The following is a 55,959-nucleotide window of genomic DNA, read 5'->3' on the forward strand; positions in this document are numbered from 1 at the left end:
AACTCTCCAATAAAGTTAGTTTGTCTAGCATCTAAAATAAAAATTGACGTTTCACGTTGTTTGTTTCGTTCAGTTTTCAAAGAACTACTTGGTCGCTCATTTGCGACTTCCTTATGTTAACATTTTCGTTTTTCGATGTCAACTAAGTTTTTCAATTTCTTTTTGTCGTTTTCTGCGTTTCCGCATCAGCGACGGTTATTAATTTAACATATACAAACTATTAACGTCAACACTTTTTAATAAAAAATTCTTTTTCTTACATAACGAATACATTCTTCTGTGTTAGCTACTCTCCGGAATAAACAGAAAATGATTTTATATCTTTCTTCCATGGCTTTTTTTACAACTTCATGAATACGCTCATCTTCAAAATCAAATAAAAGTTCCTCTAATTCTCTCTTCAATATGTATTCCATTTCTTTTCTCTCTTCTTTTGTCAACATCAGCCCAAGCAAACAATCACCTCAATAATTCCTTACGCAACAATAAACGTTCCGCTCATTTTCAATTATCACAATCCTATCATCCATTATATCCACTACTTACGATATTAATCCTTTGTTCTCTTTTTTATATTTACAGCATATATGTAACTGAAAAGGATTGGACAAAGGGGCGTAATATTATGTTTTTCTTTTTTATTACGAGTAAGAGAAATTTTAAACACATTAGCTTAATAGTGATACTGTCCTTATTTACAGCATGGCTACTCTTTTTAAAAACATATTCACATGAATCTGCTTTTTCAACTGCTACAGGCCCTAAAGTAATTTACAAAGGAGACACCGCTAAAAAGCAAGTTGCATTTACGTTTGATATTAGTTGGGGAGACAAAAAAGCAATTCCAATCCTAGATACTCTTAAAGAAAGAGAAATTAAGAATGCAACATTCTTCCTTTCTGCTGCATGGGCCGAAAGACACCCCGATATTGTAGAGCGAATCATGAAAGACGGACACGAAATCGGTAGTATGGGGTACAATTACACATCCTACACTTCTCTAGAGACAAATGAAATAAGACGAGACCTTTTACGAGCACAAGATGTTTTTACGAAACTTGGTGTAAAACAAGTCAAGCTGTTACGTCCACCTAGTGGCGAATTTAACAAAGCAACCCTTAAAATCGCAGAATCACTTGGATACACCGTCGTGCATTGGAGTAATAATTCAAACGATTGGAAAAACCCAGGTGTAAATAACATCGTTTCCACTGTCTCTAATAATTTGAAAGGTGGAGATATCGTCTTATTACACGCATCCGATTCTGCCCTTCAAACAAATAGAGCTTTACCGCTGCTCCTGCAAAAAATAAAAAGTGATGGATATGAACAAATATCCGTATCACAACTTATTTCCAACACAAGTACGAAAAGTGAAGATGTGAAGTAGCTTCTTCCCTACCACTCTTCACGCATAAAAAGCTCTACTACCTTTCAAGAAGGTGGTAGAGCTTTTTTAATCATACCATTTCCAGCATTATAACTGCTGGTGTATAAAATCTCTCTATTAAGCTGATTTACTTGTTTTTCCGATTAAACGATGTAATACAAGTAATTGATATGCGTTACATAACAATAGCGGTATAACCATTAAATATAACCAATCTGTATCATTAATCCGAAGCGCCGGTACCCATTCAAGGATCGTTACAACAACCATAAAGAACAGAGCTGGCACAAATGCTTTTTTATTTGTTTCTTTGCTTTTTACATAAGCAACAATTGCTCCAAACACAAATAATATTCCAGCAACAAGTATGTTATTCCCTAACGAGACTTCCCCATTTGCAATAAGTACAGATCTTAAATACACAAAATCAAATAATACGAATGCAATAAAGAAGAGCTGGACTGCATTCCATAAAGAAGATGAGCGGAACATCCCTAGTCCAAAACGGTGGATTGTTAAATATGCAAAGAATCCCATTTGACTTATAACACTAAAAATAAATCCTACACCCATCAGCCAGAAAGATACTGCTAAAATCTCCTTACCGTCGAAATTTTGAAAAAATTTATTGTACTTGTCCCACTCCAAAACAAAACCAATAATAACTGTGCTAATTCCACCAAGAAACAACGTCGTTAAAAATAGTCGTACCCACTTGCGGCTATTCACAACACATCCCCCATTATCCTTATATTTCTAATTAAATTGTATCAATGACAATTTCAAAAAGCTAGCCATGTTCATGTATAAATTCCTTAAAGATATTTATATTAAAAAGAGAGAACTGTGCTGAAAGGAGTTCCAACTTATGAAACGGATGCTATTCATTTTCGTTTCTTCTTTTCTACTTATCGCACTTGCAGCATGCGCACAAGGAAAAGAAACGAAATCCGAACTAGATTACGATCAAACAAAGAAAATGATTGTTGATATTTTAAAAACAGATCAAGGTAAGAAAGCTATTCAAGATGTATTAACTGATGAAAAAATGAAACAAGCACTCATACTAGATGAAACAGTAGTAAAGAAAACGATTGAAGATGCCATGGTATCCGATAAAGGGCAACAATTCTGGGAAAAGCTCTTTAAAGATCCTGAGTTCTCATCGAAGTTCGCTAAAAGTATGGGGAAAGAACAAACCCAATTAATGAAAACCTTATTAAAAGACCCTGAATACCAAGCAGGCGTTATAGAAATTATGAAAAATCCTGAAGTAGAAAAAATGATGTTACAAACAATGAAGAGTAAAGAATACCGTCAATATCTACAACAAGTACTAACAGAAACTGCTGAAAGTCCACTCTTCCAAGCCAAGATGATTGATATCATTAGTAAAGGTGTGCAAAAAGCTGAAAAAGGCGGATCTGGTAAGAAAGAAGCAGGCGGTGACGGTGGTTCTCAAGGCGGGAAGAAGGAAGAATAGTAAAAAATAATAACTATAATAACGAGTGGACAATTTATACATTGTTCACTCGTTATTACTTTATCTTGCTATTAACAGACGAAATGGCCCCCTCTAGTTAAGCGAAAGGTTTACTAGCAACAAAAGCCTTATTGTTGTCAGTAACAGGTGAACCCCACTGATTAAAGTTTCACTTTATTTTTGTGTAACAGCTGTTCTATCAATTACTGTTTCAGCTATTTTACTATAAATAATGCCCGTTGTATGTGTATCTTCATATACTGAAGGAGCAAATTCTTCTTTATTCCAATCGGGTTGTTGTAGCGGAATGCGACCAAGAACATTCGTTTGCAATTCGGTAGCTAACTTATCTCCCCCGCCTTTTCCAAATACATATTCTTTCTCACCAGTTACCTTACTTTCAAAATATGCCATATTCTCAACAACACCAAGAATACTATGTTCAGTGCGCAATGCCATCGCTCCAGCACGCGCTGCTACAAACGCAGCTGTTGGATGAGGCGTCGTTACAATAATCTCTTTGCAAGATGGCAACATTGAGTGCACATCTAACGCAACATCACCTGTGCCTGGTGGCAAATCTAGTACTAAATAATCTAAATCGCCCCATTCTACTTCTGTGAAGAAGTGGTTTAACATTTTCCCAAGCATAGGTCCTCTCCAAATAACTGGTGCATTATCCTCTACAAAGAAGCCCATTGAGATTACCTTTACACCTAAACGTTCCACCGGAATTATCTTGTCACCTCTTACGATAGGACGTTTTTCTATCCCCATCATGTCTGGCACACTAAAACCGTAAATGTCCGCATCAATAATACCAACTTTTTTTCCTAAACGAGCTAAAGCAACTGCAAGGTTAACGGAAACAGTTGATTTTCCCACGCCACCTTTTCCACTCGCTACTGCTAAGAATGTTGTTTTTGAATTAGGTGACAATAAAGATTCACTTTGCTCTTCTTCTTGTTCCGGTGCAAACTGAGCTAATTCCTCTTCTGTAAATTCTGCAAAACGAAGTCCAACTGTTGCTGCCCCAAGTTCTTTTACTAACTTTACAATTCCAGACTGCAACTGCATTTGTTCCGCTGTACCGGTTTTTACGATTGCAATTTTGACACTCACATGTTCCTTCTCTGGCTTGACTGTTACCTCTTTAATTGCACTTGTTTCTTTTAATGTTTTATGTAAAAACGGATCTACAATCCCTTCTAACGCTTCAACCACTTGCTCTTTCGTTATCATAATTAGCCCAGCCCCCTGTATGAAAAATAACGTAATGTTAATTTAATTTATCTCTGCTTATCCTTGAAATAAATGCGTTTACATTTCCAGTATAACATATTTTCCGAAAACTTCGTTAACGAGAGCAGCTCAAAAAAATCCTCCTTATTCTGGAGGATTTCCTTTTTCCGTGAAATAACGTAATATACCACGGTATATTGCAGCTGCTACCTTTTGCTGATATTTCTCCGAATTTAACATATACCTTTCGTTCACATTCGATAAAAAGCCAGCTTCAATTAAAGCACCTGGTGTTTTAGAATACTTTAATAAATATACATGCGAAATTGTCTTAGCAGAACGATTCGTGTTTTCTAAACTTGTTCTCAATTCAGCCTGTATAAATTTTGCAGCACGTTCATTTTCAATCGAAGAGCGGTAATAGAATGTTTGTGCGCCTTTCGATCCACTACTAGTTAAAGCATTTAAATGAATACTTGCAAAAAAGTCTATATCAGGTTTATTGATGATTTCTACACGTTTTTTTAAATCCTCTGCTTTACGTCTACTATATGACTTTGTATCTTTGTTAGCTAAATCATAATCTCCCTCACGCGTTAAAATAACTAGTGCACCTTGTTCTTGTAAATAGTCTTGTACCTTTTTTGTAATTTCAAGCGTAATATCCTTTTCTATAATATCCTTTCCACCAACAGCCCCTCCATCTGGTCCACCATGCCCAGCATCTAATACAATTACTTTCCCTGATAAGGGTAAATTCCAAGCTCGCCACGATTTTGTAATTTGAAATTCTTGTTTAACTAAAAAAAACAATACAACCGCAGCGAGTGCAAAAGAGATAATTCGAATTCTCTTCATACCTTTCCTCCTCCAGCTAGTCCCTCTAATTACTTATATGGGACAAGAGGAAAGTTTATGCTTGTCTTAATGAAGCTTTAATCGATATCTTCTTTCACCTTTTTCATACCCTTCTTGCCACCACAATCCTATAAACTGCTGACAAGATTCAAAAAGTAATTCCTCATCTTTCAACTTTATTTCTCGCATAGTCATACTCGTTAAAAATTGAAATAGCGTTTCAGTTAATTGTTGTTCTTCTTCTAAAGCTCTATATTTCACATCAAAAAACGATTCACCATAATAACCAAATTTACTGTATCTCGCTCCTAATAAATAAGATTCTATCCCTAATTCAATACAGTAATCTTCATACTGACGATGAAGCTCTTGCATTTGAAAGGCATCACGAATATTTGAACGCAATGTTTTTAATGATAATTCCCGCAACATCTTCCGCTCGTATTTTAACTGCTTTTCTTTTTGTTTTTCTTGTAAGCTGACAATGACATTCATAGTACTTATAAACCTCCCTAATACGTATTAGTCTAAACTTCTAAAGAAGAAGCATACGCGTGGCGGTAGCACTAAAATATTCCAAGCTATAAAAATTGCAAAAGAGGAATGAAACATAAAAAAACCCCAACCAAAATGGTTGGGGTTTGTAGTTCGCAAAAATTAACGTTTTGAGAACTGAGGTGCACGACGTGCGCCTTTAAGACCGTATTTTTTACGCTCTTTCATACGTGCGTCACGAGTTAATAGACCTGCACGTTTTAGTGTTAGACGGTATTCTGGATCAGCTTTTAATAAAGCGCGAGAAATACCGTGACGAATAGCACCAGCTTGACCAGTGTATCCACCACCATTTACGTTTACAAGTACATCGTAGTTACCTAAAGTTTCTGTTGCAACTAGAGGTTGTTTCACTACTTCACGTAATGCAGCAAATGGGATATAGTTTTCAAAATCACGACCGTTAATGATAACGCGTCCTTCGCCTGGAACTAGGCGTACGCGCGCTACTGAACTCTTACGACGTCCAGTGCCATAGTATTGAACCTGTGCCAAAGTAAGCCCTCCTTTAATTAATTATCCGCGAAGTTCGTAAACTTCTGGTTTTTGTGCTTGGTGTGGATGCTCTGCTCCAGCATACACGTTAAGTTTCTTAGAAACTTGACGGCCTAAGCGTCCTTTTGGAAGCATGCCTTTAATTGCAAGCTCTAACATTTGTACAGGGTAGTTTGTACGCATTTCAAGAGCTGTTCTTTGCTTAAGTCCACCTGGGTGGTTAGTGTGACGGTAGTAAATTTTATCGTTTAATTTATTACCTGTTAAATGAATTTTCTCAGCGTTAATAATAATTACATGATCACCCGTGTCAACGTGTGGTGTAAATGTAGGTTTGTTTTTACCACGTAAAATGGATGCTACTTCACTAGCAAGGCGACCTAAAGTTTGACCTTCAGCATCAACCACATACCATTTACGCTCAACTTCGTTAGCTTTTGCCATAAAAGTCGTACGCATGTGTTTCCCTCCTCGTTATCTTTTCCATAGAAAAAATCTATTGTTTATCTTAAACACGATTTCCTTCCGGGGCTAATCGTGGTTTTAGAAACAATACCATATGTTATGATATACTTTTGAGTTTCTAATGTCAAGCAAATGTTACACCAGGATTAGTTGTTATAGTTTACCTCCCATAAGTAAAGCCCATGACCTGGAGCCATCTTTCCAGCAAACTGACGATTTTGTTTCGCTAAAATCTCTGGAATGCTATCAGGATCAAGCTTTCCTTGCCCTACGCTAAGTAACGTACCAACAATAATTCTGACCATATTATATAAAAATCCATTACCTACAAAACGAAAAATTATTTCATCATTTTGTTCAATTAACTCGATTTCATAAATTGTTCGCACTTTATCTTTTTTGTCAGTTTTTGCCGAACAAAAAGAAGTGAAATCATGTGTTCCAATAAAATAAGGAATTGCTTTTCTTATAGAGTTGATTTCGAGCGGGTATGGATATTGATATACGTAATTTCTACGGAATACATCCGCAGTCTTTGATAATAATACACGATAACGATATTCTTTTTTCTCAACACCGTAACGTGCATGAAATTCTTCTGTTTTTTTCTCTACTTGCCTAATAACAATATCATCTGGCAACATTGTGTTTAAAGCATTAATCCATTGCCACTCTTCAAGAGACAAAGGAGTATCAAAGTGTATTACTTGTCCTTTTGCATGAACTGTAGAATCTGTTCTACCAGATGCCTGAACACGAACAAGTTCTCCCTTATGCAATTTCTGCAATGCTTTTTCTATCTCCTGTTGAACAGTACGATGGTTCGGCTGAATTTGATAACCACAAAAATGCATGCCATCATATGCAACCGTACATTTTATTCTATCCATTTCTCTATTCTCCATTACGATCGCACCCATGCCAAAATACAAGCTAAACAAAATAAGCTGACAATCGTTACTGTATCGCTTGTTTTCCAGCGTAGTTGCCTAAATTTAGTACGTCCTTCACCACTTTGATATCCACGAGCTTCCATCGCAATGGCTAAGTCCTCTGCACGCTTAAAAGCACTGATAAACAGAGGAACGAGCAGTGAAATAATAGCTTTCATTCTATCTTTTATCGGTCCCCCGGCAAAATCAATACCACGTGACGCTTGTGCTTTCATTATTTTACTCGTTTCATCCATTAATGTCGGGATAAAACGAAGAGAAATTGACATCATTAATGCGATTTCATGAACAGGAACCTTTATACGCTTCAACGGCTTTAATAACGTCTCCAAACCATCTGTAATTTCAATAGGTGTCGTCGTTAACGTTAATAATGTCGTCATTAAAATAATAACGAAGAATCGTACAGAAATGTATATCCCTTGCTCTAATCCTTTTTCATATATCGAAAACCAACCAAGCTGGAATAGTACATCCCCCTCCTTATTTGTAAAAATATGCAGGAAAAATGTAAAAAGAAAAATCCATAAAATTGGTTTTAAGCCCGAAAGTACATAACGAATCGGCACTTTTGCAAAAAATAAAGCAATGAGTGCATATAAAAATAAAAATCCATATGAAATCGCATTATTTGCTAAGAAAACAACAAATACATATAAAAAGACAATCAGCAGCTTCGTACGTGGATCAAGTTGATGAATAAGTGAATTCCCCGGGATATATCTCCCAATAATCAACTGCTGCATGATTCATGACCACCTTTTCGTAACACCTGCACAACTTCATGAGTAAGATCCTCTAAAGATAAGGTAGCCTTTGGAATTGAAATACCAAACTTCTCTTCAATTGCACGTTTATACTTTAATGACATAGGAAGATCCACACCAATTTTCTCTAGTTCATCGGCATGTGAAAATACTTCCTCTGCACTTCCTTGCAAAAAGACCGTTCCTTTATGCATAACTACAATCTGCTCCGCATACTGAGCAGCATCCTCCATATTATGCGTTACAAGGATAACTGTAAGCCCCTTTTCCTTGTGCAGCTTATAAAACATCTCCATAAGTTCGTTCTGCCCTTTTGGATCTAGTCCTGCTGTAGGTTCATCTAATACAAGCACTTCAGGTTCCATCGCCAGTACACCCGCTATAGCAACACGTCTCATTTGTCCACCACTTAATTCGAACGGAGAACGTGTTAACAGTTCCGGTTCTAGCCCTACAAGTTCAATTGCCTTTCTAGCCTTTTGCCTTGCTTCGTCTACAGATACTCCAAAATTAGTAGGGCCGAAACAAATATCTTTCTCCACAGTCTCTTCAAACAACTGATGTTCTGGGAATTGAAAGACAACCCCTACTTTTTTACGTAGTGGCTTTAACTTTTTTTCTTTCTTTCCTGCCGAAATCAAATGTTCACCAATTTGAACTGTACCATTTGTCGGCTGCAATAAACCATTTAAATGTTGAATCATCGTTGACTTACCTGAACCAGTATGACCAATAATGGCATAATAGCCCCCACTTGGAAACGACACATCTACATCATAAAGTGCGCGTCTTTCAAATGGAGTTTTATATTGATAACGATGCTCTACTTTTTGGAATGTAATCTCCAAAGTTCGTTCACCAAGCTTTCCATTGTAAGATGCGTATTTTGCAAGAGAATTTCATTTCTTTTTAATAATTCTGCTATTTTCACTGAAAACGGTACATCTAAGCCAATTTCTTGGAGCATATGAGAGGATTTGAAAATTTTTTCTGGAGTCCCTTCCTCTAATATTTCTCCCTTATTTAAAATAATGACACGATCTGACTGTGCCGCTTCTTCTAAATCGTGCGTAATCGATAACACGGTAATACCTTTTTGAGTAACAAGTTGTCTAACCGTTTCTACTACTTCACGTCTCCCTTGAGGGTCTAACATTGACGTTGCTTCATCTAATATTAAAATAGATGGTTGAAGTGCTAAAACGCCTGCTATTGCCACTCGCTGCTTTTGCCCACCAGATAAGGAATGAGGCTCATCATTAAGAAAATCTTCCATACGGACAAGTCGCAAGGCCTGTTCTAATCTTTCAATCATTTGTTCTCTTGGCATTCCGATATTCTCTAAGCCAAATACAACATCATCTTGCACTGTTGTTCCAACAAATTGATTATCTGGATTTTGAAATACCATTCCAATTTGTTTTCGAACATCCCATACCGTTTCCTCTGATAAAACCATTGTATCATTTACTGTAATAGTCCCTACTTCTGGCAAAAACAAACCATTCAATAATTTTGCAAGTGTAGACTTTCCTGAACCGTTTTGTCCAATAATAGATACCCACTCTCCCTCATATAAGGAAAATGAAACATCTTTTAATGCATAAGTGGCTGCCCCAGGATATTGAAATGATATATTTTCTATCCGAAGTTTCTCTTTTTTCAATAGAAGGCACCCTTTCCTTCGCACAGTTAGCCTATTTTTATATTTAAAAAAAAGGGCCATGACCAGTTTCTTGAAAAGAACTGTCCTGCCCTTTTAATTATCATTATACTAACTCGATAATTACCATTGGTGCTGCGTCTCCGCGACGTGGACCAATTTTTGCAATACGAGTGTATCCGCCTTGGCGCTCAGCATAGCGTGGAGCTACATCAGCGAATAGTTTTTGAAGTGCATCTTGACCAGTCTCAGCGTTAGCTACTTCATTGCGAATGAAAGCTGCTGCTTGACGACGAGCATGAAGATCTCCGCGTTTACCTAAAGTGATCATTTTTTCCACTACAGAACGAAGTTCTTTTGCACGAGTTTCTGTCGTTTGGATGCGCTCGTTGATAATTAAATCAGTAGCTAAATCACGTAACATAGCTTTACGTTGCGCACTTGTACGGCCTAATTTTCTGTATGCCATTCGTAGTTCCCTCCTTTGTTGATGGGTTTAAATCCTCAGTCGTCTTTACGTAAACCTAAACCTAATTCCTCAAGTTTATGTTTAACTTCTTCTAAGGATTTACGTCCTAAGTTACGAACTTTCATCATATCTTCTTCTGTTTTGTTCGCAAGCTCTTGTACAGTATTAATTCCTGCACGTTTTAGGCAATTATAAGAACGAACAGAAAGGTCTAGTTCTTCGATAGTCATCTCAAGAACTTTCTCTTTTTGATCTTCTTCCTTCTCGACCATAATCTCAGCATTTTGTGCTTCATCAGTTAAACCAACAAAGATATTTAAATGCTCAGTTAAGATTTTGGCACCTAAAGAGATAGCTTCTTTTGGCCCGATGCTTCCATCCGTCCATACATCAAGCGTAAGCTTATCATAATTAGCCACTTGTCCGACACGTGTCTTTTCCACTTGGTAAGTCACACGTGATACTGGAGTATAAATAGAATCAATAGGAATTACTCCTATTGGTTGATCTTCGCTTTTATTTGCATCAGCTGGCGTATACCCACGGCCACGCTTTGCAGTTAAACGCACGCGGAAATGCGCATCTTTTGCTAACGTTGCAATGTGTAAATCTGGATTTAAGATTTCTACATCACTATCGTGAGTAATATCAGCAGCTGTGACAATACCTTCGCCCTGTACATCAATTTCCAACGTCTTCTCTTCTTCAGAGTAGATTTTAAGAGCTAACTTTTTCAAGTTTAAGATGATCGTCGTAACGTCTTCTACTACGCCCTCAACTGTTGAAAATTCATGTAATACGCCATCGATTTGGATAGCAGTAACAGCGGCACCAGGGAGTGAGGATAAAAGAATACGACGTAAGGAGTTACCCAAAGTAGTACCATATCCACGCTCAAGCGGTTCAATTACGAATTTACCATATTTAGCATCTTCGTTAAGTTCAACCGTTTCGATTTTCGGCTTTTCGATTTCAATCATTAACTAAACCCTCCTTCAAAACGTCGAAACCCCGGTTAAACAAAGGTATAACCCCTGTCTAACCGAAAGTCCCCCTTAGGCAGTTCCCGATTGTGCACAACAAGCGATGTTTCTGTACGAAATTTCTCGATAATGCATCATATCCATTATAGACAAAAGGGAAAATTCTATACAGAAAAATTACACACGACGACGTTTTGGTGGACGACATCCATTATGAGGAACTGGAGTAACATCTCTAATTGCTGTTACTTCTAGACCTGCAGCTTGAAGAGCACGAATTGCAGCTTCACGACCAGCACCAGGACCTTTAACAGTAACCTCTAAAGTTTTTAAACCGTGTTCCATTGCAGCTTTAGCAGCAGTTTCAGCAGCCATTTGCGCAGCGAATGGAGTAGATTTACGAGATCCACGGAAACCAAGTGCACCAGCACTAGACCAAGAAAGTGCGTTACCGTGAGTATCTGTAAGTGTTACGATTGTGTTGTTGAAAGTAGAACGAATATGAGCTATACCAGCTTCAATATTCTTTTTCACACGTTTTTTACGAGTGTTTGTTTTACGTGCCATTGTTAGTTCAACCTCCTTTACTTATTATTTCTTTTTATTTGCTACTGTACGACGTGGACCTTTACGTGTACGAGCATTGTTTTTAGAGTTTTGACCACGAACTGGTAAACCACGACGGTGACGAAGACCACGGTAAGAACCGATCTCCATTAGACGTTTGATGTTAAGAGATACTTCACGACGAAGGTCTCCCTCAACTTTAATACGATCGATGATATCACGGATACGTCCTAATTCGTCTTCCGTTAAATCACGAACTCGTGTTTCTTCAGAAATACCTGCTTCAGCAAGAATTTTTTCAGCAGTTGTGCGACCAATGCCGAATACGTAAGTTAAAGAAATAACAACGCGTTTGTCTCGAGGAATATCTACACCTGCGATACGTGCCATTACGAATGCACCTCCTTCTGATTAACCTTGTTTTTGTTTATGTTTAGGGTTTTCACAAATAACCATTACTTTTCCACGTCTACGAATAACTTTACATTTTTCGCAGATTGGTTTAACTGACGGTCTTACTTTCATGTCTCGAACCTCCTTAAAGATTACGGAGTGCTATATTATTTAAAACGGTACGTAATACGACCACGATTTAAATCGTACGGAGATAATTCTACCGTAACTTTGTCTCCTGGTAAAATACGAATGAAGTTCATACGGATTTTACCAGAAACGTGAGCCAATACGACATGCCCATTCTCTAATTCTACTTTGAACATAGCATTTGGCAACGTTTCAAGAACGGTACCTTCGACTTCAATTACATCATCTTTAGCCATTCAATAGTTCTCCCTTCTTCAAATCAGTAACATTTTACACTGCTCTGAAATCCCGGAGAGCCAGCTACTTATAAAGTGGTAAGGATTTCGTATCCTGCTTCTGTAAGAGCAATCGTGTGCTCAAAATGGGCACACCATTTACCATCTACCGTTACCACTGTCCAGTCATCAGATAGTGTTTTTACATATCGTCTTCCTTGATTCACCATCGGCTCAACACAGATGACCATTCCCGGCTTTAATCTAGGGCCTCTATTGGGTGGACCATAGTGCGGGATTTGAGGGTCCTCATGTAAGTCTTGCCCGATTCCGTGACCAACATACTCCCTAACGATCGAGAATCCATTCTCTTCAGCATGGGTTTGAACCGCATGTGAGATATTTGATAATCTCTCGCCTGGTTTTACTTGTTCTAGACCAAGATACAACGATTTTTCTGTGACATCAAGTAGCTTTTGAACAGATTCAGAAATGTTTCCAACTGGATACGTCCATGCAGAATCTCCATGGTACCCATTGTATTTCGCACCAATATCGATACTGATGATATCGCCCTCTTTGAGCTTGCGCTTCCCTGGAATTCCGTGTACAAGCTCTTCATTTACAGAAGCACATATGCTCCCCGGAAATCCGTTGTATCCTTTAAAAGATGGCGTAGCACCATATTTTTGAATCGTCTTTTCCGCTATTTGATCGAGCTCTTTCGTTGTAATTCCTGGAGTAATGTGCTGTTTCAACTCTTGATGAGTCAAAGCAACGATCCTGCCAGCTTCTCGCATGATTTCTATCTCGCGAGGAGTTTTGCAGATTATCATTACGCTAAGCCTCCGATGAGAACATCGATATCAGCAAATACTTTATTGATATCTTGCTCACCATTAATGCTTTGTAAGTAACCAAGCTCTTCGTAGAAATCAAGCAAAGGTTTTGTTTGCTTAATATTTACATCTAAACGATTTGCTACAGTTTCTTCATTGTCATCAGAGCGTTGATATAATTCGCCACCACATTTATCGCACACATCAGCTTTTGCTGGTGGATTGAATTCTAAGTGGTAAGTCGCACCGCACTCTTTACAAATGCGACGGCCTGTAAGGCGTTTTAATAACAACCCTGAATCCACATTAATGTTTAAAACATAGTCGATTTTTTTGCCAAGATCTTTCATAATTTCTTCAAGAGCTGATGCTTGTGCAACAGTTCGTGGGAAACCGTCTAGTAAGAAACCTCTTACGCAGTCGTCTTGACTTAAACGTTCACGAACGATTCCGATTGTAACTGCATCTGGAACAAGTGCACCTTTATCAATAAAAGATTTTGCTTGTAGACCCATTTCAGTTTCAGCCTTCATAGCTGCACGGAACATGTCTCCTGTTGAAATGTGAGGGATGTTATACTTGGCAACAATCTGTTCGGCTTGTGTACCTTTACCAGCACCAGGAAGCCCCATTAAAATTAAGTTCATCCTTGTTCCCCCTCAGAGTACATGAGCATGTAGGGAAGACAATTCTTCCCACTTACTCACTGCTTGATAAACCCTTTGTAATGGCGTTTTACCAGTTGGCTTTCTAGCTGCTTCATTGTTTCTAAAGCAACGCCGACAACGATTAACATACTCGTTCCACCGATCTGTGCAGATGGAGGAAGATTTCCCAATTTCGTAAAGATAACTGGTAAGATTGCAATCGCTGCTAGGAAAATTGATCCTACAAAGGTCAAACGATACAAGATTTTTGTTAGATATTGTTCCGTATTCTTACCCGGACGAATACCTGGAACATATCCACCTTGCTTGTTTAGATTCTCTGACATTTGCTCTGGATTAACCTGAACAAATGCATAGAAATATGTGAAGGCTACAATGAGCGCAACATATATGATCATTCCCACTGGGTGAGAATAGTTAAAGTTTGCAATAATCCACTGCGATACATCATGTTTCGGGAAGAACTGTGCAATAGTCGGAGGCGTAATTAAGAATGAAACAGCAAAAATTACTGGAATAACACCAGCACTATTTACCTTAAGCGGTAAATGTGTGTTTTGTGCTCCAGCATAACCACCATTTCCTCCTGTTACACGCTTCGCATATTGAATTGGGATCTTTCTAACAGCCTGTTGAATGAAAATAACACCCACAATAACTGCTAGCACAGCTAGTAAAATCAATGCAACTTTAACGATACTCATGAACAATTGATCTCCGATATTTTGAAACTGTTGCTGATACACTTGAGATATAACACTTGGGATCGCTGCGGCAATACCGCCAAAGATAAGGATGGAAATACCATTACCTACACCTTTAGCTGTAATCTGTTCACCTAACCACATTAAAAATGCAGTACCAGCAGTCAGTACCGTAGCAATGTATAAATAAGTGCTCCAACCTGGATTCAAAATTAATTGTCCACCTACCATACCGTTAAAACCGATTGACATACCAAACCCCTGAATAAACGCAAGAACAATTGTAAAGTAACGCGTGAATTGCGTTAATTTACGACGGCCCATTTCACCTTGCTTCGACCATTCCGAAAATTTAGGAACAACATCCATCTGCAATAATTGCACGATGATGGATGCTGTAATATACGGCATGATTCCCATCGCAAAGATGGAGAAGTTTTTCAAGGCTCCACCGCCAAATGTATTTAGAATACCTAAAGCATTTAATTGATCTTGTGCCTTCAGTACGTCTCCATTTGTAAATGGCACGGGGATAAACGTGCCAATCCTGAATACGATTAACATCGCTAAAGTGAATAATATTTTACGTCTTATCTCAGCAACGCGCATAAAGTTGGAGATTGTACGAAACATTAGATCACCTCAACTGATCCGCCAGCTGCTTCAATTGCTTCTTTAGCACTTGAAGAGAACTTGTGCGCTTTAACAGTTAGTTTTTTCTCTACTGCTCCGCTTGCAAGAACTTTAACACCGTCGTTTAACTTGCTGATAACGCCAGTTTCCAGCAATAATTCAGGTGTTACTTCTGTACCATCTTCAAAACGATTTAACGTTGATAAGTTTACAATAGCAAACTCTTTACGGTTAATGTTTGTGAAGCCGCGTTTTGGTAAACGACGGAATAATGGAGTTTGACCACCTTCGAAGCCAAGACGAACACCGCCGCCAGAACGTGCGTTTTGTCCTTTATGACCTTTACCAGCAGTTTTACCGTTACCAGAACCGATACCACGACCGACACGGTTACGTACTTTACGAGAACCTTCTGCAGGTTTTAATTCATGAAGTTTCATTCCCAGGCACCTCCTTATATTAATGAGTTATCCTTAAGCTTCTTTTACAGTTACAAGGTGAGAAACTTTGTTGATCATACCAAGAATAGCAGGAGTTTCTTCCTTAACTACAGTTGAATTCAACTTTTTAAGACCTAAAGCTTCTACCGTCGCACGTTGATCTTGTGGACGACCAATTACACTACGAGTGAGGGTAATTTCTAACTTTTTCGCCATTTGTTTTCCCTCCTTAACCTAGTAGCTCTTCTACAGATTTACCGCGTAATTTTGCAACATCTTCAGCGCGCTTAAGTTCGCTTAATCCGTTCACAGTAGCGCGAATCATGTTGATTGGTGTGTTAGAACCAAGAGATTTCGAAAGAATATCTTGTACACCAGCTAATTCAAGGACCGCACGAACAGGTCCACCAGCAATAACACCAGTACCCTCAGCAGCAGGTTTTAAGAATACTTCACCAGCGCCAAAATGACCGTTGATTGTGTGTGGAATTGTTGTACCAACTAATGGTACAGCGATTAAGTTTTTCTTAGCGTCTTCGATAGCTTTACGGATTGCGTCTGGTACCTCTTGTGCTTTACCAGTACCGAATCCAACATGACCGTTTTTATCGCCAACTACAACTAGTGCAGCAAAGCGGAAACGACGACCACCCTTAACAACTTTCGCGACACGATTTATCGTAACTACACGTTCTTCAAGTTCTAATTTACTTGGGTCAATGCGATGCATCAATTTTCCCTCCTTTGACCATTAAAATTGTAATCCAGCCTCACGAGCAGCTTCAGCTAGAGCTTTAACACGGCCATGGTATAAGTAACCACCGCGATCAAATACTACTTCTTTAACGCCTTTCTCTACAGCACGCTTAGCAACTGATTCTCCAACTTTCGTAGCAGCTTCAATATTGCTAGTACCGTTAAGAGCAAGGTCTTTATCAAGAGTAGATGCACTTACTAACGTTACACCATTCACATCATCAATAACTTGAGCGTAAATATGTTGGTTAGAACGGAACACGTTTAAACGTGGACGCTCTGCAGTACCAGTAAGTTTAGCACGTACACGTGCATGTCTTTTCTTACGAGTCGCATTTTTATCAGCTTTAGTGATCATTCTTGTCACTCCTTTCTCTCACCTAACGGGTTTACTTAGCAGTTTTACCTTCTTTACGACGAACAACTTCGCCTTCGTAACGAATACCTTTACCTTTGTAAGGCTCAGGAGCACGTACAGCACGGATGTTAGCAGCGAATTCGCCAACACGTTGCTTGTCGATACCTTTAATTACGATCTTAGTTGGTGCAGGTACTTCAACTTCAAGACCTGCTTCCGGAGTCATTTCTACTGGATGAGAATAACCTACGCTTAATACAAGTTTATCACCTTGTTTTTGAGCACGGTAACCAACACCGACTAATTCAAGTCCGCGTGCGAAACCTTCAGTTACACCTTCAACCATGTTTCCGATTAAAGCACGAGTTGTACCGTGTAATGCACGGTGTTCCTTCTGTTCAGATGGACGCTCAACTGTTAATGTATTCTCTTCAATTTTGATAAGCATATCAGCATTGAAAGTACGAGTTAATTCACCTTTAGGGCCTTTTACTGTTACAGTATTGTCTTCTGCAACTGTAATAGTAACACCTGCAGGGATTTCAAGAATCTTTTTACCAATACGAGACATGTGGTCACACCTCCGTTCGTTTTAAATATATATTACCAAACGTATGCTACTACTTCTCCACCAGTTTGTAATTGACGAGCGTCTTTGTCTGTCATTACTCCCTTAGATGTAGAAACAAGAGCGATACCTAATCCGTTAAGTACACGTGGTACTTCGTCAGCTTTAGCGTAAACGCGTAAGCCAGGTTTACTGATACGTTTTAATCCAGTGATTACACGTTCATTGTTTGCACCATATTTCAGGAAAATACGAAGGATACCTTGTTTGTTATCCTCGATGTATTCTACATCACGAATGAAACCTTCACGTTTTAAAAGTTCAGCGATCTCTTTTTTGATTTTAGAAGCAGGAACCTCTAATTTCTCATGACGTACCATGTTCGCATTACGGATGCGAGTAAGCATGTCTGCAATTGGATCTGTCATCACCATGTGTTTTACCTCCTTCCCATTTGTGGGTTTTACCAACTAGCTTTTTTAACACCAGGAATTTGACCTTTATATGCAAGTTCACGGAAACAAATACGGCAAAGTTTAAATTTGCGGTATACAGAATGCGGACGACCGCAGCGTTCGCAACGTGTATACTCTTGTACTTTAAACTTAGGAGTACGCTTTTGTTTCGCTATCATAGATTTTTTAGCCACGTTTTCGCCTCCTCTACTTAGCGTTGGCTTCCATTATTTTTGGAATGGCATACCGAATTGTGTTAAAAGTTCACGAGCTTCTTCATCAGTTTTCGCTGTAGTAACGATTACGATGTCCATACCGCGGACTTTGCTTACTTTATCATAATCAATCTCAGGGAAAATAAGTTGCTCTTTAACACCTAATGTATAGTTTCCACGACCATCGAATGATTTCTTAGAAACACCACGGAAATCACGTACACGTGGTAAAGAAACTGATACTAATTTGTCGAAGAACTCATACATTTGCTCGCCGCGTAAAGTTACTTTCGCACCGATTGGCATACCTTCACGAAGACGGAAACCAGCGATTGATTTTTTAGCACGAGTTACAACAGGTTTTTGACCTGTGATTTGTGTTAATTCTTCTACTGCGTTGTCTAACGCTTTTGAGTTAGATACCGCGTCACCAACACCAGTGTTGATTACGATCTTTTCGATTTTTGGTACCTGCATTACAGATTTATAGTTAAACTTGCTCACTAGAGCAGGAGTAATTTCCTTTTGGAACTTCTCTTTAAGGCGATTCAATGAAGTGACCTCCTTTCTTAAGAAAATTATTTATCTAATAATTCACCAGATTTTTTTGCAATACGAACTTTTTTACCATCTTCTACTTTGAAGCCTACACGAGTAGGTTCACCTGTTTTCGGATCTAAAATCATAACGTTAGAAACGTGAATAGGTGCTTCTTTAGTAATAATTCCACCTTGTGGATTTAATTGAGATGGCTTAGAGTGCTTCTTAACGATATTGACACCCTCAACGATAACACGGTTTTGCTTTGGGAAAGCCACAAGGATAACGCCTTGTTTTCCTTTGTCTTTACCAGTGATTACCTGTACTTTATCACCTTTTTTTACATGCATCTTAATTCTGCACCTCCTTAGCAAGGCAATACCTTAAATTATAGAACTTCTGGAGCTAAAGAAACGATCTTCATGAAGTTGCTATCACGTAATTCACGAGCTACTGGTCCGAAGATACGAGTACCACGTGGGCTCTTATCGTCTTTAATGATAACCGCTGCGTTTTCATCAAATTTGATGTAAGAACCGTCCGGACGACGAGCTCCGCTCTTCGTACGTACCACTACTGCTTTAACAACGTCACCTTTTTTAACAACGCCACCTGGTGTTGCTTGTTTTACCGTAGCAACGATAATGTCACCAATGTTAGCATATTTACGACCAGAGCCGCCTAATACTTTAATTGTTAAAAGTTCACGTGCACCAGAGTTGTCAGCAACTTTCAAACGAGATTCTTGTTGGATCATGTTATGAAACCTCCCTTCGGACTAAAAATTCCGATTCGTCTATTTAGATAATAACCGCTTCTTCAACGATTTCAACTAAACGGAAACGCTTAGTAGCAGAAAGCGGGCGAGTTTCCATGATTTTAACGATATCGCCAAGTTTCGCTTGGTTTTGCTCATCATGGGCTTTGTACTTCTTAGAATACTTAACACGTTTTCCGTACAAGGAATGAGTTTTGTAAGTTTCAACTAAAACTGTAATCGTTTTGTCCATTTTGTCAGACACTACACGACCAGTATAAACTTTGCGTTGGTTACGTTCGCTCACTATGCAAACCTCCCCTCAATTTATCGATTAATTCCGATCTCTCTTTCACGAACTACAGTTTTCATACGAGCAATTGCTTTACGCACTTCACGAATGCGAGTTGGATTCTCTAATTGTCCTGTAGCAAGTTGGAAGCGAAGATTAAACAACTCTTCCTTTAAAGCTTTAACTTTTGTTTCGATTTCGGCAGTGGTTAATTCACGAATATCATTAGTTTTCATTAGATTCACCACCATTTTCTTCACGTTTTACGAATTTACATTTCACAGGTAACTTGTGAGCTGCAAGACGTAATGCTTCGCGTGCTACCTCTTCAGATACACCCGCGATTTCGAACATAATTTTCCCAGGTTTTACTACTGCTACCCAGCCTTCTGGTGCCCCTTTACCGGAACCCATACGTACTTCTAGAGGTTTTGCAGTGTAAGGTTTAGAAGGGAAAATTTTAATCCATACTTTACCGCCACGTTTCATGTAACGAGTCATTGCACGACGAGCAGCTTCGATTTGACGGTTTGTAATCCATGAAGCAGCTTGTGCTTGTAAACCGAATTCACCGAAAGCAATTTCAGTTCCACCTTTAGCACGACCACGCATTTTACCACGATGCTCTCTACGATATTTTACGCGTTTTGGCATTAACATATTATTTTCCTCCTTCCTCAGAAGCTTTCTTTTTTGTAGGAAGGACTTCTCCACGGTAGATCCATACTTTTACGCCTAATTTACCGTATGTTGTATCAGCTTCAACTGCTGCATAGTCAATATCAGCGCGAAGTGTATGAAGTGGAACAGTTCCTTCACTGTAAGATTCTGCACGAGCGATATCAGCTCCGCCAAGACGACCAGAAACCTGTGTTTTAATACCTTTAGCACCTGCACGCATAGCACGTTGAATAACTTGCTTTTGTGCACGACGGAATGATACACGGTTTTCTAATTGACGAGCGATGTTTTCGCCTACTAATTTAGCGTTAAGATCAGCTCTCTTAACTTCTAAAATGTTGATGTGTACACGCTTGCCTGTTAATTGGTTAAGAGCTTTACGAAGTGCTTCAACTTCAGTACCACCTTTACCAATTACCATACCAGGTTTTGCAGTGTGAATTGTAACATTTACACGATTTGCTGCACGTTCGATTTCTACTTTAGCAACAGCAGAATCTTTTAAGCGTACATTAATGTACTCACGGATTTTGATGTCTTCATGTAATAATGTAGCGTAATCTTTCTCAGCGAACCAACGAGATTCCCAGTCACGGATAACGCCGACACGAAGACCAATTGGATTAACCTTTTGACCCATCGATTATCCCTCCTTCTTTTCTGATACCACAACTGTGATGTGGCTTGTGCGTTTGTTAATTTGGCTTGCACGACCCATTGCACGTGGACGGAAACGTTTTAACGTTGGACCTTCGTCAACGAAAACTTTTTCAACAACTAGGTTGTTAATGTCCATCTCATAATTGTGCTCTGCATTTGCGATTGCAGATTTTAAAACTTTTTCTACAACTGGAGAAGCAGTTTTTGGTGTGTGGTTAAGGATAGCAATCGCTTCACCCACTTGCTTACCTCGGATTAAGTCTACTACTAAACGAACTTTACGAGGAGCAATACGAACTGTTCTCGCTACTGCTTTAGCTTGCATTGAAGTGCCTCCTCTCATTATCTTCTAGTTTTCTTATCGTCAGCAAGGTGACCTTTGTACGTACGAGTTGGTGCGAATTCACCTAACTTATGGCCAACCATATCCTCAGTGATGTACACAGGTACGTGTTTACGACCATCATATACAGCGATTGTGTGTCCGATGAACTGAGGGAAGATTGTTGAACGGCGAGACCAAGTTTTAACAACTTGTTTTTGCTCAGATGCAACTAATTTTTCCATTTTGCTCATTAAGTGATCATCGACAAATGGTCCTTTTTTTAAGCTACGAGCCATTTTGGTGCCTCCCTTCGTGATTGGCGTACGGTTCTAGAAATGAACCGTACTACAATCCCATTATTTTTTACGACGACGAACGATGAATTTGTCAGACGCTTTGTTTTTCTTACGAGTCTTGAATCCAAGAGTTGGTTTACCCCATGGAGACATTGGAGACTTACGTCCGATTGGAGAACGTCCTTCACCACCACCGTGTGGGTGATCAACCGGGTTCATTACAGAACCACGAACTGTTGGGCGTTTACCTAACCAGCGAGAGCGACCTGCTTTACCGATTTTGATAAGTTCGTGTTGTTCGTTACCTACTTGACCGATTGAAGCGCGACAAGCAGATAATACAAGACGTACTTCACCAGAAGTTAAACGTACAAGTACGTATTTACCTTCTTTACCAAGTACTTGAGCAGATGTACCAGCAGAACGAACTAATTGTCCGCCACGACCAGGCTTAAGCTCGATGTTATGAACAACAGTACCTACTGGAATGTTGATTAATGGTAATGCGTTACCGATTTTAATGTCAGCTTCTGGGCCAGACATAACTTCCATACCTACTTCTAAAGATTTAGGAGCAAGAATGTAACGTTTTTCACCGTCAACGTAGTTAATTAATGCGATATTCGCAGAGCGGTTTGGATCGTATTCGATCGTAGCAACGCGTCCTGGAATTCCATCTTTGTTACGCTTAAAGTCGATGATACGGTATTGACGCTTATGTCCGCCACCTTGATGACGTACAGTGATTTTACCTTGGTTATTACGACCAGCCTTCTTGCTTAAAGGAGCAAGTAATGACTTTTCGGGTCTATCAGTCGTGATTTCAGCGAAATCATTCGTAGTCATATTACGACGACCGTTAGTAGTTGGATTATACTTTTTGATTCCCATCTCAATTTCCCTCCTTCTTTAGTAAGAATTAAACGCCTTGGAAGATTTCGATTTCTTTGCTGTCAGCAGTTAGCTTAACGATTGCTTTACGACGACGGCTAGTAAAACCAGCGTGACGACCAACGCGTTTTGCTTTCGGCTTGTAGTTCATGATGTTCACTTTTTCTACTTTAACACCAAAGATCGCTTCAAGAGCATCTTTAACTTCTGTTTTATTAGATTTAACGTCCACATCGAACGTGTATTTTTTTTCAGCCATCATTTCCATAGAACGTTCAGTGATAACTGGGCGCTTAATGATATCACGAGGATCTCTCATTATGCAAGCACCTCCTCTACTTTTTCCACTGCCGCTTTTGTCATGATTAGCTTATCATGATGAAGCACGTCTAAAACGTTTACGCCATCAGCAGTGATTACTGTTACTCCAGGGATATTGCGAGCAGATAACTCTACAGATTCGTTTGCATCAGCAGTTACGATAAGAGCTTTCTTCTCAACAGTTAATCCTTTAAGTACTGCTAGCATATCTTTTGTTTTTGGTGCATTTAACACTAGGTCTTCAAGAACTACAATGTTGTTCTCAACTACTTTAGTAGCTAATGCAGATTTGATTGCTAAACGACGAACTTTCTTAGGAAGTTTGTACGCATAGCTTCTTGGTGTAGGTCCGAATACCGTACCACCACCACGCCATTGAGGAGAGCGGATAGACCCTTGACGAGCACGTCCAGTTCCTTTTTGACGCCATGGTTTACGACCACCACCGCGAACTTCAGAGCGAGTTTTTACTTTGTGTGTACCTTGACGTAAAGATGCACGTTGCATCATTACAGCTTCGAAAAGTACAGCTTCATTTGGTTCGATACCGAAAATAGCTTCAGCTAATTCGATTTCACCAACCTGTGAACCAGTTTGGTTATATACAGTAACTTTTGGCATTGGAATTCCTCCTTCCTATTGTGAATTATTTGCTAACCTTCACAGCGCCTTGAACAACTACAAGAGATTTCTTAGCACCTGGAACGTTACCTTTTACTAGTAATAAGTTGCGCTCAGTGTCAACTTGAACGATTTCTAAGTTTTGGATAGTAACTTGGTCTCCACCCATACGTCCAGCAAGTTTTTTGCCTTTGAATACACGGTTCGGAGCAACTGGGCCCATTGAACCTGGACGACGGTGATAGCGAGAACCATGAGACATAGGTCCGCGAGATTGTCCGTGGCGTTTGATAACACCTTGGAAACCTTTACCTTTAGAAATTCCTGTTACATCAACGATTTCACCTGTAGCGAATACGTCAACTTTTACCTCTTGACCAACCTCTAATCCGTCCACGTCTGCATCGCGGATTTCGCGAATGAAGCGCTTAGGAGTTGTAGATGCTTTAGCAGTGTGGCCTTGTTCAGGTTTGTTAGTTAACTTTTCACGTTTATCTTCAAATCCTAACTGGATTGCATTGTAGCCATCAGTTTCAGTTGTTTTCTTTTGAAGAACAACGTTTGGATTAGCAGCGATAACTGTTACTGGGATTAACTCACCGTTCTCAGCAAATACTTGAGTCATACCGATCTTTCTTCCTAAGATTCCTTTGGTCATGAGTTACACCTCCTACATTTTTAAGTTATATAAATTATAGTTTGATTTCGATATCTACACCAGATGGTAAGTCTAAACGCATTAATGAATCTACTGTTTGTGGAGTAGGACTCACGATGTCGATTAGACGTTTGTGCGTGCGCATTTCGAATTGCTCACGAGAATCTTTGTACTTATGAACAGCACGAAGAATTGTGTAAACAGTTTTTTCAGTTGGTAATGGGATCGGACCAGAAACTGTTGCCCCAGAACGCTTAGCTGTTTCTACAATTTTCTCAGCTGACTGATCAAGAATACGGTGATCGTAAGCTTTTAAACGGATACGAATTTTTTCTTTTGCCATTATTTTCCCTCCTTCGTTCGCCTATTTCTAAAATAGACCTTCTCCATGGAAATTTCCCCACACCATGCCATGGCAAAGCGGCCGGGTGTGTCAGCAACCTTCCACTTCATCGCAGTCAAAGACCAACATTGTCTATTATACAATGTTATTCGTCTAGATGCAAGCATCTTTTTGTTTGCATCTGCTTTTCTCTACTTTTGCTATTATACATGGCACTTTAAAGAATTTCAAGTTTTCATCTAACAGAATTCATTTTACAGTTTCTGGATTATCTTTTGTTGTTTTTATATTACTATAGAAGAAACTCGTCAAAACAAAAAAAACACTCTCTTCTCCCTTATATAAACGCAAACAAAAAACCTAAGGGAAAATTCCTTAGGTTTTTTTATATCAGTTAAGATTACTCAACGATAGTAGCAACTACACCGTAACCTACTGTACGTCCACCTTCACGAATAGAGAATTTAGTTCCCTCTTCGATAGCGATTGGAGCGATAAGTTCGATAGTCATTTCGATGTTGTCACCAGGCATTACCATTTCAGTACCTTCTGGTAATTGGATGATACCAGTTACGTCAGTTGTACGGAAGTAGAACTGAGGACGGTAGTTAGCGAAGAATGGAGTGTGACGTCCACCTTCTTCTTTAGATAATACGAAAACTTCAGCTTTGAATTTAGCGTGAGCTTTTACAGAACCGCTTTTTGCAAGTACTTGTCCACGTTGGATGTCTTCACGAGCAACCCCACGAAGTAAAGCACCGATGTTGTCTCCAGCTTGAGCTTGGTCAAGAAGTTTACGGAACATCTCTACACCAGTTACAGTTGTAGAAGCATTTTCTTCAGCAAGACCGATGATTTCTACTACGTCACCAACTTTAACGATACCGCGCTCAACACGACCAGTAGCAACTGTACCACGACCTGTGATAGAGAATACGTCCTCTACAGGCATTAAGAATGGTTTGTCAGTTTCACGTTCTGGAGTTGGGATGTAAGCATCAACTTCAGCCATTAATTCAATGATTTTTGCTTCCCAATCAGCTTCTCCTTGAAGAGCTTTAAGAGCAGAACCTTTGATTACAGGAATGTCGTCGCCTGGGAATCCGTATTCAGATAATAGGTCGCGAACTTCCATTTCTACTAATTCTAATAATTCTTCGTCATCTACCATGTCGCATTTGTTTAAGAATACAACGATGTAAGGAACACCTACTTGACGAGAAAGAAGGATGTGCTCACGTGTTTGAGGCATTGGGCCATCAGCAGCAGATACTACTAAGATACCGCCGTCCATTTGAGCAGCACCAGTGATCATGTTTTTAACATAGTCAGCGTGACCTGGGCAGTCAACGTGTGCATAGTGACGAGTTTCAGTTTCGTACTCAACGTGTGCAGTTGAGATTGTGATACCGCGCTCTCTTTCTTCTGGAGCAGCATCGATTTGATCGTATCCGCGTGCTTCAGCACCACCAGCTTTTGCAAGAACTGTAGTGATCGCAGCAGTTAATGTAGTTTTACCATGGTCAACGTGGCCGATTGTACCGATGTTAACATGGGGTTTAGAACGTTCGAATTTAGCTTTAGCCATTCTAAATTCCTCCTTAGTTTATATAGGTTATTTTATATTTAGACTAGAAAGTGAAACTTACGTCCCACTTTCTAAGCTTACATAAGTAGTTATACTTGAACAATCGATAAAAATCAATTATTCACCTTTATTTTTTTTGATAATTTCTTCAGAAACAGACTTTGGTACTTCTTCATAGTGGTCAAACACCATAGAGAATGTTCCGCGTCCTTGAGTGTTAGAACGTAATGACGTTGCATAACCGAACATTTCAGAAAGTGGAACCATAGCGCGAACAACTTGTGCGTTACCGCGAGCTTCCATACCTTCTACACGTCCACGACGAGATGTTACGTCACCCATAATGTCACCCATGTACTCTTCAGGAATTACAACTTCAACTTTCATCATTGGCTCAAGAATTACTGGGCTACATTTAGAAACCGCAGCTTTAAGTGCCATAGATGCAGCGATTTTGAACGCCATCTCAGATGAATCGACATCATGGTAAGATCCGTCAACTAATGCAGCTTTAATGTCAACTAGTGGATAACCAGCTAGTACACCATTTTTAAGTGCATCTTCAAGACCTGCTCCAACAGCTGGGATGTATTCACGAGGAACTACACCACCGACGATCTTGTTTTCGAATTCGAATCCTTTACCTTCTTCGTTAGGTTCAAACTCAATCCAAACGTGACCGAATTGTCCACGACCACCAGATTGACGAGCGAACTTACCTTCAACTTTCGCAGCAGCACGGAAAGTCTCACGGTATGCTACCTGAGGAGCACCAACGTTTGCTTCCACTTTGAATTCACGACGCATACGGTCAACGATGATATCAAGGTGAAGTTCACCCATACCAGCGATGATAGTTTGGCCAGTTTCTTGGTCAGTGTGAGCACGGAATGTTGGATCTTCTTCAGAAAGCTTAGATAATGCTGTACCCATTTTATCTTGGTCAGCTTTAGATTTTGGTTCGATAGCTACAGAGATAACTGGCTCTGGGAATTCCATAGACTCAAGGATAACAAGGCTCTTCTCGTCACAAAGAGTATCACCAGTAGTAGTATCTTTTAAACCTACAGCAGCAGCGATATCACCAGCGTAAACTGTTGAAATCTCTTCACGGCTGTTAGCGTGCATTTGCAGGATACGACCTACACGCTCACGCTTACCTTTAGTTGAGTTTTTCACGTATGATCCAGAGTTTAACACACCAGAGTACACACGGAAGAACGTTAACTTACCAACATAAGGGTCAGTCATGATTTTGAATGCTAAAGCTGCGAATGGTTCTTCATCGCTAGACTTACGTTCTACTTCTTCATCTGTATCCGGTAGAGTACCTTTAATAGCAGGTACATCTAGTGGAGATGGAAGGTAGTCGATAACTGCGTCTAACAGAATTTGAACCCCTTTGTTTTTGAATGCAGAACCACAGATTACTGGGAAGAATTCTACAGAAGTTGTAGCCTTACGGATACCAGCTTTAAGCTCTTCTACAGTGATTTCTTCACCTTCTAGGTACTTCATCATCATTTCTTCATCAAGCTCAGCTACCGCTTCAATAAGTTTTCCACGGTATTCTTCAGCTAATTCTTTGTGCTCTTCAGGAATTTCAACACGTTGAATGTCTGTTCCTAAATCGTTACCGTACATGTAAGCACACTCTTCAACAAGGTCAATGATACCATTGAACTCATCTTCAGCACCGATTGGTAACTGAATTGGATGTGCGTTTGCTTGTAAACGATCGTGGATTGTTCCTACAGAGTATAAGAAATCTGCACCGATCTTATCCATTTTGTTAACGAATACGATACGAGGTACGCCGTAAGTAGTAGCCTGACGCCAAACAGTTTCTGTTTGTGGTTCTACACCAGATTGCGCATCAAGTACTGCTACAGCGCCATCAAGTACGCGTAAAGAACGTTCTACTTCTACTGTGAAATCTACGTGTCCTGGAGTATCAATGATGTTTACACGATGACCTTTCCATTGTGCTGTAGTTGCAGCAGAAGTAATTGTGATACCACGCTCTTGCTCTTGCTCCATCCAGTCCATCTGAGATGCACCTTCGTGAGTTTCACCGATTTTATGAATACGTCCTGTGTAGTACAGAATACGCTCGGTTGCTGTTGTTTTACCAGCATCGATGTGAGCCATGATACCAATATTACGAGTGTTTTCTAAAGAGAACTCTCTTGCCATTTGGTGTCTTGCTCCTTCCATATATGGATTGGATTTTTTTATTTTAAGTAGCAAAAAAGCCACTTTATATTGTTACACATGTCAGTATGTCCAGTACTCTCATTATGTAAAACGAGCGCCCGATGAAAGGGAGAGGCATTCTCCCTCTCCACACTTCCATAAGCGACAAATAAAGCGGTTTATGCTTACATTTATTTTACGTTGAATCCTACCAACGGTAATGAGCAAATGCTTTGTTAGCTTCTGCCATTTTATGAGTGTCTTCACGTTTCTTAACAGATGCACCAGCGTTGTTAGCTGCATCTAAGATTTCGTTAGCAAGACGCTCTTCCATAGTTTTTTCACCACGAAGACGAGCGTAGTTTACTAACCAACGAAGACCTAAAGTTGTACGGCGTTCTGGACGAACCTCAACTGGAACTTGGTAGTTAGCACCACCAACACGACGAGCGCGTACTTCAAGAACAGGCATGATGTTCTTAAGAGCTTGCTCGAATACTTCCATTGGCTCTTTACCAGTACGTTCGTTTACGATATCGAACGCATTATAAAGAATTGTTTGAGATTTACCTTTTTTACCGTCAACCATCATTTTGTTGATAAGGCGTGTTACTAGCTTCGAATTGTACATTGGATCTGGTAACACGTCACGTTTCGCAACAGGTCCTTTACGAGGCATATTGAGTTCCTCCTTTCATTTTAAAGTTATTATTTTTTAGCAGGTTTTGGTCTCTTAGTACCATATTTAGAACGTCCTTGCATACGTTTGTCAACACCAGCTGTGTCAAGCGCACCACGAACGATGTGGTAACGTACCCCCGGTAAATCCTTTACACGACCACCGCGAATTAATACTACGCTATGCTCTTGTAGGTTATGACCGATACCTGGGATGTAAGCTGTAACCTCGATACCGTTTGTTAAACGTACACGAGCGTATTTACGTAACGCTGAGTTAGGTTTCTTTGGAGTCATTGTACCAACACGAGTACATACACCACGTTTTTGAGGTGCAGAGATATCAGTTGATTTTTTCTTTAAAGAGTTAAAACCTTTGTTTAACGCAGGTGATTTAGATTTCCATACTTTATCAGTACGACCATTTCTCACTAATTGGTTAATAGTAGGCATTTGATTATCCTCCCTTCGCATGTTTGTATGACCACATATCCAGGTGGTTCATTATTAGTTGAAAACAAAGTTTTTGCAAGGAAGAGCAAATGCTCTCTCCTCACAAAAACAGTTTTAACTTATTATTCCTATTGCTGAAGCTCCCACTTGAATCCCCGAAGCTTTACCAAGCTTACGAACTGATTCAACTTTTGTTATGGGCACGTTATATTGCATTGCAACACGAATGATAGCATGGGTTAACCGCATGTCAGCATCCTCTGCGATGACAACTTCTTTAACTGTACCATTTTTGATTGCCTCCAATGTGCGTTTATGACCAACGACTACATTTTCAGCAGTTGATACTTTTTGATAAGACATATAAATATCCTCCAAAGCATCGTTCAGGAGCAACCTTGATTATAGTAACATTTTGACTCATACAATGTCAACTAAGATTAATTGTTTTTATACAAAATTTATGCCGGAAAATTTTACTGTTCCACATAAACCTCATCGTTTTCTACATTCATGTCATCTTGTGTTGTTTTTACAAGATCCACTTTGCGATAACGATTCATACCTGTTCCAGCAGGAACAAGTTTACCGATAATAACATTTTCTTTTAATCCTAGAAGTTCATCGCGTTTACCCTTAATTGCTGCATCAGTTAAGACACGAGTTGTTTCTTGGAACGATGCTGCAGATAAGAATGAATCTGTTTCAAGTGAAGCTTTTGTAATACCAAGTAGAACAGGTCTAGCTGTTGCTGGTTGCTTACCTTGCAGTAAGACCTTAGCATTCGCATCAGTGAACTGATGGATATCTAGTAATGTTCCTGGTAATACATCTGTTTCACCTGCATCACTTACACGAACTTTACGTAACATTTGACGCACCATTACTTCTACGTGTTTGTCACCAATTTCTACCCCTTGCATACGGTATACTTTTTGAACTTCACGTAATAAGTATTCTTGAACCGCCGTAATGTCCGTTACTTTTAGTAATTCTTTCGGATCAATAGAACCTTCTGTTAACTCTTTACCGTGGCTAATTGGCTGTCCTGGAGTTACTTTCAGACGAGCACCGTAAGGAATAGCATACGTACGAGCTTCAACTTCACCCTGTACAACTACTTCTTGGCGATCTTTAACGTCGTTGATCGCTGCGATAACACCGTCGATTTCACTGATAACTGCCTGACCTTTCGGATTACGAGCTTCGAAGATCTCTTGGATACGAGGTAAACCTTGAGTGATATCATCTCCGGCAACCCCACCTGTATGGAATGTACGCATCGTTAACTGTGTACCTGGCTCACCGATAGATTGAGCTGCGATAATACCTACCGCTTCTCCTACTTCTACGTCTGTTCCAGTTGCTAAGTTACGACCGTAACACTTCTTACATACACCGTGGCGAGTGTTACACGTAAACGCTGAACGAATGTTTACAGTTTCAACACCCGAATTTTCAACGATATGAGCGATATCTTCAGTAATTAATTGATTTTCAGCAACTAATACTTCACCTGTTTCAGGATGTTTTACAGTTTTTCTTGCAAAACGTCCAACAAGACGATCATATAATGACTCGATAACTTCATTACCCTCTTTAATCGCACCGATTAATAAACCGCGATCTGTTCCACAATCATCTTCACGAACGATTACATCTTGTGCAACGTCAACAAGACGACGTGTTAAGTAACCAGAATCGGCAGTTTTAAGTGCTGTATCAGCAAGACCTTTACGCGCACCGTGCGTAGAGATGAAGTACTCAAGTACTGTTAAACCTTCACGGAAACTCGATTTGATTGGAAGTTCGATGATACGACCAGATGGATTGGCCATAAGACCACGCATACCAGCAAGCTGAGTAAAGTTAGATGCGTTACCACGGGCACCTGAGTCACTCATCATGAAGATTGGGTTGCGTTTATTCAAGGATTTCATCAGTTTTCCTTGGATAACATCTTTTGCATTACTCCAAATAGAGATAACGCGATCGTAACGTTCTTCTTCCGTGATTAAACCGCGACGGAATTGTTTAATTACATTATCTACTTTTGCTTGTGCTTCGTGGAGAATTTCATCTTTTTCGCCTAATACAAGAATGTCAGATACCCCAACTGTAATACCAGCTTTTGTAGAGTACTTGAATCCTAAGTTTTTCATACGGTCAAGCATGCGAGACGTTTCTGTAATTTGGAAACGTTTGAATACTTCCGCAATGATGTTACCAAGGATTTTCTTGCTAAATGGCGCCACTTCTTCGCGACTAGCAATAATTTCTTTAATGTTCGCACCTTTTTCAACGAAATATTTCGCTGGTGTTTCTTTTTCAAGGTTTGAATTTGTTGGTTCATTAATATAAGGGAACGACTCTGGTAAGATTTCGTTAAATATTAATTTACCAACTGTTGTTAATAGAAGCATACTCTTTTGCTCTTCAGTAAATGTTGCGTTGTTTACTGCACTTGCAGCTACTGCAACACGTGTATGAAGATGAACATATCCATTTTGATATGCAAGCAATGCTTCGTTTGCATCTTTGAAGACCATACCTTCACCGATTGCACCTTCACGCTCAAGTGTTAAGTAATAGTTACCTAATACCATATCCTGAGATGGAGTAACAACTGGTTTACCGTCTTTCGGGTTCAAGATGTTTTGTGCCGCTAACATAAGAAGACGAGCTTCAGCTTGAGCTTCTGATGATAAAGGTACGTGAACGGCCATTTGGTCACCGTCAAAGTCCGCGTTGTATGCAGTACATACAAGTGGGTGAAGACGGATTGCGCGACCTTCTACTAATGTAGGTTCAAACGCCTGGATACCAAGACGGTGAAGTGTTGGTGCGCGGTTTAGAAGTACTGGATGTTCTTTAATCACAGACTCTAAAACGTCCCAAACTTCAGGTTGTACACGCTCGATTTTACGTTTCGCACTCTTAATGTTATGTGCTAATCCTTTTTCAACTAACTCTTTCATTACGAAAGGTTTGAACAGTTCAAGCGCCATTTCTTTTGGTAATCCACATTGATACATCTTTAAGTTCGGTCCTACAACGATTACAGAACGACCAGAGTAGTCAACACGTTTACCTAATAAGTTTTGACGGAAACGTCCTTGTTTACCTTTAAGCATGTGAGATAGTGATTTTAATGGACGGTTACCTGGTCCAGTAACTGGACGGCCACGACGACCATTATCGATTAATGCGTCTACAGCTTCTTGTAACATACGTTTTTCGTTTTGAACGATGATGCTTGGTGCACCTAAGTCCAATAGACGTTTTAAACGATTGTTACGGTTAATTACACGACGGTATAAGTCGTTTAAGTCAGAAGTAGCAAAACGTCCACCGTCTAACTGTACCATTGGGCGTAGTTCTGGTGGAATTACTGGTAGAACATCTAAGATCATCCAAGACGGTTCATTTCCAGAGTTACGGAATGCTTCTAATACTTCTAGACGTTTAATAGCACGAGTACGGCGTTGTCCTTGTGCTGTTTTTAATTCTTCTTTTAAGAAGTCTACTTCTTTATCTAAATCGATGTCTTGTAGTAGCTTTTTAATTGCTTCTGCACCCATAGCAGCTTGGAATGTGCTACCATATCGATCACGATATGCACGGTATTCTTTTTCAGAAAGTAATTGCTTCTTATCAAGTGGTGTATCTCCACTTTCTGTTACAACATAAGAAGCGAAATAAATTACTTCTTCAAGCGCGCGAGGGGACATGTCTAAGACAAGTCCCATGCGGCTCGGGATACCTTTGAAATACCAAATATGAGATACAGGAGCAGCTAATTCAATATGACCCATACGTTCACGACGTACTTTTGCACGCGTTACTTCAACGCCACATCGATCACAAACTACACCTTTATAACGTACACGTTTGTATTTTCCGCAATGACATTCCCAGTCCTTTTGTGGTCCGAAAATACGCTCACAGAACAAGCCATCTTTTTCAGGCTTTAACGTACGATAGTTAATAGTTTCTGGTTTCTTAACTTCACCGTATGACCAAGAACGAATCTTGTCAGGTGAAGCAAGTCCAATCTTCATATATTCAAAGTTATTTACATCTATCAAGGGGCCTACCTCCCTTTTAGTCTACAGGTTATCCCAATTATTCCTTAGTTGTCTCAACTTCGACATTCAATTTATCTGCTGATTGATGATCATCGTCATCTTCTGTATCACGCATTTCAATTTCTGTATCGTCGCTAGACATCATTTTAACGTCCATACCTAAACTTTGCAGCTCTTTAATCAATACTTTGAATGATTCAGGAACGCCTGGTTCTGGAACATTTTCGCCTTTAACAATTGCTTCATAAGTCTTAACACGTCCAACAACATCATCAGACTTCACTGTTAAGATTTCTTGAAGAGTATAAGCAGCACCGTAAGCTTCAAGTGCCCAAACCTCCATCTCACCGAAACGCTGTCCACCGAACTGAGCTTTACCTCCAAGAGGTTGCTGCGTTACAAGTGAGTATGGTCCAGTAGAACGAGCATGAAGTTTATCGTCAACCATGTGCGCAAGTTTGATCATATACATGACACCAACAGATACGCGGTTATCGAATGGTTCACCAGTACGTCCGTCATACAGGATTGTTTTCGCGTCATTTGCCATACCAGCTTCTTCAATTGTGCCCCAAACATCTTCCTCACGAGCACCATCGAATACTGGTGTTGCAATGTGAATACCAAGGTATCTTGCTGCCATACCAAGATGAAGCTCTAATACCTGACCGATATTCATACGAGATGGTACCCCTAATGGGTTTAACATGATATCGATTGGCGTACCGTCTGGTAAGTAAGGCATATCTTCTTCTGGTAAAATACGAGAAATAACACCTTTGTTACCGTGACGTCCGGCCATCTTGTCACCTTCAGAAATTTTACGTTTTTGAACGATATATGCACGTACAAGTTGATTCACGCCTGGTGGCAATTCATCGCCATCTTCACGGTTGAATACTTTTACGTCTAAGATAATACCGCCACCACCGTGTGGTACACGTAGTGATGTATCACGTACTTCACGCGCTTTTTCTCCAAAGATAGCATGTAATAGACGTTCTTCAGCTGTTAATTCTGTTACACCTTTAGGTGTTACTTTACCAACAAGTAAATCTCCATCTTTTACTTCAGCACCAACGCGAATGATACCGCGCTCGTCAAGGTTACGTAATGCGTCTTCCCCAACGTTTGGAATGTCACGTGTAATTTCTTCTGGTCCAAGCTTCGTATCACGAGCTTCTGATTCATATTCTTCAATATGAATAGAAGTGTACACATCATCTTTTACAAGGCGCTCACTCATGATGATCGCATCCTCGTAGTTATAACCGTCCCAAGTCATGAAGCCAACAAGCACGTTACGTCCAAGTGCTAGTTCACCTAATTCCATAGAAGGACCATCCGCAAGGATTTCACCTTTTACAACTTCATTTCCAACACTTACGATTGGACGTTGGTTGTAACAAGTTCCTTGGTTAGAACGAATGAATTTTTGCATTTTGTAGCGATCTAAGTCGCCTTTTACTGTTTGACCGTCAACTTCTACATAGCGACGTACCCAAACTTCACGTGCTTCTACGCGCTCAACAACACCAGGATGTTTACAGATTACTGCAGCACCTGAGTCTTTTGCTGATACGTACTCCATACCTGTACCTACAATCGGAGATTCCGGATTCATTAACGGAACCGCCTGACGTTGCATGTTCGCTCCCATAAGTGCGCGGTTAGAGTCATCGTTTTCTAAGAACGGAATACAAGCTGTCGCTGCCGACACTACTTGTTTTGGAGATACATCCATGTAGTCGATGCGTTCTCTATTTGTGACAATGTTTTCACCACGGAAACGAGCTACGATATCTTCACTTAGGAATTCACCTTCGTCAGATAATTTCATATTCGCTTGGGCTACAACATAATTATCTTCTTCATCTGCTGTTAAGTAATCAACATGCCCTGTTACAAGACCAGTTTCTGGGTCAACACGACGGTATGGTGTTTCAATGAAACCAAACTCATTTACTTTCGCGAACGAAGATAATGAGTTAATCAAACCGATGTTTGGTCCCTCTGGTGTTTCAATCGGACACATACGACCGTAGTGAGAGTAATGAACGTCACGCACTTCAAAGCCTGCGCGCTCACGCGTTAAACCACCAGGTCCTAATGCAGATAGTCTTCGTTTGTGAGTTAACTCTGCTAATGGGTTTGTTTGGTCCATAAACTGAGATAACTGAGAACTTCCGAAGAACTCTTTAATAGATGCAATAACAGGACGAATATTAATTAGTGCCTGTGGTGTAATCGCATTTGTATCTTGGATCGACATTCTCTCACGAACAACACGTTCCATACGAGAAAGACCGATACGGAATTGATTTTGTAATAGTTCTCCAACAGAACGCAGACGACGGTTTCCTAAATGGTCAATATCATCTGTATCCCCTACTTTGTATAGTAGGTTGAAGAAGTAACTGATAGAAGCAAGGATATCACCTGGTGTGATGTGTTTCACATCACGAGTAATGTTTGCATTACCAATTACATTAATTACGCGTTCGCCTTCCGACTCAGGAGCATAAATCTTAATAGATTGCAGCTCAACATCGCCTTCTACCACTCCACCCATTGGTTTCGCTGTTTTGAATCCAATGTTTTTCTCTAAGTAAGGTAAAATGCGATCAAGTGTACGACGATCTAAGATTGTTCCTTCTGCCGCTAAAATTTCACCAGTTTCTGGATCCACTAATGTTTCAGCTAAACGTTGATTAAACAATCTGTTTTTAATGTGTAACTTCTTGTTGATCTTATAGCGACCTACATTTGCTAAATCGTAGCGCTTTGGATCGAAGAAACGAGACACAAGTAAGCTCTTAGCATTTTCTACTGTTGGTGGTTCACCAGGACGTAGACGCTCATAAATTTCAAGCAATGCTTTTTCTGTGCTATCTGTGTTGTCTTTTTCTAATGTGTTGCTTAAGTATTCGTTATCACCTAAAAGCTCGGTGATTTCTTGATCAGAGCCAAACCCTAATGCGCGTAACAAAACAGTTACAGGAAGTTTACGCGTACGGTCAATACGCACATATACAACATCCTTAGCATCTGTCTCATACTCTAACCAAGCTCCGCGGTTTGGAATTACAGTAGCAGTAAAACCACGTTTTCCGTTTTTATCCACTTTGCCACTATAGTATACGCTTGGAGAGCGAACTAACTGGGAAACGATAACACGTTCTGCACCGTTAATTACGAATGTTCCAGTCTCTGTCATGAGTGGGAAATCTCCCATGAACACATCTTGTTCTTTTACTTCACCAGTTTCCTTGTTGATTAGACGCACTTTTACACGAAGTGGTGCTGCATACGTCACATCACGCTCTTTGCATTCGTCTACAGAGTATTTAGGTTCACCTAAGCTGTAGTCGATAAATTCAAGCGATAGATTTCCCGTAAAGTCTTCAATCGGAGAAATGTCTTGGAACATTTCTCGCAAACCCTCATCAAGAAACCACTGATAAGAAGAGGTTTGAATTTCGATAAGATTTGGTAACTCTAATACTTCACTAATACGGGCATAACTTCTTCGTTGGCGGTGGCGTCCGTATTGAACTAGTTGACCTGTCAACTGCTTCACCCCTCAAATCATGAGTATTATAAATGCACAAAAAAATTTGTGCAAAATCACAAATAAATACAACTACTGCTATTAGCGTAGTCTCTTTCTCTTAAAGATAAATACGTTGAGTCTTTCTACCTGCTCAAAAAAGAAAAATGGCTTCTATAAGAAAACCATCATTCTGTTTCATAATCTGCTGATTTTACTATCTTTTCCAAGAGAAACAAAAATATACATCTTTCTCAACGCAGAAAATCATATATTGGCATTGTATAATGTTAACATAGCCAAAAATAACCGTCAACGTTTTTTTGATTTTATGATATAATATCCTTTTTTCTTTTCTACAACCTCAACTTCAGAAAATACTTCTTCTAGTTTTTTTAGCGCAGACGGTGCACCTTGTTTCTTTTGAATAACAATCCAAAGCTCTCCATCTGGAACTAAATACTCCACAGCTTTTTCTAAAATCTCATGTACGATATCTTTACCCGCACGAATTGGAGGGTTAGATAGAATAGCAGCATACTTACCATCTACATTTTCATAGACGCTACTTTGAAAAATACGTATATTCTCGATTTTGTTATTAGCGGCGTTTTCTTTCGCAAGCCCAAGTGCCCTCTCGTTCACATCCACCATGTGAACTTCACGACCTTGAAACTCTTTCGCTAACGACAAACCAATAGGACCGTATCCGCAACCTACGTCTAATATATCACCTTTAATATCTGGCATTTGAAACGCTTCAATTAAAAGACGGGAACCAAAGTCCACTTCGTTTTTCGAGAACACCCCATGGTCAGATAAGAAAGTGAATCGAGATCCACGAAGGGCAAACTCCCATCGCTTACGATCACTTTTACTAGAAGGGTCGTTAGAAAAATAATGGTCTGCCATATGGCCACCTCTTTTCTTTACAGTTAAAAAAAAAGCTCGCATGAGAGCGAGCTTTTTTAAAGCATCAAAAGTTAATTACTTAACTTCTACAGCAGCGCCAACTTCTTCAAGTTTAGCTTTGATTTCTTCAGCTTCTTCTTTAGCAGCAGCTTCTTTGATTACTTTTGGAGTGTTGTCAACTAATTCTTTAGCTTCTTTTAAGCCAAGACCAGTGATTTCACGAACAACTTTGATAACTTTGATTTTTTGTGCACCAGCGCTAGTTAGTTCCACATCAAATTCAGTTTTCTCAGCAGCAGCTTCTCCAGCGCCACCAGCAACAGCTACAGGAGCAGCAGCAGTTACGCCGAATTCTTCCTCGATAGCTTTTACTAAGTCGTTAAGTTCTAATACAGTCATAGATTTAACTGCTTCAATGATTTGTTCTTTAGTCATTGTAAATATCCTCCCTTAAATAGGTTTGTATTGTTTTATCGATAATACGTAATTATCTTTTAAAAAATTAAGCGCCTTGCTCTTCCTTTTGGTCTGCAACTGCTTTAGTAGCAAGTGCAAGGTTACGGATTGGAGCTTGAAGAACGCTAAGAAGCATAGAAAGTAAGCCTTCACGTGATGGAAGAGTAGCGATTGCTTTAACCTCATCAAGTGTTACAAGTTTACCTTCGATTACGCCCGCTTTAATTTCTAAAGCTTCATGATCTTTAGCGAAGTCGTTTAATACTTTCGCAGGAGCAACTACATCCTCGTTACTGAACGCGATTGCGTTTGGTCCTGTTAAGAATTCATTTAACTCAGCCATTTCAGCAGATTCTGCAGCACGACGAGTTAGAGAGTTTTTGTAAACTTTGAACTCAACGCCAGCTTCACGTAATTGCTTACGTAATTCTGTTGCTTCAGAAACTGTTAAACCACGGTAGTCAACAACGATTGTAGATTTACTAGCGCGAAGTTTGTCCGCGATTTCAGTTACAACTTGTTGTTTAGTTTCGATTACTTTGCTCATGTTATTACACCTCCTGTAGATTATATAGAAGATGTACCGAAAGTGCACTAAAAACCTCCATGCCCAACTTGTAGACATGGAGGCATATAGTCACAGAAAAAAGATTCCGCTTCGTATATTAACACCTAGGTAGGAAATTAAGTCTATTGACACCTACTGTCTACGGTACACTAATTAAATTCACAACATAAATGATTATATTAAAACTTCTTTATGAAGTCAACTTCCAAAATTTACGCTAATGTAGAAACGTCTACACGTACGCCAGGTCCCATTGTAGAAGCAACTGTTACGTTCTTCATGTAAGTACCTTTTGCAGCAGCTGGCTTAACTTTTTGTAAAGTGTCAGCAATTGTTTTGAAGTTTTCTACTAATTTAGCATCTTCGAAAGATACTTTACCGATTGGAACGTGGATGTTACCAGCTTTATCAACGCGGTATTCAACTTTACCAGCTTTGATTTCGTTAACAGCTTTAGTTACATCGAAAGTAACTGTTCCAGTTTTAGGGTTTGGCATTAAACCTTTAGGTCCTAATACGCGACCAAGTTTACCAACTTCACCCATCATGTCAGGAGTTGCTACTACTACATCGAAATCGAACCAACCTTGTTGGATTTTACCGATGTAATCAGTATCGCCTACGAAGTCAGCTCCAGCAGCTTCAGCTTCTTTAGCTTTTTCACCTTTAGCAAATACTAATACACGTTGTACTTTACCAGTACCGTGTGGAAGAACAACTGCACCACGGATTTGTTGGTCAGCTTTCTTAGGGTCAACACCTAAACGGAATGCAGCTTCTACAGTTGCATCAAATTTAGCTGTGTTTGTTTTCTTTACTAATTCTACTGCTTCTGTTGCAGAGTAAGCAGCTGCACGATCAACAAGCTTTGCAGCTTCTACGTACTTTTTACCTCTTTTAGCCATTTTTATTTCCTCCTCGAATGTGGTTTTAGCGGAATAACCTCCCACGTTTACGCCTGTTTTCAGGTATAACCTGAGGATGAGCGCCATCCATTTATTTAAAAACGATAATCATTTACGATAATAAAGGTTGCGAATTGGAATTCCAGACCCGCAACCTTTTTTAAAAACAAATCGAATTAGTCTTCGATAACGATGCCCATACTGCGTGCAGTACCTTCAACCATACGCATTGCAGCTTCTACGCTAGCAGCGTTTAGGTCAGGCATTTTAGTTTCAGCGATTTCGCGTACTTTATCACGCTTAACAGTTGCCACTTTATTACGGTTTGGTTCACCAGAACCAGACTCAATACCAGCTACTTTCTTAAGAAGAACAGCAGCAGGAGGAGTTTTAGTAATGAAAGTGAATGAACGGTCCTCAAATACCGTAATTTCAACAGGGATGATAAGACCAGCTTGATCTGCTGTACGAGCGTTAAACTCTTTACAGAAGCCCATGATGTTAACACCTGCTTGTCCTAATGCTGGACCAACTGGTGGAGCTGGGTTAGCTTTACCTGCAGGAATTTGAAGCTTTACCATTTTAATTACCTTTTTAGCCACGAGACACACCTCCTTAAGTCCGTGATGTGGTCAATTGGACAGTGATTTGCCCTCCCACGTCATATTTTATCTGTAAGGATAAAATCTTTCAAAAAACGTCTCCGATAACGAAGACGTACTGACTTAAAAGATATTATCACTTTTTACAATTCATTTCAAGTTTCATTTTATAATTTTTCAATTTGATGGAAGTCAAGTTCAACTGGAGTCTCGCGACCAAACATATCCACAAGCACGCTAACCTTTTTCTTCTCCACATCAATTTCTTCAATAGCACCTGTATAATCTGCGAATGGCCCCTCATTTACACGTACTGTCTCATGAAGTTCAAAGTCGAAATCAACCACTTCGTTGTCCATTCCCATATGTTTCATAATGGTAACAACTTCCTCTTCTAATAGAGGTGATGGTTTAGATCCAGAACCAGAAGAACCAACGAACCCAGTTACACCCGGCGTGTTACGTACAACATACCAAGAGTCATCAGTCATGATTAATTCTACTAATACATAACCTGGGAACACTTTTCTTTTCATTAATTTTTCTTTTCCGTTTTTCATTTCTACTTCTACTTCTTCCGGGACAACAACACGGAAAATTTTATCTTGCATACCCATTGATTCTACACGTTTCTCTAGGTTTGCTTTTACTTTATTTTCATATCCAGAATAAGTATGGACAACATACCAACTTTTTTCCATTCATTTAGGACGAGCGTCCTTCCCTCCCTGACGTACATTTTTTTGCGCAAATGAAAAAACCCGTTCACCGGGCTTTTACACAGTTCTTATAAATAACATTATATCATGGATAAGTGCTTCTTATTCAAGAATTAACCAAGAATTAACCGAATTAAAGAAGAAATGCCCATATCAACTACTGCGAAGAAAATCGCAAAGAACACAACTGTAGCAACAACAGTCGCTGTTGAGCGGAGTAATTCATCTTTTTTAGGCCAACTTACTTTTTTCATTTCGCGACCTACATCGCCGAAAAAGTTCGTTAAACGCATCTGCGGGACCTCCAGTGTATTATTTCAATTATTTATTTTGTTTCCTTGTGAACTGTATGCTGATTGCATGTTTTACAAAACTTTTTTATTTCAAGTCGCTCTATTGAGCTCGTATCTTTCATAGTAGAGTAGTTTCGATTTTTACACTCTTCACATGAGAGTACAACTTTTTTCCTCATTAGTTACACCAACCTTGTAACATTATGTCTCTAAAAATGTATCATACAATAAAAGACAATGTCAATGACATGCATTTTGTACTCTCTACAAAAGAAAACAGGTGATTTATTTTACACCTGCAGCACTTGTTACTTCTTATGAATTTAAAGTTGTACTTTCTCTCATTTCCATATATCGTTCCAATTTCCTCTTTACTCTTTGTAAAGCGTTATCAATAGATTTCACATGCCTGTTTAACTGTTCTGAAATCTCTTGATAAGAACGACCATCTAAATATAAAGAAAGCACTTTTCTTTCTAAATCGCTTAATAATTCAGATATTTTTGATTCTATGTCTGTATATTCTTCCTGGCTAATGATCATCTCTTCAGGATCAGTCACCTTCGCTTCAGAAATAACATCCAATAACGTTCGATCAGATTCCTCATCGTAAATCGGCTTATCTAAAGACACATACGAATTTAAAGGAATATGTTTTTGTCTTGTTGCCGTTTTAATAGCGGTAATAATTTGTCGAGTGATACATAGTTCAGCAAATGCTTTGAATGAAGACAGCTTGTCCTCTTTATAATCACGAATTGCTTTAAACAACCCTATCATACCTTCTTGAACAATGTCTTCTCGATCGGCACCCACTAAAAAGTAAGATCTTGATTTCGCACGAACAAAGTTCTTATACTTGTGAATTAAATATTCTAGAGCGTCAGTATTACCTTTTCGAACTAACTCAACGATTGCCTCATCCTCTAAATCACGAAATGTAACGTCGCCTATACTTACGAAGCCTGCTTCCACCTTGATCCCTCCGACCGCTATTTATTTAGCAATATTATACAGTAAAAAGATAAAGAGCGTCAATGCTTCAACGCTCTCCTCTTCTTAATTTTTCTAATTTTTCTGTAATATCCTTACTAAATATCTTTCGCATGGCGGGCTGCTGTTCTTTCGTGTCTTTTGTACGCCTTCTTACTTGTTGTTCCATCGCTTGTACTTCCAACTCTAATTCACGCGCAGATTTTCGAAGGGCACCTTGCCCAAATATAACCCATTGTTCTGTATAATCAGAAGTCGCAACATATATTTGTGTATTTATATTTCTAAGCTCTATCGCAAGTTGCTCTATCTTTTCGTCTGCAGTTTGATTCTTTCGTGTGAATATTACTTCTACACGAGATTGTTTCATCTTTTTTTCAATACCATGGACTGTATAGGCATCAAAGACTATCATCACTTTTGTGCCTGTATAACCTTGATAATCCGCCATCTTATCAATAAGCGCATCTCTTGATGATTGTAAATCTACATCCCGCAGTTTCTTCAAATCTCCCCAAGCTCCGATAATGTTGTAGCCGTCAACGATTAAAATATCGTTCATTTTTTATTTACCAATTTCGTGACGTTTACGATATACCTCATACATTAACAAACTTGCGGCTACTGAAGCATTTAAGGATGTAACTTTACCAACCATCGGTAGAGTGATTAAGAAATCACACTTTTCACCAATAATACGACTCATACCTTTTCCTTCACTACCAATTACTAATCCAATCGGCATTGTACCATCTAAATTACGGTAATCCGTTTTCCCTTTGGCATCTGTACCAGCAATCCAAAGTCCACGCTCTTTTAATTCATCAATTGTACGAGATAAGTTTGTTACGCGCGCAACAGGAATGTATTCAATCGCTCCTGTTGATGCTTTCGCAACTGATGCGGTAAGTCCCACAGCTCTTCTCTTCGGAATAATAATTCCATGAGCTCCTGTTGCATCAGCAGTACGCATAATAGAACCTAGGTTATGCGGATCTTCAATCTCATCTAAAATCAAGAAGAACGGATCTTCATTACGTTTTTCTGCCACTTTGAATAAATCTTCTAACTCTGCATACTGATATGCAGCTACTTGAGCAATTACACCTTGATGATTACCCTCAACTAATTGATCTAACTTTTTCTTTGGTGCATGTTGTAAAATAATCTTATTTTCTTTCGCTAACGCTAGTACAATTTGTACTTGTCCTTTGGCAGCACCTTCTGCGATCCAAATTTTATTAATATCTCTCCCTGATCTTAACGCTTCAATTACAGGGTTACGTCCGATAATATATTCACTAGTCATGATGATGTGCCCCCTTCCTTTTCTTCTAAAACTGCAATTGCCTTATATACAATTTCGTCTAATCTTTCACGATTATTTAATAAATGATGATAACCAATTAGTGCTTCAAAGGCTGTACTATGTCGATATGTTTGTACATCCGTATTTTTCGGAACTGTACCTGAATTTGCATTACGCCCTCTTCTTAATACCGCCTCTTCTTCCTCTGTCAAAAATGCCGTCTCTAATAAATGATAAACAACTTTCGCCTGTGCTTTTGCTGAAACAAAGCTCGTCCCTAAGCGATGTAATTGATTAGGGCGAACTTTTCCTTTTTGAAGGAGGTGATAGCGGATATATTGTTCATATACCGCATCACCCATATACGCTAACGCCAAGCTGTTTAATTGCTTTGCATCAATCATCCTTATCCTCTTTTCCATCTTGTACCTTGAGCGGTATCTTCTAAAATAATATTACGTTCTTTTAAATCGTCACGAATTTGATCAGACAATGCGAAATCGCGATTTTTACGAGCTTCAATGCGCTTTTGGATAAGCTCTTCAATTTCTTCATCCAGTAATTCTTCTTTTGATAATTCTAATCCTAAAATATCAAATAACGTTTCCAGTTGTTTTACGTATGCTTCAATCACAACTTTAGATGTATGCTCTTCAAGTAAATATTGATTTGCATGATTTGCTACGTTGTATAATTCGGTAATTGCATTTGCAGTGTTAAAGTCATCATTCATTGCCTCTTCAAATGCAGTCTGGAATTTCTCTATTTCAGCTAACCATTTCTCATTATGGTCCGTTAAATCCGTACTACTCTCCATACGATGCTTTAAGTTTCCATAAGCTGTTTTAATTCTTTCCAGTCCATTATTCGTACTTTGTAATAACTCTTCACTAAAGTTAATCGGGTGACGATAGTGTACTGATAACATAAAGAATCTAATTAACTGCGGGTCGTATTGCTTAATAATATCGTGAACTAAAATAAAGTTACCCAGCGATTTAGACATCTTCTCATTGTTAATATTAATATATCCATTATGCATCCAGTAACGTGCAAACGTTTTTCCAGTCAATGCCTCTGACTGCGCAATTTCATTTTCATGATGCGGGAACGCCAAGTCTTGCCCACCAGCATGAATGTCAATTGTATCCCCTAAATACTTACGCGCCATTGCTGAGCATTCAATATGCCATCCTGGACGTCCTTGCCCCCAAGGGCTTTCCCAGAAGATTTCTCCTTCTTTCGCAGCTTTCCATAAAGCAAAATCAAGAGGGTCTTGTTTCTTTTCCCCTACCTCAATACGAGCACCGTGACGTAAATCTGCGATTGGTTGATGTGATAATTTACCGTAACCTTCGAATTCCTTCGTCTTAAAGTACACATCACCCTCTGATTCATATGCATACCCTTTATTCACAAGTTCTTGAATAAATTCAATAATGATATCCATATTTTCTGTTACACGAGGATGAACTGTTGCGTGTTTGCAACCTAGTGCTGTTACATCTTCAAAGTACGCTTCAACAAAACGATCAGCAATCGTTGGTACATCTTCACCTAATTCATTTGCCGCTTTAATTAATTTATCATCTACGTCCGTAAAGTTAGATACATATTGCACATCGTATCCTTTGTATTCTAAATAACGACGCACTGTATCGAATACCATAGGAGGTCTTGCATTCCCAATATGAATGTAGTTATAAACTGTAGGTCCGCATACATACATCTTTACCTTATTTTCTTCTAATGGAACAAACTCTTCTTTTTGACGTGTTAACGTATTATAAATGTGAATAGTCATTTTTATCCTTCCTTTCTACCTTTAATTCCAATTGTTTCTTCAATTTATCAAGTTCTACTTCCATAGCCTTTAATTTATCAAAAATCGGATCTGGAAGGTCAGAGTGATTTAATTCTTGACCAATCTTTACTCCATTTTGAATAACGACACGGCCAGGTATACCTACAACTGTAGAATGTGCAGGAACTTCTTTTAATACGACAGACCCTGCTCCGATTTTAGAATTCTCTCCCACAGTAATAGACCCAAGAACTTTAGCACCCGTCGCAATTAATACATTATCCTGAATTGTTGGGTGCCTCTTCCCTTTTTCTTTTCCTGTACCACCTAATGTAACCCCTTGATAAATCGTTACATTATCACCAATTTCACAAGTTTCTCCAATTACAACTCCCATTCCATGATCTATAAAAAAGCGTCGACCAATAGTTGCTCCTGGATGGATCTCAATGCCAGTAAAAAAGCGGCTCACTTGTGAAACAAAACGTGCAAGAAAGAAAAAATTTCTTTTATAAAAAGCATGTGCAATTCGATGGGCCCAAACTGCATGTAATCCAGAGTAAGTTAAAATGACTTCGAAATAACCTCTTGCCGCTGGATCCTGTTCAAAAACGACTTCAATATCTTCCCGAAGCCTCTTAAACATCGGTGTTCCCTCCCCTTTATGGGCTGCTTTTTTGTCGAACGAACTAACTCCCCTAACTCATCACTTCTCCCCTAATTCTTTATATAAGGAGATAAATTCTATATTCATACCTATTTACACGGTATAAAAAAAAGGCGTCTCTGTCATATTGACAGAGACGCCTTTTAAGCGCGGTTCCACTCTGTTTAGGCTTAAAAAAGCCTCAAACTCATCCATGATAACGGTGTACACCGCTCCTGCTTACTTTGCGGCCTAAGACATCCCACGAAGCAATTCGCTGTTCAGCAGAAGACTCGAAGGGGCATTTCAAAAATCCGCTTATAAACCACTCCCAGCCTAAAGGTGGTTCTCTCTGTAAAAAGCCTGATTTTCTACTTCTCCTTCTCGTCGCTTTTCCTTATTAGGTTTTAGGTATACTTATTATATTTCTAAACCTAGAAAATGTTAACCAATTACTTTTTGAAGACGATTTAAAACTTTTTCTTTTCCAAGAAGTGCAATAGCATTCGGAAGCTCTGGACCATGCGTTTGTCCTGTAGTTGCAACACGGATTGGCATAAATAAATTTTTACCTTTATGTCCTGTTTCCTTTTGAACTGCTTTAATCGCTGCCTTAATTGCTGCTGGCTCCATTGCTTCTAGAGCTTCTATTTGACCAGCAAATGCACGAAGTACTTCAGGTACTTGTTCACCATTTAATACTTCTTGTCCTTCTTCTTCATAATCAACATGATCTTTAAAGAACATTTCAGAAAGCTCTACAATTTCAGCTCCAAAACTCATTTGTTCATGGTATAAAGCAATTACATCACGAATCCAAGCTTGGTCTTGTTCGCTTAAAGTTTCTCCCACACGTCCAGCTTTCACTAAATGCGGTAAGCTTAACTCTACAACCGTATCTAAATCTTGCTTTTTCATATACTGGTTGTTCATCCATTTTAGTTTTTGAGAATCAAATAATGCAGGTGATTTTGATAAACGAGCTGCATCGAACATTTTGATAAACTCATCTTTAGAGAAGATTTCTTCTTCTCCTACCGGAGACCAACCTAGTAGTGCAATAAAGTTAAAGATTGCTTCTGGAAGATACCCAAGCTCTTTATATTGCTCAATAAATTGAATAATAGATTCATCACGCTTACTTAACTTTTTACGACTTTCATTAACAATTAGAGTCATATGACCAAATTGTGGAATATCCCAGCCGAAAGCTTCATAAATCATCATTTGTTTCGGTGTATTTGAAATATGATCATCACCACGAAGTACATGTGTAATTTCCATTAGATGATCATCTACTGCTACTGCAAAGTTATAAGTTGGAATTCCATCTTTTTTCACAATAACAAAATCACCGAAATCATTTGAATGGAACGCAACTTCATCTTTTACAATATCTTTGAATGTGTAGTCACGATCAGCTGGTACACGGAAACGAATACTTGGAATACGTCCCTCAGCTTCAAATTCTTTCACTTGTTCTTCAGTTAATTCACGGTGGTTACCTGCGTAACGAGGTGTTTCACCGCGAGCGATTTGTCCTTCACGCTCTGCTTCTAGCTCTTCTTCTGTCATATAACATTTATAAGCTAGACCACGCTCTAATAAATCTTCATATAATTTTTTATAAATATCTAAACGCTCTGTTTGGCGATATGGTCCAAATTCACCACCAACATCAACACCTTCATCCCAGTCCATACCGAGCCATTTCAAGTATTTTAATTGGCTTTCTTCTCCACCAGCCACGTTACGTTTTACATCAGTATCTTCAATACGAATAATAAATTTGCCATCTAAATGACGAGCAAATAAATAATTAAATAATGCCGTACGCGCATTTCCGATATGTAAGTGTCCTGTTGGACTTGGCGCGTAGCGTACTCTCACTTGCTTTTCCATAATTGGTACACCTTCCATCCTTAATGTCAACACATTCTATAATTGTACACCAAAAAAATGTGATTATCCATCTTACGAATTAAAAACCATCATTTTTTCTGTAATAAAACAACCGCTTGAGAAGCAATCCCTTCTTCTCTACCTGTAAATCCTAATTTTTCTGTTGTTGTTGCCTTTACATTAATGTTATCGATAGACGTTTCTAACAGTTCACTAATGCGCTTACGCATGCTCTCAATATGTGGTGCCATTTTTGGTTGTTGAGCAATAATTGTACAATCTAAATTTCCTAACTCGTAACCTTGTTCACGCACAAATTCCCAAACTTTTTGTAACAATACAGCTGAATCTGCATCTTTAAAAGCTGGGTCTGTATCAGGAAAGTGCTTTCCGATATCTCCTGCTGCAATCGCACCTAAACATGCATCAGCAATCGTATGTAACAATACATCTGCATCTGAATGACCAATTAATCCTTTCTCGTGTGGAATTGTAATTCCACCGATAATCAACGGGCGCCCTTCCGCAAATTCATGTACATCAAAACCTTGTCCAATTCGAAACATCCTTACTTCCTCCTTAAGCTAAACTACTGAGCTTTATGACTCTATATTATATCGCTATCCTTATAAAGAAAAGCCCGGCTGTTGCCGAGCTTTTCTTTATTAACACATCATCAACATTATTTCTTCTGAACACGTAGGAAACTTTCAGCAATTAATAGATCTTCCGGAGTCGTCACTTTAATATTATAGTAACTCCCCTCTACTACACCTACTTGCTTCCCAACACGTTCTACGAGACTTGCATCATCTGTGCCAAGAAAACAACTTTGCTTTGCGCTTCTATGAGCTTCTAGCAAAAGAGAAACAGAGAATCCTTGTGGTGTTTGTACAGCGTTAAGTTGAGACCGCTCTACCGTTTCTACAACAACACCCTGCTCTACTTTCTTAACAGTATCTTTTACTGGCACTGCACAAATGGAAGCTCCATATTTTTCTGCTGCAGTTAATACATCGCGAATCACTTTATTCGTTACGAACGGGCGCGCCCCGTCATGAACAAGAACATATTCGACACCACTCGCATACTGAAGTGCGTTATATACGCTATCTTGTCTTTCGGCTCCACCCTGAATAAATTGTACCTGCTTTTCAATCTGGTACTTCTGCATCAACTCTTCAAAATACGGGCGTTCTTCTTCGTTAATTGCCATAATAATACTTTTGCACGCTTTATCTTTTTCAAAAGCACGCAATGTGTGCACAATAATTGGTACCTCATCTATAAGTAAAAATAACTTATTTTTACCAGCACCCATTCGTTTCCCTTGGCCCGCTGCCGGAATAATTAATGTATACATATTAATAATCCTCTACTTATAATGCTTTTTCTAGCAATTTACGTTTTGCGAAAATCATACGACCAGCCGATGTTTGTAATACGCTAGTAACAAGTACATCAAGTTGTGAACCCACATACTCTCTACCATCTTCTACTACAATCATCGTACCATCATCTAAGTATGCAACACCTTGATTCTGTTCTTTACCATCTTTCACAACATAAACACTTAATTCTTCACCAGGGAGTACGACTGGTTTAATCGCATTAGCTAAATCATTAATGTTTAACACCGTAACCCCTTGTAATTCAGAAACTTTGTTTAAATTGAAATCGTTTGTTACTACAGTTCCACCAGTGATTTTTGCCAACTTTACAAGCTTGCTATCTACTTCTTGGATATCATCGAAATCGCCTTCATAAATTTCTACCGGAATTGGCATCTCCTTTTGAATACGATTTAAAATGTCTAGTCCTCTGCGGCCACGATTACGCTTTAAAGCATCTGAAGAATCGGCAATATGCTGAAGCTCTTCTAATACGAATTGTGGAATGACGATTGTTCCTTCTAAAAACTTTGTTTGGCAAATATCTGCAATACGTCCATCAATAATTACACTCGTATCGAGAATTTTCCAATGAGTCGTAGATTTTTCCGCTTCGACCTCTACCTCTTCATTCTCACTATTGTTTTTCTTTTTACCTCCGCGTTGGGGTAATGTAAATAATCCTAGCAATTCATTCCTCTTTTTAAATCCTACTTGGAATCCTAAATATCCAAGTAAAAGGGTGAAGAACACTTGCAACACCGTACTAATAACTGGAATTGTAAATTCACGAATTGGTATCAAAATTAAATATGCAACAATAAGACCAGAGATTAATCCTAATGTACCAAATAAAACATCTGCTACGGGCGCCTTTACAAGAGCCTCTTCAATATGCTTAATAAGTTGAACAATATAATCTACAAGCCAAAATGTTGTTAAAAATAAAATAATTGCACCAATAATTGCACGAACATACGATCCTTCCAACAAAGGAACCGCACCGATATCTAATACATTAATAATTTTTGGGATTAAGTAAATCCCTAACGCTCCCCCGATCACTAAAAAGAAGAGCTGTACAATCCGTTTTAACATCCAACCACCTCCTACTCATTATTAACCATTGTTTCGCTAATCAAAACGCCGAATGCAAAAGCGGACGTGTTTTTTTGTAAATAGTTTTATTTACCAATATATCATATCATATACCAAAAATGTTCTAGTGTCGTTATATTATAGAATCAATGTAATATTCTTAATTGTGTCTACTCATATAGAGATGCTCTTGAATTCTTTTTAGACCTTCTCGTATTTTCTTCGCTCTCACTTCTCCAATTCCTTCCACATCATCCAATTCATTAATAGTTGCTCGGCAAACACCTTGCAATGTTTTAAATCGATTAATTAAATTCTCGATAATAAGTGGCGGAACACGAGAAATCTTGCTTGTGATTCGGTACCCTCTAGGTGTCACACTTTCTTCTAAGTTTGTTTGTCCTGGATAGCCAAGTAATTTAACTAAATCACTATCCTCTAAAAGTTGTGTATTTGCAAGATCTTGTAACTTTTTCAAGATTTGATGATGGTCTTGTGTTTTCTCCTGGTGATAATCTTTAATTAACAATGCTGCCTCTGCCTCTAAATCAGCTAGTAATTCTGTAAGCTGTAAACGAATTAACCTACCTTCTGTTCCTAGCTCATGAATATAGCTCAATATTTCATTTTTTATACGCAGCACCATTTCAACACTATGTAAAACGTGAACCACCTCGGACATTGTAACGACCTCTTCAAATTCTAGAATACCCAAATTCGTAATGCCGTCATTCCATACAGCCTTATATTTTTCTAGCGTTTGAATTGCTTGATTTGCTTTTGTTAAAATGACACCTATATCTTTTAATGTATAACGTAAGTTCCCTTGATATAGCGTAATTACATTACGTCTTTGTGAAATGGCCACAACAAGGCTGCCCGTCTGTTTTGCTACACGCTCTGCTGTTCGGTGACGCATACCTGTTTCAATAGAATCAATAGATGAATCCGGAACTAACTGTGCGTTTGCAATTAAAATTTTACTTCCAGTTTCATTTAAAATAAGTGCTCCATCCATTTTTGCTAATTCATATAAACTAGCAGGAGAGAATGCGCAATTAATATGAAAACCACCATCAACAATGCTTTTAATCTGCTCATTATACCCAAGAACAATTAGTCCCCCTGTTTGTGCGCGAAGTACATTATCTATCCCTTCGCGCAGTGGTGTTCCCGGGGCCACGAGCTGTAAAATATTAATTATACTTTTGACACGTTGCTTATTTTCTTCCATAGCCTAGCCTCCTAATGTCAAACGAAGCGCTTCTCCTAAATTAGAAACACCTACAACCTCAATCCCCTCTGGAATTGTCCACCCCCCTAAATTTTTTCTAGGAATGATAGCACGTTGAAATCCTAATTTAGCTGCTTCTTGTACACGTTGTTCGATTCTTGATACTCTTCTTATTTCTCCAGTTAATCCAACTTCTCCTATTACCGCATCAGTTGGTGCCGTAGATTTATCTCTAAAACTTGAAGCTATACTTAAGGCAACAGCTAAATCAATTGCCGGTTCATCTAATTTCAAACCACCAGCTACTTTTAAATACGCATCTTGATTTTGTAATAGTAAACCTGTTCTTTTCTCTAGTACCGCCATAATAAGCGAGACACGATTATGATCAATTCCTGTCGCCATTCTTCGAGGATTTCCAAAACTAGTAGGGGAAATTAATGCCTGTATTTCTACTAAAACTGGTCTTGTTCCTTCCATTGAGGCAACTACTGTTGAACCTGCAACTCCAACTGGTCTTTCCTCAAGGAAAATTTCAGAAGGATTTAAGACTTCTGCAAGGCCAAGTTCTTTCATTTCAAAGATACCCATTTCATTCGTAGAACCAAAACGATTCTTTACAGCTCGTAAAATACGATATGTATGGTGTCGATCTCCTTCAAAGTAAAGAACTGCATCGACCATATGTTCTAGCATACGCGGTCCCGCAATTGCACCTTCTTTTGTCACATGCCCTACGATAAAAATTGGGATTCCCTTTGTTTTTGCAAGTTTCATTAATTCTGCTGTACATTCACGTACTTGCGCCACACTACCAGGAGCTGATGTCACTTCAGGTAAATGTATCGTTTGAATAGAATCAATAACAACAAAAGCAGGATTCATCTCTTCAATATGTGCTGCAATACGCTGTAAATCTGTCTCTGATACAACAAATAGATTACTACCATTTACATGTAAACGATCTGCACGAAGTTTAATCTGCTTTGCTGACTCCTCACCTGATATATACAATACATCATATGAAGCATCTGCTAATTGCGAGGAAATCTGTAATAATAACGTTGATTTTCCAATCCCAGGGTCCCCACCAATAAGTACTAAAGATCCATCTACAATTCCGCCACCTAGTACACGGTTAAACTCCTGAAATTTTGTTTCAATACGTGCCTCAGACTTTGTTTCTACTTCTGTAAGACGTCTTGGTTTTGTTACTTCTGTTTGAATTGCATTTGCATAATTTAGGCGTCTGGATGATACAACGGGTTCCATCTCTTCAACAAGCGAATTCCATTGACCACACCCTGGACATTTACCCATATATTTTGGTGATTGATAACCACACTCTTGACATGTGAATTTTGTTTTCTTTTTAGCCATATCTTTTTATATTTCACTTCGCTTTCATCTATAAACATTTGACCTTCTCGTACAAGAAAGAGGGCTATCTCGTAGCCCTCTTAGTTTGTCTATACTTATTTTACCTTTTCAGCACTATGAATGACAAATGTTTCCCCTTCTACATCAAAGATAACTTTTTGCCCTTTCTCAATAGCACCTTTTAAAAGTTCTTCCGATAGTCTATCTTCTACATGCTTCTGAATTGCTCTACGTAGTGGACGAGCACCATATTCACGATCAAACCCTTTATCAGCAATAGCTGCAATCGCCCCTTCTGTTAATTGCAATTCAATTTCTTGTTCTTTTAAGCGATTCACTAACTGATTTACCATAAGAGTCACAATTTCTTGAATATGTTTTTTCTCAAGCATATGGAATACGATAATTTCATCAATACGGTTTAAGAATTCTGGACGAAATGCCTTTTTCAGCTCATCCATTACTTTACCTTTCATATCCGAATAATCACGGCTTTCATCTTGTACGTTAAATCCAAGATGTTTGTTACGTTTTAACGCCTCAGCACCAACGTTAGACGTCATAATAACAATCGTATTACGGAAGTCAACTGTACGTCCTTTAGAATCAGTTAAACGACCATCTTCCAATACCTGCAGTAAAATATTAAATACATCGGGATGCGCCTTCTCTACTTCATCTAATAGGACAACTGAATACGGCTTACGACGAACCTTCTCTGTTAATTGTCCGCCTTCTTCATACCCAACATATCCTGGAGGAGAACCAACTAAGCGAGAAGTTGAATGTTTCTCCATATACTCAGACATATCAATGCGAATCATTGCATCCTCATCACCGAACATAGATTCTGCTAATGCTCTTGCTAATTCTGTTTTACCTACACCTGTTGGTCCTAAGAAAATAAATGAACCAATTGGACGTTTCGGATCTTTTAGTCCTGCTCTTGCACGACGAACAGCTTTCGCTACAGCCACTACCGCTTCATCCTGGCCGATGACACGATCATGAAGAATGGATTCTAAGTTTAATAATTTATCAGTCTCTGTTTGTGCAAGTTTAGAAACAGGGATACGTGTCCATGTAGAAACGACATTTGCAATATCTTCTACCGTAACCTCTGAATTTTCTTTTCCTTGTTGCTCTTTCCACTGACGCTTTGTATCTTCCAATTTCTCACGTAAGCGTTGTTCCATATCACGTAAGGAAGCAGCCTTTTCAAACTCTTGACTTTGTACAGCCGCATCTTTTTCTTTTCGAATTTCCTCAAGCTTCACTTCAAGCTCTTTTAAGTTTGGTGGTGTTGTATAAGAGCGTAAGCGAACCTTTGAAGCAGCTTCATCAATTAAATCAATTGCTTTATCCGGTAAGAAACGATCCGTAATATAACGATCAGAAAGTTTTACAGCTGCATCAATTGCATCATCTGTAATAGACACACGGTGATGCGCCTCATAACGATCGCGTAAACCTTTCAAGATTTGAGTTGATTCTTCTAGACTCGGCTCATCAACATGAATTGGCTGGAAACGTCTCTCTAAAGCTGCATCCTTTTCAATATATTTACGATACTCATCTAAAGTTGTCGCACCAATACATTGTAATTCTCCGCGTGCTAAAGATGGTTTTAAAATATTTGATGCATCGATTGCACCTTCTGCTCCACCTGCACCGATTAATGTATGAAGTTCATCAATAAATAGAATAATATTCCCTGCTTGACGTATTTCATCCATTACTTTCTTTAAACGATCTTCAAACTCACCACGATATTTCGTCCCAGCTACCACTGTTCCCATATCTAGTGTCATAACACGCTTATCTCTTAACGTTTCAGGAACTTCATTATTTACGATTTGCTGTGCTAACCCTTCAGCAATTGCTGTTTTACCTACACCAGGCTCTCCAATTAACACTGGATTGTTTTTTGTTCTACGGCTTAACACTTCAATTACACGTTGAATTTCTTTACTACGTCCAATAACAGGATCCAAACGATTCTCACGTGCAACAACTGTTAAGTCGCGCGCTAAACTGTCTAGTGTCGGTGTATTGGCATTTGTCGATGAACCACCTTGGTGACCTGAACTCGCTTCGTTACTTCCAAGAAGTTGTAACACTTGTTGTCTTGCTTTGTTGAGGCTTACGCCTAAATTATTTAAAACACGTGCCGCTACACCTTCACCTTCACGGATTAAGCCAAGTAAAATATGTTCTGTTCCAACGTAAGAATGTCCTAGCTTACGCGCTTCATCCATAGACAATTCAATAACTTTTTTAGCACGAGGTGTATAATGTACAGTTTGAGAAGCTTCTGTTCCACGTCCAATTAACGCTTCTACCTCTTTTTGCACTTTTTCCGGGCTCAATCCAAGAGCAATTAACGCTTTTGCTGCAATTCCTTCACCTTCGCGTACAAGCCCAAGTAAAATATGTTCTGTTCCAATATTATTATGCCCAATGCGAATTGCTTCCTCTTGAGATAAAGCTAATACTTTCTGTGCTCTTTCTGTAAATCTTCCAAA

General features: G+C 39.0%; 71 protein-coding genes and 2 other annotated features (1 of these 73 only partly in view). Of the genes, 2 read left to right on the forward strand and 69 right to left on the reverse strand.

The genetic code is table 11. The annotated features are described in order from the left end of the window. Positions 1 to 236 precede the first annotated feature (236 nt). Positions 237 to 455 carry a hypothetical protein gene (locus GBN78_RS11990; RefSeq protein ID WP_000901147.1) on the reverse strand — a complete coding sequence of 73 codons (219 nt, stop codon included), beginning with the start codon at positions 453 to 455 and terminating at the stop codon, positions 237 to 239. A gap of 170 nt (positions 456 to 625) precedes the next feature. Between GBN78_RS11990 and pdaB the strand changes: the two genes are divergently transcribed. Next, positions 626 to 1,390: a polysaccharide deacetylase family sporulation protein PdaB gene (gene pdaB, locus GBN78_RS11995; protein ID WP_000464705.1), complete on the forward strand. Its 765-nt coding sequence runs from the start codon at positions 626 to 628 to the stop codon at positions 1,388 to 1,390. Positions 1,391 to 1,507: 117 nt separating this feature from the next. Here pdaB and kbaA read toward each other — a convergent pair whose 3' ends face one another. Then, positions 1,508 to 2,119, reverse strand: a complete 612-nt coding sequence (kbaA, locus tag GBN78_RS12000) for a KinB signaling pathway activation protein KbaA (RefSeq protein WP_001088526.1) — start codon at positions 2,117 to 2,119, stop codon at positions 1,508 to 1,510. 139 nt (positions 2,120 to 2,258) lie between these two features. Between kbaA and gerD the strand changes: the two genes are divergently transcribed. After that, positions 2,259 to 2,873 carry a spore germination lipoprotein GerD gene (gerD, locus tag GBN78_RS12005; RefSeq protein WP_000827296.1) on the forward strand — a complete coding sequence of 205 codons (615 nt, stop codon included), beginning with the start codon at positions 2,259 to 2,261 and terminating at the stop codon, positions 2,871 to 2,873. A gap of 174 nt (positions 2,874 to 3,047) precedes the next feature. Here the strand turns inward: gerD and GBN78_RS12010 are convergent, their stop codons facing one another. The 67 genes from GBN78_RS12010 to clpC form a co-directional block, all read right to left on the reverse strand. Continuing rightward, complete coding sequence (locus GBN78_RS12010) at positions 3,048 to 4,115, reverse strand: Mrp/NBP35 family ATP-binding protein (RefSeq protein ID WP_088045201.1); 1,068 nt, start codon at positions 4,113 to 4,115, stop codon at positions 3,048 to 3,050. Positions 4,116 to 4,259: 144 nt separating this feature from the next. Next, positions 4,260 to 4,973 (reverse strand): N-acetylmuramoyl-L-alanine amidase CwlD, encoded by a 714-nt coding sequence (cwlD, locus tag GBN78_RS12015; RefSeq protein ID WP_070757062.1) that lies wholly within the window; start codon positions 4,971 to 4,973, stop codon positions 4,260 to 4,262. Positions 4,974 to 5,039: 66 nt separating this feature from the next. Continuing rightward, complete coding sequence (locus GBN78_RS12020; RefSeq protein ID WP_001101005.1) at positions 5,040 to 5,468, reverse strand: DUF2521 family protein; 429 nt, start codon at positions 5,466 to 5,468, stop codon at positions 5,040 to 5,042. 162 nt (positions 5,469 to 5,630) lie between these two features. Then, entirely contained in the window at positions 5,631 to 6,023 is a 393-nt protein-coding gene (rpsI, locus tag GBN78_RS12025) for a 30S ribosomal protein S9 (protein ID WP_000079986.1), read from the reverse strand. Between the two features lie 21 nt (positions 6,024 to 6,044). Then, positions 6,045 to 6,482, reverse strand: coding sequence for a 50S ribosomal protein L13 (gene rplM, locus GBN78_RS12030; RefSeq protein ID WP_001260793.1), 438 nt, complete (start codon positions 6,480 to 6,482; stop codon positions 6,045 to 6,047). Between the two features lie 152 nt (positions 6,483 to 6,634). Continuing rightward, positions 6,635 to 7,378: a tRNA pseudouridine(38-40) synthase TruA gene (gene truA, locus GBN78_RS12035; RefSeq protein ID WP_002098927.1), complete on the reverse strand. Its 744-nt coding sequence runs from the start codon at positions 7,376 to 7,378 to the stop codon at positions 6,635 to 6,637. Between the two features lie 14 nt (positions 7,379 to 7,392). Beyond that, positions 7,393 to 8,187, reverse strand: a complete 795-nt coding sequence (locus tag GBN78_RS12040) for an energy-coupling factor transporter transmembrane component T family protein (RefSeq protein ID WP_001186526.1) — start codon at positions 8,185 to 8,187, stop codon at positions 7,393 to 7,395. Next, positions 8,175 to 9,056 (reverse strand): energy-coupling factor ABC transporter ATP-binding protein, encoded by an 882-nt coding sequence (locus GBN78_RS12045; RefSeq protein WP_000406535.1) that lies wholly within the window; start codon positions 9,054 to 9,056, stop codon positions 8,175 to 8,177. The genes GBN78_RS12040 and GBN78_RS12045 overlap by 13 nt, the downstream gene beginning before the upstream one ends. Next, positions 9,032 to 9,874 carry an energy-coupling factor ABC transporter ATP-binding protein gene (locus tag GBN78_RS12050; protein ID WP_000711761.1) on the reverse strand — a complete coding sequence of 281 codons (843 nt, stop codon included), beginning with the start codon at positions 9,872 to 9,874 and terminating at the stop codon, positions 9,032 to 9,034. The genes GBN78_RS12045 and GBN78_RS12050 overlap by 25 nt, the downstream gene beginning before the upstream one ends. A 103-nt stretch (positions 9,875 to 9,977) precedes the next feature. After that, positions 9,978 to 10,340 carry a 50S ribosomal protein L17 gene (gene rplQ / locus GBN78_RS12055; RefSeq protein ID WP_000331490.1) on the reverse strand — a complete coding sequence of 121 codons (363 nt, stop codon included), beginning with the start codon at positions 10,338 to 10,340 and terminating at the stop codon, positions 9,978 to 9,980. Between the two features lie 35 nt (positions 10,341 to 10,375). Then, positions 10,376 to 11,320, reverse strand: coding sequence for a DNA-directed RNA polymerase subunit alpha (locus GBN78_RS12060; RefSeq protein WP_000569643.1), 945 nt, complete (start codon positions 11,318 to 11,320; stop codon positions 10,376 to 10,378). 180 nt (positions 11,321 to 11,500) lie between these two features. Continuing rightward, positions 11,501 to 11,890: a 30S ribosomal protein S11 gene (gene rpsK, locus GBN78_RS12065; RefSeq protein WP_000101798.1), complete on the reverse strand. Its 390-nt coding sequence runs from the start codon at positions 11,888 to 11,890 to the stop codon at positions 11,501 to 11,503. 24 nt (positions 11,891 to 11,914) lie between these two features. Beyond that, a complete protein-coding gene (gene rpsM / locus GBN78_RS12070; protein WP_000090788.1) occupies positions 11,915 to 12,280 on the reverse strand; it encodes a 30S ribosomal protein S13 in 366 nt (121 codons plus the stop codon). Positions 12,281 to 12,301: 21 nt separating this feature from the next. Beyond that, the gene (gene rpmJ, locus GBN78_RS12075) at positions 12,302 to 12,415 is read right to left on the reverse strand and encodes a 50S ribosomal protein L36 (protein ID WP_000868344.1); all 114 of its coding nucleotides are present in this window, start codon (positions 12,413 to 12,415) and stop codon (positions 12,302 to 12,304) included. A gap of 35 nt (positions 12,416 to 12,450) precedes the next feature. Next, the gene (gene infA, locus GBN78_RS12080; RefSeq protein WP_001029884.1) at positions 12,451 to 12,669 is read right to left on the reverse strand and encodes a translation initiation factor IF-1; all 219 of its coding nucleotides are present in this window, start codon (positions 12,667 to 12,669) and stop codon (positions 12,451 to 12,453) included. 68 nt (positions 12,670 to 12,737) lie between these two features. Continuing rightward, the gene (gene map / locus GBN78_RS12085; RefSeq protein ID WP_000582539.1) at positions 12,738 to 13,484 is read right to left on the reverse strand and encodes a type I methionyl aminopeptidase; all 747 of its coding nucleotides are present in this window, start codon (positions 13,482 to 13,484) and stop codon (positions 12,738 to 12,740) included. Beyond that, the gene (locus GBN78_RS12090) at positions 13,484 to 14,134 is read right to left on the reverse strand and encodes an adenylate kinase (protein WP_152127438.1); all 651 of its coding nucleotides are present in this window, start codon (positions 14,132 to 14,134) and stop codon (positions 13,484 to 13,486) included. Before GBN78_RS12090 ends, map begins: the two co-directional genes overlap by 1 nt. A 56-nt stretch (positions 14,135 to 14,190) precedes the next feature. Continuing rightward, positions 14,191 to 15,492: a preprotein translocase subunit SecY gene (gene secY, locus GBN78_RS12095; protein ID WP_000490117.1), complete on the reverse strand. Its 1,302-nt coding sequence runs from the start codon at positions 15,490 to 15,492 to the stop codon at positions 14,191 to 14,193. Then, positions 15,492 to 15,932, reverse strand: a complete 441-nt coding sequence (gene rplO / locus GBN78_RS12100) for a 50S ribosomal protein L15 (RefSeq protein ID WP_000766081.1) — start codon at positions 15,930 to 15,932, stop codon at positions 15,492 to 15,494. Before rplO ends, secY begins: the two co-directional genes overlap by 1 nt. Positions 15,933 to 15,965: 33 nt before the next feature. Beyond that, the gene (rpmD, locus tag GBN78_RS12105; RefSeq protein ID WP_001085234.1) at positions 15,966 to 16,148 is read right to left on the reverse strand and encodes a 50S ribosomal protein L30; all 183 of its coding nucleotides are present in this window, start codon (positions 16,146 to 16,148) and stop codon (positions 15,966 to 15,968) included. A gap of 13 nt (positions 16,149 to 16,161) precedes the next feature. Beyond that, on the reverse strand, positions 16,162 to 16,662 hold the full coding sequence (gene rpsE / locus GBN78_RS12110) for a 30S ribosomal protein S5 (protein WP_000554646.1): 501 nt from the start codon (positions 16,660 to 16,662) through the stop codon (positions 16,162 to 16,164). Positions 16,663 to 16,683: 21 nt separating this feature from the next. Beyond that, complete coding sequence (rplR, locus tag GBN78_RS12115; protein WP_000628816.1) at positions 16,684 to 17,046, reverse strand: 50S ribosomal protein L18; 363 nt, start codon at positions 17,044 to 17,046, stop codon at positions 16,684 to 16,686. A gap of 31 nt (positions 17,047 to 17,077) precedes the next feature. Next, positions 17,078 to 17,617, reverse strand: coding sequence for a 50S ribosomal protein L6 (gene rplF / locus GBN78_RS12120; protein ID WP_000086558.1), 540 nt, complete (start codon positions 17,615 to 17,617; stop codon positions 17,078 to 17,080). A gap of 32 nt (positions 17,618 to 17,649) precedes the next feature. Then, on the reverse strand, positions 17,650 to 18,048 hold the full coding sequence (rpsH, locus tag GBN78_RS12125; RefSeq protein ID WP_000245511.1) for a 30S ribosomal protein S8: 399 nt from the start codon (positions 18,046 to 18,048) through the stop codon (positions 17,650 to 17,652). Between the two features lie 29 nt (positions 18,049 to 18,077). Continuing rightward, complete coding sequence (rpsN, locus tag GBN78_RS12130; RefSeq protein WP_001085700.1) at positions 18,078 to 18,263, reverse strand: 30S ribosomal protein S14; 186 nt, start codon at positions 18,261 to 18,263, stop codon at positions 18,078 to 18,080. Positions 18,264 to 18,296: 33 nt separating this feature from the next. Further along, positions 18,297 to 18,836, reverse strand: coding sequence for a 50S ribosomal protein L5 (gene rplE / locus GBN78_RS12135; protein WP_001080831.1), 540 nt, complete (start codon positions 18,834 to 18,836; stop codon positions 18,297 to 18,299). 26 nt (positions 18,837 to 18,862) lie between these two features. Continuing rightward, positions 18,863 to 19,174 (reverse strand): 50S ribosomal protein L24, encoded by a 312-nt coding sequence (gene rplX / locus GBN78_RS12140; protein ID WP_000558200.1) that lies wholly within the window; start codon positions 19,172 to 19,174, stop codon positions 18,863 to 18,865. Between the two features lie 38 nt (positions 19,175 to 19,212). After that, complete coding sequence (rplN, locus tag GBN78_RS12145) at positions 19,213 to 19,581, reverse strand: 50S ribosomal protein L14 (RefSeq protein WP_000615912.1); 369 nt, start codon at positions 19,579 to 19,581, stop codon at positions 19,213 to 19,215. 43 nt (positions 19,582 to 19,624) lie between these two features. After that, complete coding sequence (gene rpsQ, locus GBN78_RS12150; RefSeq protein ID WP_000004106.1) at positions 19,625 to 19,888, reverse strand: 30S ribosomal protein S17; 264 nt, start codon at positions 19,886 to 19,888, stop codon at positions 19,625 to 19,627. A 20-nt stretch (positions 19,889 to 19,908) separates the two neighbouring features. Next, positions 19,909 to 20,109, reverse strand: a complete 201-nt coding sequence (rpmC, locus tag GBN78_RS12155) for a 50S ribosomal protein L29 (protein ID WP_000855718.1) — start codon at positions 20,107 to 20,109, stop codon at positions 19,909 to 19,911. After that, positions 20,099 to 20,533, reverse strand: coding sequence for a 50S ribosomal protein L16 (gene rplP, locus GBN78_RS12160; protein ID WP_000928969.1), 435 nt, complete (start codon positions 20,531 to 20,533; stop codon positions 20,099 to 20,101). The genes rpmC and rplP overlap by 11 nt, the downstream gene beginning before the upstream one ends. Position 20,534: 1 nt before the next feature. After that, a complete protein-coding gene (rpsC, locus tag GBN78_RS12165) occupies positions 20,535 to 21,194 on the reverse strand; it encodes a 30S ribosomal protein S3 (protein ID WP_000529956.1) in 660 nt (219 codons plus the stop codon). 3 nt (positions 21,195 to 21,197) lie between these two features. Then, positions 21,198 to 21,539 carry a 50S ribosomal protein L22 gene (gene rplV, locus GBN78_RS12170; protein ID WP_001148024.1) on the reverse strand — a complete coding sequence of 114 codons (342 nt, stop codon included), beginning with the start codon at positions 21,537 to 21,539 and terminating at the stop codon, positions 21,198 to 21,200. Positions 21,540 to 21,556: 17 nt separating this feature from the next. Next, complete coding sequence (rpsS, locus tag GBN78_RS12175) at positions 21,557 to 21,835, reverse strand: 30S ribosomal protein S19 (RefSeq protein ID WP_000124454.1); 279 nt, start codon at positions 21,833 to 21,835, stop codon at positions 21,557 to 21,559. A gap of 60 nt (positions 21,836 to 21,895) precedes the next feature. Further along, complete coding sequence (gene rplB, locus GBN78_RS12180; RefSeq protein WP_000511583.1) at positions 21,896 to 22,726, reverse strand: 50S ribosomal protein L2; 831 nt, start codon at positions 22,724 to 22,726, stop codon at positions 21,896 to 21,898. A 28-nt stretch (positions 22,727 to 22,754) separates the two neighbouring features. Continuing rightward, positions 22,755 to 23,045 carry a 50S ribosomal protein L23 gene (gene rplW, locus GBN78_RS12185; RefSeq protein ID WP_001205558.1) on the reverse strand — a complete coding sequence of 97 codons (291 nt, stop codon included), beginning with the start codon at positions 23,043 to 23,045 and terminating at the stop codon, positions 22,755 to 22,757. After that, entirely contained in the window at positions 23,045 to 23,668 is a 624-nt protein-coding gene (gene rplD, locus GBN78_RS12190) for a 50S ribosomal protein L4 (protein ID WP_001127258.1), read from the reverse strand. Before rplD ends, rplW begins: the two co-directional genes overlap by 1 nt. A gap of 25 nt (positions 23,669 to 23,693) precedes the next feature. Next, complete coding sequence (gene rplC, locus GBN78_RS12195; protein WP_000160207.1) at positions 23,694 to 24,326, reverse strand: 50S ribosomal protein L3; 633 nt, start codon at positions 24,324 to 24,326, stop codon at positions 23,694 to 23,696. Between the two features lie 34 nt (positions 24,327 to 24,360). Then, positions 24,361 to 24,669, reverse strand: coding sequence for a 30S ribosomal protein S10 (rpsJ, locus tag GBN78_RS12200; RefSeq protein ID WP_001040596.1), 309 nt, complete (start codon positions 24,667 to 24,669; stop codon positions 24,361 to 24,363). A gap of 400 nt (positions 24,670 to 25,069) precedes the next feature. Then, positions 25,070 to 26,257: an elongation factor Tu gene (gene tuf, locus GBN78_RS12210; RefSeq protein WP_001029614.1), complete on the reverse strand. Its 1,188-nt coding sequence runs from the start codon at positions 26,255 to 26,257 to the stop codon at positions 25,070 to 25,072. 117 nt (positions 26,258 to 26,374) lie between these two features. Further along, positions 26,375 to 28,453, reverse strand: a complete 2,079-nt coding sequence (gene fusA / locus GBN78_RS12215; RefSeq protein ID WP_000090370.1) for an elongation factor G — start codon at positions 28,451 to 28,453, stop codon at positions 26,375 to 26,377. Between the two features lie 208 nt (positions 28,454 to 28,661). Next, positions 28,662 to 29,132, reverse strand: coding sequence for a 30S ribosomal protein S7 (rpsG, locus tag GBN78_RS12220; RefSeq protein ID WP_001137491.1), 471 nt, complete (start codon positions 29,130 to 29,132; stop codon positions 28,662 to 28,664). Positions 29,133 to 29,161: 29 nt separating this feature from the next. Continuing rightward, complete coding sequence (gene rpsL, locus GBN78_RS12225; protein WP_001142341.1) at positions 29,162 to 29,584, reverse strand: 30S ribosomal protein S12; 423 nt, start codon at positions 29,582 to 29,584, stop codon at positions 29,162 to 29,164. Positions 29,585 to 29,698: 114 nt separating this feature from the next. Continuing rightward, entirely contained in the window at positions 29,699 to 29,947 is a 249-nt protein-coding gene (locus GBN78_RS12230) for a 50S ribosomal protein L7ae-like protein (protein WP_000121837.1), read from the reverse strand. Between the two features lie 113 nt (positions 29,948 to 30,060). After that, entirely contained in the window at positions 30,061 to 33,672 is a 3,612-nt protein-coding gene (gene rpoC / locus GBN78_RS12235) for a DNA-directed RNA polymerase subunit beta' (protein WP_000567939.1), read from the reverse strand. Between the two features lie 37 nt (positions 33,673 to 33,709). Further along, on the reverse strand, positions 33,710 to 37,243 hold the full coding sequence (rpoB, locus tag GBN78_RS12240) for a DNA-directed RNA polymerase subunit beta (protein ID WP_000147553.1): 3,534 nt from the start codon (positions 37,241 to 37,243) through the stop codon (positions 33,710 to 33,712). Between the two features lie 291 nt (positions 37,244 to 37,534). Then, the gene (locus GBN78_RS12245) at positions 37,535 to 38,134 is read right to left on the reverse strand and encodes a class I SAM-dependent methyltransferase (RefSeq protein ID WP_000763262.1); all 600 of its coding nucleotides are present in this window, start codon (positions 38,132 to 38,134) and stop codon (positions 37,535 to 37,537) included. 75 nt (positions 38,135 to 38,209) lie between these two features. Beyond that, the gene (gene rplL, locus GBN78_RS12250; protein WP_000159736.1) at positions 38,210 to 38,569 is read right to left on the reverse strand and encodes a 50S ribosomal protein L7/L12; all 360 of its coding nucleotides are present in this window, start codon (positions 38,567 to 38,569) and stop codon (positions 38,210 to 38,212) included. A 67-nt stretch (positions 38,570 to 38,636) separates the two neighbouring features. Beyond that, complete coding sequence (rplJ, locus tag GBN78_RS12255) at positions 38,637 to 39,137, reverse strand: 50S ribosomal protein L10 (protein ID WP_000048716.1); 501 nt, start codon at positions 39,135 to 39,137, stop codon at positions 38,637 to 38,639. Positions 39,138 to 39,176: 39 nt separating this feature from the next. Further along, positions 39,177 to 39,321, reverse strand: a sequence feature (ribosomal protein L10 leader region). A gap of 49 nt (positions 39,322 to 39,370) precedes the next feature. After that, on the reverse strand, positions 39,371 to 40,063 hold the full coding sequence (gene rplA / locus GBN78_RS12260; protein WP_001987630.1) for a 50S ribosomal protein L1: 693 nt from the start codon (positions 40,061 to 40,063) through the stop codon (positions 39,371 to 39,373). Between the two features lie 176 nt (positions 40,064 to 40,239). Continuing rightward, entirely contained in the window at positions 40,240 to 40,665 is a 426-nt protein-coding gene (rplK, locus tag GBN78_RS12265) for a 50S ribosomal protein L11 (RefSeq protein ID WP_001085872.1), read from the reverse strand. A gap of 167 nt (positions 40,666 to 40,832) precedes the next feature. After that, the gene (nusG, locus tag GBN78_RS12270; RefSeq protein WP_000415794.1) at positions 40,833 to 41,366 is read right to left on the reverse strand and encodes a transcription termination/antitermination protein NusG; all 534 of its coding nucleotides are present in this window, start codon (positions 41,364 to 41,366) and stop codon (positions 40,833 to 40,835) included. 131 nt (positions 41,367 to 41,497) lie between these two features. Continuing rightward, positions 41,498 to 41,677, reverse strand: coding sequence for a preprotein translocase subunit SecE (secE, locus tag GBN78_RS12275; protein ID WP_001241323.1), 180 nt, complete (start codon positions 41,675 to 41,677; stop codon positions 41,498 to 41,500). A gap of 32 nt (positions 41,678 to 41,709) precedes the next feature. Then, positions 41,710 to 41,856, reverse strand: a complete 147-nt coding sequence (gene rpmG, locus GBN78_RS12280) for a 50S ribosomal protein L33 (protein ID WP_014481927.1) — start codon at positions 41,854 to 41,856, stop codon at positions 41,710 to 41,712. Between the two features lie 136 nt (positions 41,857 to 41,992). Further along, positions 41,993 to 42,652 (reverse strand): RNA polymerase factor sigma-70, encoded by a 660-nt coding sequence (locus tag GBN78_RS12285; protein WP_000387193.1) that lies wholly within the window; start codon positions 42,650 to 42,652, stop codon positions 41,993 to 41,995. Positions 42,653 to 42,719: 67 nt separating this feature from the next. Further along, entirely contained in the window at positions 42,720 to 43,232 is a 513-nt protein-coding gene (locus GBN78_RS12290; protein ID WP_000997886.1) for an NYN domain-containing protein, read from the reverse strand. A 3-nt stretch (positions 43,233 to 43,235) separates the two neighbouring features. Beyond that, positions 43,236 to 43,979 (reverse strand): 23S rRNA (guanosine(2251)-2'-O)-methyltransferase RlmB, encoded by a 744-nt coding sequence (rlmB, locus tag GBN78_RS12295; protein WP_000200237.1) that lies wholly within the window; start codon positions 43,977 to 43,979, stop codon positions 43,236 to 43,238. Continuing rightward, on the reverse strand, positions 43,976 to 44,383 hold the full coding sequence (locus tag GBN78_RS12300; protein ID WP_000564261.1) for a Mini-ribonuclease 3: 408 nt from the start codon (positions 44,381 to 44,383) through the stop codon (positions 43,976 to 43,978). The genes rlmB and GBN78_RS12300 overlap by 4 nt, the downstream gene beginning before the upstream one ends. Before the next feature lie 2 nt (positions 44,384 to 44,385). Then, complete coding sequence (gene cysS, locus GBN78_RS12305; RefSeq protein WP_000152276.1) at positions 44,386 to 45,783, reverse strand: cysteine--tRNA ligase; 1,398 nt, start codon at positions 45,781 to 45,783, stop codon at positions 44,386 to 44,388. Beyond that, the gene (gene cysE, locus GBN78_RS12310; protein WP_000476497.1) at positions 45,764 to 46,429 is read right to left on the reverse strand and encodes a serine O-acetyltransferase; all 666 of its coding nucleotides are present in this window, start codon (positions 46,427 to 46,429) and stop codon (positions 45,764 to 45,766) included. The genes cysS and cysE overlap by 20 nt, the downstream gene beginning before the upstream one ends. 150 nt (positions 46,430 to 46,579) lie before the next feature. Next, positions 46,580 to 46,826 (reverse strand) — a binding site (T-box leader). 47 nt (positions 46,827 to 46,873) lie between these two features. Beyond that, complete coding sequence (gltX, locus tag GBN78_RS12315; RefSeq protein WP_000415143.1) at positions 46,874 to 48,331, reverse strand: glutamate--tRNA ligase; 1,458 nt, start codon at positions 48,329 to 48,331, stop codon at positions 46,874 to 46,876. Between the two features lie 89 nt (positions 48,332 to 48,420). After that, the gene (gene ispF, locus GBN78_RS12320) at positions 48,421 to 48,897 is read right to left on the reverse strand and encodes a 2-C-methyl-D-erythritol 2,4-cyclodiphosphate synthase (protein ID WP_000488391.1); all 477 of its coding nucleotides are present in this window, start codon (positions 48,895 to 48,897) and stop codon (positions 48,421 to 48,423) included. Between the two features lie 116 nt (positions 48,898 to 49,013). Continuing rightward, the gene (ispD, locus tag GBN78_RS12325; protein ID WP_000288286.1) at positions 49,014 to 49,694 is read right to left on the reverse strand and encodes a 2-C-methyl-D-erythritol 4-phosphate cytidylyltransferase; all 681 of its coding nucleotides are present in this window, start codon (positions 49,692 to 49,694) and stop codon (positions 49,014 to 49,016) included. A 16-nt stretch (positions 49,695 to 49,710) separates the two neighbouring features. Next, positions 49,711 to 50,820, reverse strand: coding sequence for a PIN/TRAM domain-containing protein (locus tag GBN78_RS12330; RefSeq protein WP_000919677.1), 1,110 nt, complete (start codon positions 50,818 to 50,820; stop codon positions 49,711 to 49,713). Between the two features lie 160 nt (positions 50,821 to 50,980). Further along, on the reverse strand, positions 50,981 to 52,054 hold the full coding sequence (gene disA / locus GBN78_RS12335) for a DNA integrity scanning diadenylate cyclase DisA (protein ID WP_098300482.1): 1,074 nt from the start codon (positions 52,052 to 52,054) through the stop codon (positions 50,981 to 50,983). 3 nt (positions 52,055 to 52,057) lie between these two features. Then, positions 52,058 to 53,434, reverse strand: a complete 1,377-nt coding sequence (radA, locus tag GBN78_RS12340; protein ID WP_001085202.1) for a DNA repair protein RadA — start codon at positions 53,432 to 53,434, stop codon at positions 52,058 to 52,060. 95 nt (positions 53,435 to 53,529) lie between these two features. Then, positions 53,530 to 55,959 carry the 3' portion of an ATP-dependent protease ATP-binding subunit ClpC gene (clpC, locus tag GBN78_RS12345; RefSeq protein ID WP_000971184.1) on the reverse strand. It continues 6 nt past the right edge of the window, so the window shows 2,430 of its 2,436 coding nt (coding positions 7–2,436); the start codon falls outside the window, past its right edge; its stop codon occupies positions 53,530 to 53,532.

The sequence above is a fragment of the Bacillus sp. B2-WWTP-C-10-Post-4 genome (assembly GCF_009183805.1).
Lineage (GTDB): Bacteria > Bacillota > Bacilli > Bacillales > Bacillaceae_G > Bacillus_A > Bacillus_A cereus.

Excerpts from the sequence above, each read along its gene's own strand:
- pdaB (WP_000464705.1), top strand. The coding sequence starts at position 626 with ATGTTTTTCTTTTTTATTACGAGTAAGAGAAATTTTAAACACATTAGC.
- gerD (WP_000827296.1), top strand. The coding sequence starts at position 2,259 with ATGAAACGGATGCTATTCATTTTCGTTTCTTCTTTTCTACTTATCGCA.
- GBN78_RS12010 (WP_088045201.1), bottom strand. The coding sequence starts at position 4,115 with ATGATAACGAAAGAGCAAGTGGTTGAAGCGTTAGAAGGGATTGTAGAT.
- cwlD (WP_070757062.1), bottom strand. The coding sequence starts at position 4,973 with ATGAAGAGAATTCGAATTATCTCTTTTGCACTCGCTGCGGTTGTATTG.
- GBN78_RS12020 (WP_001101005.1), bottom strand. The coding sequence starts at position 5,468 with ATGAATGTCATTGTCAGCTTACAAGAAAAACAAAAAGAAAAGCAGTTA.
- rplM (WP_001260793.1), bottom strand. The coding sequence starts at position 6,482 with ATGCGTACGACTTTTATGGCAAAAGCTAACGAAGTTGAGCGTAAATGG.
- truA (WP_002098927.1), bottom strand. The coding sequence starts at position 7,378 with ATGGATAGAATAAAATGTACGGTTGCATATGATGGCATGCATTTTTGT.
- GBN78_RS12040 (WP_001186526.1), bottom strand. The coding sequence starts at position 8,187 with ATGCAGCAGTTGATTATTGGGAGATATATCCCGGGGAATTCACTTATT.
- rplQ (WP_000331490.1), bottom strand. The coding sequence starts at position 10,340 with ATGGCATACAGAAAATTAGGCCGTACAAGTGCGCAACGTAAAGCTATG.
- GBN78_RS12060 (WP_000569643.1), bottom strand. The coding sequence starts at position 11,320 with ATGATTGAAATCGAAAAGCCGAAAATCGAAACGGTTGAACTTAACGAA.
- rpsK (WP_000101798.1), bottom strand. The coding sequence starts at position 11,890 with ATGGCACGTAAAACAAACACTCGTAAAAAACGTGTGAAAAAGAATATT.
- rpsM (WP_000090788.1), bottom strand. The coding sequence starts at position 12,280 with ATGGCACGTATCGCAGGTGTAGATATTCCTCGAGACAAACGCGTTGTT.
- rpmJ (WP_000868344.1), bottom strand. The coding sequence starts at position 12,415 with ATGAAAGTAAGACCGTCAGTTAAACCAATCTGCGAAAAATGTAAAGTT.
- infA (WP_001029884.1), bottom strand. The coding sequence starts at position 12,669 with ATGGCTAAAGATGATGTAATTGAAGTCGAAGGTACCGTTCTTGAAACG.
- map (WP_000582539.1), bottom strand. The coding sequence starts at position 13,484 with ATGATAATCTGCAAAACTCCTCGCGAGATAGAAATCATGCGAGAAGCT.
- GBN78_RS12090 (WP_152127438.1), bottom strand. The coding sequence starts at position 14,134 with ATGAACTTAATTTTAATGGGGCTTCCTGGTGCTGGTAAAGGTACACAA.
- secY (WP_000490117.1), bottom strand. The coding sequence starts at position 15,492 with ATGTTTCGTACAATCTCCAACTTTATGCGCGTTGCTGAGATAAGACGT.
- rplO (WP_000766081.1), bottom strand. The coding sequence starts at position 15,932 with ATGAAACTTCATGAATTAAAACCTGCAGAAGGTTCTCGTAAAGTACGT.
- rpmD (WP_001085234.1), bottom strand. The coding sequence starts at position 16,148 with ATGGCGAAAAAGTTAGAAATTACCCTCACTCGTAGTGTAATTGGTCGT.
- rpsE (WP_000554646.1), bottom strand. The coding sequence starts at position 16,662 with ATGCATCGCATTGACCCAAGTAAATTAGAACTTGAAGAACGTGTAGTT.
- rplR (WP_000628816.1), bottom strand. The coding sequence starts at position 17,046 with ATGATCACTAAAGCTGATAAAAATGCGACTCGTAAGAAAAGACATGCA.
- rplF (WP_000086558.1), bottom strand. The coding sequence starts at position 17,617 with ATGTCTCGTATTGGTAAAAAGATTCTTGAAATCCCTGCAGGTGTTACT.
- rpsH (WP_000245511.1), bottom strand. The coding sequence starts at position 18,048 with ATGGTGATGACAGATCCAATTGCAGACATGCTTACTCGCATCCGTAAT.
- rplX (WP_000558200.1), bottom strand. The coding sequence starts at position 19,174 with ATGCATGTAAAAAAAGGTGATAAAGTACAGGTAATCACTGGTAAAGAC.
- rplN (WP_000615912.1), bottom strand. The coding sequence starts at position 19,581 with ATGATCCAACAAGAATCTCGTTTGAAAGTTGCTGACAACTCTGGTGCA.
- rpmC (WP_000855718.1), bottom strand. The coding sequence starts at position 20,109 with ATGAAAACTAATGATATTCGTGAATTAACCACTGCCGAAATCGAAACA.
- rplP (WP_000928969.1), bottom strand. The coding sequence starts at position 20,533 with ATGTTAATGCCAAAACGCGTAAAATATCGTAGAGAGCATCGTGGTAAA.
- rpsC (WP_000529956.1), bottom strand. The coding sequence starts at position 21,194 with ATGGGTCAAAAGGTTAATCCAATTGGTCTTCGTGTCGGCGTTATCCGT.
- rplV (WP_001148024.1), bottom strand. The coding sequence starts at position 21,539 with ATGCAAGCTAAAGCAGTAGCGAGAACAGTTCGTATTGCTCCTCGTAAA.
- rpsS (WP_000124454.1), bottom strand. The coding sequence starts at position 21,835 with ATGGCTCGTAGCTTAAAAAAAGGACCATTTGTCGATGATCACTTAATG.
- rplB (WP_000511583.1), bottom strand. The coding sequence starts at position 22,726 with ATGGGAATCAAAAAGTATAATCCAACTACTAACGGTCGTCGTAATATG.
- rplW (WP_001205558.1), bottom strand. The coding sequence starts at position 23,045 with ATGAGAGATCCTCGTGATATCATTAAGCGCCCAGTTATCACTGAACGT.
- rplD (WP_001127258.1), bottom strand. The coding sequence starts at position 23,668 with ATGCCAAAAGTTACTGTATATAACCAAACTGGTTCACAGGTTGGTGAA.
- rplC (WP_000160207.1), bottom strand. The coding sequence starts at position 24,326 with ATGACCAAAGGAATCTTAGGAAGAAAGATCGGTATGACTCAAGTATTT.
- rpsJ (WP_001040596.1), bottom strand. The coding sequence starts at position 24,669 with ATGGCAAAAGAAAAAATTCGTATCCGTTTAAAAGCTTACGATCACCGT.
- tuf (WP_001029614.1), bottom strand. The coding sequence starts at position 26,257 with ATGGCTAAAGCTAAATTCGAACGTTCTAAACCCCATGTTAACATCGGT.
- fusA (WP_000090370.1), bottom strand. The coding sequence starts at position 28,453 with ATGGCAAGAGAGTTCTCTTTAGAAAACACTCGTAATATTGGTATCATG.
- rpsG (WP_001137491.1), bottom strand. The coding sequence starts at position 29,132 with ATGCCTCGTAAAGGACCTGTTGCGAAACGTGACGTGTTACCAGATCCA.
- rpsL (WP_001142341.1), bottom strand. The coding sequence starts at position 29,584 with ATGCCTACTATTAACCAATTAGTGAGAAATGGTCGTACTGATAAAGTA.
- GBN78_RS12230 (WP_000121837.1), bottom strand. The coding sequence starts at position 29,947 with ATGTCTTATCAAAAAGTATCAACTGCTGAAAATGTAGTCGTTGGTCAT.
- GBN78_RS12245 (WP_000763262.1), bottom strand. The coding sequence starts at position 38,134 with ATGGCAGACCATTATTTTTCTAACGACCCTTCTAGTAAAAGTGATCGT.
- rplL (WP_000159736.1), bottom strand. The coding sequence starts at position 38,569 with ATGACTAAAGAACAAATCATTGAAGCAGTTAAATCTATGACTGTATTA.
- rplJ (WP_000048716.1), bottom strand. The coding sequence starts at position 39,137 with ATGAGCAAAGTAATCGAAACTAAACAACAAGTTGTAACTGAAATCGCG.
- rplA (WP_001987630.1), bottom strand. The coding sequence starts at position 40,063 with ATGGCTAAAAGAGGTAAAAAGTACGTAGAAGCTGCAAAGCTTGTTGAT.
- nusG (WP_000415794.1), bottom strand. The coding sequence starts at position 41,366 with ATGGAAAAAAGTTGGTATGTTGTCCATACTTATTCTGGATATGAAAAT.
- secE (WP_001241323.1), bottom strand. The coding sequence starts at position 41,677 with ATGCGTTTAACGAACTTTTTCGGCGATGTAGGTCGCGAAATGAAAAAA.
- rpmG (WP_014481927.1), bottom strand. The coding sequence starts at position 41,856 with ATGAGGAAAAAAGTTGTACTCTCATGTGAAGAGTGTAAAAATCGAAAC.
- GBN78_RS12290 (WP_000997886.1), bottom strand. The coding sequence starts at position 43,232 with ATGAACGATATTTTAATCGTTGACGGCTACAACATTATCGGAGCTTGG.
- rlmB (WP_000200237.1), bottom strand. The coding sequence starts at position 43,979 with ATGACTAGTGAATATATTATCGGACGTAACCCTGTAATTGAAGCGTTA.
- GBN78_RS12300 (WP_000564261.1), bottom strand. The coding sequence starts at position 44,383 with ATGATTGATGCAAAGCAATTAAACAGCTTGGCGTTAGCGTATATGGGT.
- cysS (WP_000152276.1), bottom strand. The coding sequence starts at position 45,783 with ATGACTATTCACATTTATAATACGTTAACACGTCAAAAAGAAGAGTTT.
- cysE (WP_000476497.1), bottom strand. The coding sequence starts at position 46,429 with ATGTTTAAGAGGCTTCGGGAAGATATTGAAGTCGTTTTTGAACAGGAT.
- gltX (WP_000415143.1), bottom strand. The coding sequence starts at position 48,331 with ATGGAAAAGCAAGTGAGAGTACGCTACGCGCCAAGTCCAACAGGACAC.
- ispF (WP_000488391.1), bottom strand. The coding sequence starts at position 48,897 with ATGTTTCGAATTGGACAAGGTTTTGATGTACATGAATTTGCGGAAGGG.
- ispD (WP_000288286.1), bottom strand. The coding sequence starts at position 49,694 with ATGTATACATTAATTATTCCGGCAGCGGGCCAAGGGAAACGAATGGGT.
- GBN78_RS12330 (WP_000919677.1), bottom strand. The coding sequence starts at position 50,820 with ATGTTAAAACGGATTGTACAGCTCTTCTTTTTAGTGATCGGGGGAGCG.
- disA (WP_098300482.1), bottom strand. The coding sequence starts at position 52,054 with ATGGAAGAAAATAAGCAACGTGTCAAAAGTATAATTAATATTTTACAG.
- radA (WP_001085202.1), bottom strand. The coding sequence starts at position 53,434 with ATGGCTAAAAAGAAAACAAAATTCACATGTCAAGAGTGTGGTTATCAA.